The following is a 57079-nucleotide window of genomic DNA, read 5'->3' on the forward strand; positions in this document are numbered from 1 at the left end:
GGCACCCGCATACCGCGTCAGGCCGCCGAGGTGCGCACCAGCGTGCGGATCTGGCGCAGCAACACCGACAGCGCGGCGAGGTCCGCCCGCGACTCGTCGAACTCCCCCATCGCCCGCCGGGCCCGGTGGATCGACGTCGCGTTGGACTGTTCCCACTGCTGCACCCGCTCCAGCGGCGGCAACGAGTCCGGCGTGGAGCCGAGCACCTCCGCGGTGAGCGCGGCCAGCGCGGCGTACAGGTCGTAGCGCAGCGCCATCCGGGCCAGGGTCTGCCAGCGGTCCGCCCGGGGCAACAGGGAGATCTTCGACAGCAGCGAGTCGACCCGGAACCGGTCGGAGAGCACGAAGTAGACCGAAGCCACCTCGCCGACGTCCCGCCCGCTGGTCGCCGCCGTCTCCACCACGTCCAGCAGGCCGAAGCTGTACATCAGCCGGGTCGCCTGCTCGGCCAGCCCCCGCGGCAGCCCTCGCGAGGTCATCGCGTCGATGTAGGCGGCGATGCCCTCCCGCTCGCCGCCGTAGAAGAGGTGCTCCAGGCCGGGCAGCAGACGGGCCACCCCGTCGCGCAGCCGGGCGATCTCCGCCGGCACGTCCAGCGGCGAACGCCGGTTGGTCACCAGCCAGCGCACCGCCCGGTCGAGCAGCCGCCGGGTGTCCAGGTAGACCGCGGTCTGCAACTCCGGATCGACCCTGTTGTCGAGCGCCTCGACCGCGTCCCACAGCTCGCGCAGCCCGAACACCTCGCGGACCACCACGTACGCCCGGATCACGTCCGCCGCCGACGCCGCCGTCTCCTCGACCACCCGGAAGACGAACGTGATGCCGCCCCGGTTGATCGCCTCGTTCACCAGCACGGTCGTGACGATGTCGCGGCGCAGCCGGTGCTGACCCATCCGGTCGGCGAACCGATCGCGCATCGGCGTCGGGAAGTAGTTGACCAGGACGTCGGTCGCCCACTCCTCGTCCGCGAGCCCTTCGGCCAGGATCTCCCGCTCCAGCACGATCTTCACGTACGCGAGCAGCACCGCGAACTCCGGCGCGGTCAGCCCGGTCTCGGTGCGGGCCGCCAGCTCCTCGTCCGGCGGCAGCGCCTCCAGCGCCCGGTTCAGCGCGCCCGAGCGCTCCAACTCGTTGATCATCCGGCGGTGCACCGGGAGCAGCGAGGCGGCCTGGGCCTGCGAGTTGTTGATCGCGCGGGCCTGGTCGTAGTTGTCGCGCAGCACCAACTGGGCGACCTCGTCGGTCATCCCGGCCAGCAGCTCGTCGCGCTCCGGCACGGTCAGCTCCCCGTCGGCGACCGCCGTGTTGAGCAGGATCTTGATGTTCACCTCGTGGTCGGAGCAGTCCACCCCGGCCGCGTTGTCGATGAAGTCGGTGTAGATCCGCCCGCCCGCGAGGGCGTACTCGATCCGGCCGAGCTGGGTGCAGCCCAGGTTGCCGCCCTCGCCGACCACCCGGCAGCGCAGGCTCCGGCCGTCGACCCGGATCGCGTCGTTGGACTTGTCGCCCACCTCCGCGTTGGTCTGGCTGGCCGCCTTCACGTACGTGCCGATGCCCCCGTTGAAGAACAGGTCCACCGGGGCCGTCAGGATCGCCTTCATCAGCTCCTGCGGCGAGAGCTGGGTGACGTCGTCGTCCAGCCCGAGCACGGCGCGGACCTGCGGCGACACCGGCACCGACTTCGCGGCACGCGGGTACACCCCGCCCCCGTCGGAGATCAGCTTCTCGTCGTAGTCCTCCCAGGACGACCGGGGCAGGTCGAACAGCCGCCTCCGCTCGGCGTACGAGGTGGCGGCGTCCGGGTCCGGGTCGAGGAAGATGTGCCGGTGGTCGAACGCGGCCACCAACCGGACGTGCTCGCTGAGCAGCATCCCGTTGCCGAACACGTCGCCGGACATGTCGCCGACGCCCACCACCGTGAAGTCCTGGGTCTGGGTGTCGTGCCCCAGCTCCCGGAAGTGCCGCTTCACCGACTCCCAGGCACCCCGGGCGGTGATGCCCATCTTCTTGTGGTCGTACCCGGCCGAGCCGCCCGAGGCGAACGCGTCGCCCAGCCAGAACTGGTGCCCAGCCGAGATCTCGTTGGCGATGTCGGAGAACGTCGCCGTGCCCTTGTCCGCCGCCACCACCAGGTACGGGTCGTCCGGGTCGTGCCGGACCACGTCCTCCGGCGGCACGATCTCACCGGCGACGATGTTGTCGGTGACGTCGAGCATCGCGCCGACGAACTCCTGGTAGCAGGCGACCGCCTCGTCCCGGTCCCCCGGCTTCTGCTTGAGCACGAAGCCGCCCTTCGCGCCCACCGGCACGATCACGGCGTTCTTCACCATCTGCGCCTTGACCAGGCCGAGCACCTCCGTGCGGAAGTCCTCCCGCCGGTCGGACCAGCGCAGCCCGCCCCGGGCCACCGGCCCGTACCGCAGGTGCACGCCCTCGAAGCGGGGCGAGTAGACGAAGATCTCGAACCGCGGGCGCGGGGCCGGCAGGTCCGGAATGGCCTGCGGGTCCAGCTTGAACGCCACGTACGGCTTCGGCCGGCCGCCGACCGGCCTGGCGTAGAAGCTGGTGCGCAGGGTGGCCTGGATCAGCGTGAGGTAGGACCGCAGGATGCGGTCCTGGTCGAGGCTGGCCACGTCGTCCAGCGCCGCCTTGATCGCCGTTACCAGCTCGCCACCGCGCTCGCGGCGCTGCTCGACGCTCGCCTCGCCGGGGGCGAACCGCACCTCGAACAGCTCCACCAGCAGCGCGGCGATCCTCGGGTACGCGATGAAGGTCTGCTCCATGTAGTCCTGCGAGAAGACCGTGCCGGTCTGCCGCAGGTACTTCGCGTACGCCCGCAGCACCACCACCTGCCGCCAGGTGAGCCCGCCGCGCAGCACCAGCTCGTTGAAGCTGTCCACCTCGGCCTCGCCCCGCCACGCCGCCGCGAAGGCGTTCTCCACGTGCGGGCGCACCTCGGCCAGCTCCTGGTGGCCCTCGGGCAGGCGCAGCCCGAAGTCGTACAGCCAGATCCCCCCGTCGACGCGCTCCACCTCGTACGGGTGCTCGTCGACCACCTTCACGCCGAGCGAGTGCAGCACGGGCAGCACGGCGGAGAGCATCATCGGCTCGCCGTACCGGTAGACCTTGAACCGCACGTCCATCGTCTCGGCGACGTCGACGTCGACGTCGGCGTCCCGGCCGGCGCCGCCAGCGCGCGGGGCGAGCTGCTTGCGGAACAGGTGCATCTCCAGCTGGCCGGGCTCCTCCAGCAGCTCCAGCTTCGCCAGGTCCTTCATCGCCTCGTACGGCGTGTGCCCGTCCTTGTAGCCCTCCGGGAACGCGTCGGCGTACCGGCTGAACAGGTGCTTGGCCTGCTCGTCGCCGAGCTTGCGCTCCAGCACGAGGCGGTAGTCGTCGTCCCACAGCCGGGTCGCGTCGGCCAGCTCCTCGGCGAGCAGGTCCGCGTCGATGTCCCCCGGCGGGCGGGTCGGGTCCGTACGCACGATGAAGTGCACCCGGGCCAGCATCGACTCGGTGACCCGGGTGGTGTAGTCCACCCCGACGCCGTTCAGCTCGCGCAGCAGGATGTCCTGCATGCGCAGCCGGTTCTGGGTGGTGAACCGGTCCCGGGGCAGGTAGATCAGGCAGGAGATGAACCGCCCGTACGCGTCGCGGCGCAGGAACACCCGCAGCTGCCGGCGGCCCGCCATGCGCAGCACGCCGATCACCGCGTGGTACAGGTCCTCGGTCTTGATCTGGAACAGCTCGTCGCGCGGGTACGTCTCCAGGATCTGGAGCAGGTCCTTGCCGGAGTGGCTGCGCTGGCTCAGGCCCGAGCGGTCCAGCACCTCGGCCACCTTGCGGCGCACCACCGGCAGCTCCCGGACGCTGGTCCGGTACGCCGCCGTGGAGAACAGCCCGAGGAACCGCCGCTCGCCGACCACCTGGCCGGCGTCGTCGAAGACCTTGAAACCGATGTAGTCCAGGTACGCCGACCGGTGCACGGTGGCCCGGGAGTTCGCCTTCGTGATGATCAGCAGGCGCTTCTCCAGCACCTTCTCGTGCGCCTCGGTCGTCATCGACGACAACGCCCGCGCCTCCGGCGAGTCCGACCGCAGGATGCCCAGGCCCGTGCCGAGCACCGCCTCCAGCGCCGGCCCCTCGCCGCCGGGGGCGTCGACCAGCCGGTACTCCCGGTAACCGAGGAAGGTGAAGTGGTCGTGGGCCAGCCAGCGCAGCAGCTCCACCGAGTCCGTGATGTCCTTCTCGGGCACCGGCGGGCGGCTGTCGGAGGTGCGGACGGTGGCCAGCTCGTCAGCCAGGGTCAGGGCCCGCTGGCGCATCCTCGGCCAGTCCTCCACCGCCTCCCGCACGTCGGTGAGCACCCGCTGCAACTCGCGACGCAGCTTCTCCCGCTCGACGGCGTCGCGGACCGGATCGATCTCGATCCGCATCCAGCTCTCGACCAGGTCCCCGTCGATCGAGTCGTCGGGCTCCACGTCGGCGGCGACCTCGACGAGGCGGCCCAGCGGCTCGCGGCGGACCACCACCAGCGGGTGGACCAGCAGGTGCACGTCGAGGTGGTGGGCGTTGAGCAGGGCGGTCACCGAGTCGACCAGGAACGGCATGTCGTCGATGACGATCTCGATCACCGTGTGGTGCTGGTCGGCGTCCGGCTCGTGGATGCGCAGCTTCAGCTCGCCCGGCACCCGCTGCTGGGCGAGGTCCCGGTGCGCGCGGGCCGCGTCGAGCATCTCCTCGGCGGTGAACCCGATCAGCTCCTCGTCCGGGGCGAACCGCCAGAAGCGGCTGACCAGTGTCGCCGCGTCGTGGTCGTCCCCGGCGAGCGCGACAGCCTGGGCGACCAGGCGCTCGGCGTTCGGGACCGGCTCGTCGAGCTCGGCATCCTCGACGTCGTCGGCCAGCGCCTCCGCGGGCAGCCCGAGGTCGTAGAGGGTGTCGATGCTCGAACCGGTCATCCCGGTCACGCCTGTGTCGAGCCGGCCGAAGCCGTCCCCGTCGGTTGCCGAATCGAAACTGTCGTCCCGGCCGGTGTCATCCTGCCGGAGGTCGGGTCCCGGTTTGATCGCCGGACGCCGGTCCATCGGTGCCACTCCCCTCGACCCACCGCGTTGTGGGTCACTCTGCCGCTCAGCCTAGGCCCTGCCGAATCGTGCCCTCGGTCGGACCTGTCGGCGGAACGAGCGGTTCGGCACTCCGTCCTTTCACCGTGCAGAATCCTGGTAGCCGCCGGGGAATACCCCGGCGAGCAATGTTCATCACCTCCCCGGGGCACGTCTTCCCGCACGTGGCGGGCTCGGCGGGACAGTGCGCGGGGCGGCACCGTACTACCGTGACGGGCAGTCGGAAATCCGGAGGGACCGCCCGCATGCACCTGACGTACCCGACCCGCCGCGCCCGCGTCCGCGCCCGACGACCGCTCGCGGCGCTCGCGGCCACCGTGCTGGCCGTCGGCGCGCTGGTCGGCTGCTCGTCCGACGACGGACCGGAGTCGACCGTCGACGCCTTCCTGTCCGGTTGGGGCAAGGGTGACCTGCAGGCCGTCGGCTTCGTCACCCCGGCCGGGCTGAAGGTCCCCGCCGCCGACGTGACGCGTCAGCTCCGCGAACTCTCCGGCGAACTGGCCGACACCCCGCCGACCCTCCGTCGCGTCGGCGACCCGAGGGTCGACGCGAACGTCGCGACCGCCGGGGTCCGGGTGGCGTGGGCCCTGCCGGGCGGCACCCGCTGGGAGTACGACCGGCAGGTGCGGCTCACCACAGGCGACGACGGGAAGTGGCGGGTGATCTGGGAGCCGCAGGTGGTGCACGAGCAGCTCACCGACGGCGACCGGCTCGCGCTGCGCCGCGACGCCGCGCCCCGGGCCGGGGTGCTCGACGGCGCGGGCGAGCCGATCGTGACGCCCCGACCCGTGGTTCGCGTCGGGCTGCAACCGAGCGAGGTCGCCGACGTGCAGGCCGTGTCGCGGCAGCTCGACGCCGCGTTCCGGGCGATCCGGCCGGCCATCACCCCGCCGGTCGACCTCTCCGACCTGCCCGAGCGCCTCGCCGACGCCGACCCGGGCGCGTTCGTCGAGGTGGTGACGCTGCGCGACGAGGCGTACCGGCAGATCCGGTCCCGCGTCTACGACCTGCCCGGCACGAAGTTCCGGGCCGAGAAGCTCGACCTGGCCCCGACCCGGGAGTTCGCCCGGGCGCTGCTCGGCTCGGTCGACCAGGCCCAGGCCGACGACCTGGCCGCCCACCCCGACCGCTACCGGCAGGGCGACCTCGTCGGCCACGGCGGTCTCCAGGGCCGGCACGACGAACGGCTGCGCGGCACGCCGGGGCTCACCGTGATCAGCGAGCGGGCGGGGCCGGACGGCACCGTCGCGCCGACCGGCACGGAGCTGTTCCGGCAGGAGCCGACGCCCGGTCAGGCGGTGCGGACCACCCTCGACGTGGCCACCCAGAACGCCGCCGACGCCGCCCTACGCGGCGAGAAGCGACGCTCCGCCCTGGTGGCGGTGCGGGTCGGCGACGGCGCGGTGCTGGCCGCCGCGAACGGCCCGGGCGCCCCCGGCGAGAACCTCGCGTTCACCGCCCAGGTGCCGCCCGGCTCAACGTTCAAGATGGTCAGCGCCCTCGGCCTGCTGGACCGGGGCGCGGTCACCCTGGACGGCCCGGTCGCCTGCCCGAAGACGTTCACCGTGGACGGCCGGTCGTTCAAGAACTCCGACAGCTTCGCCCTCGGCACGGTGCCGTTCCGCACCGACTTCGCGAAGTCCTGCAACACGGCCTTCGCCGCGCTCGCCCCGAAGCTCGGCCCCGACGGCCTCGCCCAGACCGGCCGGGCCCTCGGCCTGGAGGCCGAGTGGGATCTCGGCCTGGACGCGTTCACCGGCAAGGTCTCCGCCAACGGCTCCCCGGCCGAGCAGGCCGCCGCCGCGTTCGGTCAGGGCACCACCGTGGTCAGCCCGCTGGCCATGGCCGCCGCCACCGCCGCCATCGCCCGGGGCCGCTGGGAGCAGCCGAAGCTGGTCGTCGACCCGGCCCCGGCCCAGGCCGCGCCCGCCGGGCCGCAGCTCAAGCCGGAGTCGGTCGAGCCGCTGCGCACGATGATGCGCGAGGTGGTCACCGCCGGCACCGCCACCACCCTGAAGGATGCCCCCGGCGGGCCGGTGTACGGCAAGACCGGCACCGCCGAATACGACGACGACCCCGCGCACACCCACGCCTGGTTCGTCGGCTGGCAGGGCGACGTGGCGTTCGCGGTTTTCGTGGAGCGGGGCGGGTCGAGCGGGTCGAGCGCGGTCCCGATCGCCGAGCGCTTCCTGCGCGCCCTGGCCGCCTCCTGACGGCCGCCCAGGCCCAGGCCGGGGCCGGGTTGTCGTGTCGGCGCATGGGGGCATCCCGCTGCCCGGATACCGCTGTGTCGCCGACATGACGGCGGCTCGCACCGGCTCGCGGCGGGCCGGTGGCCCCAGCGGCCGGAGGGCCCTCGGTCAGGCGATGCCGGCCGCCGGCCGGGGCGGGCCGTCCTCGGAGGCCGGCGGGGCGTCGCCCGGAGCCGCCCCGGTGACCCGGCGCAGCAGGCCCGGCCCGGCCGAGGCGGGCGGCCCGACGGGCTCCAGCAGCTGGGCGGTCCCGGCGGGGCTCGGCGGGGAGCCAGCCACGAGACCGGCATCGCCCGGCGGGGAGCCAGCCACGAGACCGGCATCGCCCACCGGCCCGGCCGGTGCCCCCGGCCCGTCCACGGTCTCGTCCGCCCCAGCTGGGTCCGTCGGTGCACCAGCGGCGACCAGCGGACCAGCCGCAGCGCCGCTCGGGCCGGCCGAACGGGTGGGCATGCGTCGGGGCTTCGGAGCGGCCGGAGGCAGGCTGGGCGCCGGGGGCGCCGGGAGCAGGCGGGGCGGCACCGCGCTCGGGGCGGTCACCGGGGCCAGCCCGGCCACCACCGTGTTGACGATCTCGGCGGCGTACGCGCCGTCGGCGTCGTAGTCAGGGTCGAAGACGGTCAGCTCCATGCCGAGGCAGTGCGGGGTGTCGACCAGGCCGGCGAGCAGGATCTCCAGCTCGGCGAAGGCGATGCCGCCCGCATCCGGGGCGTCGACCGCCGGCATCACCGCCGGGTCGAGCACGTCCACGTCGACGTGCACCCAGTAGCCCGCGCAGTCGGCCAACTCCTCGTGGGCCCACTGGGCGGTGCGGGCCGCGCCCTCGGCGCGCAGCGCCGGCACCGGCCGGGTGGTGATCCCGGCGGCCTGGAGGTCGAGGCGGTACTCGTCCTGGGCCCGGATGCCGAGGACCACCACGTCGATGTCGCGGAAGTAGGGCCGCCGCCCCTCGATCGCGGCCAGGTCGGCCTGCCCCCGGCCGGTGACCAGCGCCAGGTCCTCCCCCGCCGCCGCGCCGACGTACGAGGCGTTGCCGGGGTGCCGGAAGTCGGAGTGGCCGTCGACGAAGACCAGCCCGATCCGCCCGCCGACCGCCTCGCCGAGGCGGTGCATGGCCAGCGCCGAGCCGAGCAGGATCGAGCAGTCCCCACCCAGGACGAGGGGGAACTCCCCCCGGTCGATGATCGCCCCGATCCGGTCGGCCAGCGCCGCCGAGTACGCGGCGATCTCCGGGGCGTGGCAGACGCCGTCGCCGGGGCGCCAGTCGCCCGGGTCGTACCGGGGCGGGGTGAGACAGCCGGCGTCGCGCGCCCGCAGCCGGGCGAGCAGGCCCTGGTCGCGCAGCGCTCCCGGGGCCTTGGCGCAGCCGGGGACGGCGGTGGGGGTGGGCGGGCGCAGCCCGAGGTTGGACGGCGCGTCGAGGACGGCGATCCGGCGCATCATGGGCTCCCGTCCTCGTGGGTGGGGCGGGCCGGCGAACGCCGGCCCGCGCTGGCGTACGGCGAAACTCAGAACAGTGCGCTGGCCAGGGCCCGGCGGGCGGAGGCGACGGCGGGGTCGTCCTGGCCTGCGACGGTGAACAGGCCGACCAGGTGCTGGCGTACTTTCTCCCGGTCGTCACCGGCGGTGCGGCGGACCAGGCCGACCAGGCGCGCGTACGCCTGCTCGGCCATGCCGCTGAGCACCTCGACGTCGGCGGCGAGCAGCTGGGCGGAGACGTCGTCGGGGTTGGCCTGGGCGGCGGCGAGAGCCGCGCCGGGGTCGGCGCCGGCGACCCGGCGGGCCAGCCCGACCTGGGCCAGGCCGGCTTCGGCTGCGGCGTCCGCCGGCGACTCGGCGAGGATCTTCTTGTACGCCTGCTCGGCGGCGTCCAGGTCGCCGCTCATCAGGGCGTCGTCGGCCTCGTCGAGGCGGGGGTCCTCCGGCTCGGCGACGCTGACGCCACCGGCCTTGAGCACCGCGCCGATCCACTGCCGAAGCTGAGCCTCGGGGACCACCCCGGAGAACGCGTCGACGGGGCGGCCACCGACCACGGCGTAGACGGTGGGGATCCCCTGCACCTGGAACATCTGAGCGATCCGGGGGTTGTCCTGGACGTCGATGCGGGCCAGCGCCCACGCGCCGCCACCCTCGGCCGCCAGCCGCTCCAGCACGGGGGCGAACTCGTCGCTCTCCGGGTAGCCGGCCGCGCCGAAGAAGACCACGACGGGCATGGTGGTGGACCGTTCGAGCACCTCGGCCTGGAGGTTGGCCTCTGTCACGTCGATCACGGAACCGCCGCCGGCAGCGGCCGGCAGACCGGAGGACGGACCGGCCTGGGCCGGTGTGCTGGGACGGGTGGAGGCCGGTGCGGTGCTGCGCAGTGCGCTGAGGTCGACCGCGCCGCGGGTGAAGATCGACGAGGTGATCCGTGGGTCGCTCATGGTTATCTAGTCTCGCACGTGTCCCGCCGAACTCAGATCAACCGCGACGGCGACAGTTGCGACTCTCACCCCTGCTCCTGCCTGCAAGGAAGGGCCCCTTCCTAACGCTTTCCGTATAGGAAGGGGCCCTTCCTGACACCCTCAGAAGCGGGCGGGTTCGCGGTAGGTGCCCCATTCGGCGCGCAGGGCGTCGCAGATCTCGCCGAGGGTGGCCTCGGCGCGGACGGCGTCGAGCATGGCCGGGATCATGTTCTCGCCGGTGCGGCCCACCTCGACCATCCGGGTCACCGCCGTGCGCGCCGCCGCCTCGTCGCGGGCCGCCTTGCGCTCGGCGAGCACCCGGCGCTGCTCCACCTCGACCTCGTGCGAGATGCGCAGGATCTCCAGGTCCTTGGCGATGGTGCCGGTGTGGCAGTTGACGCCGACGATCCGCTTGTCGCCCTTCTCCAGGGCCTGCTGGTAGACGAAGGCCGACTCGGCGATGTGCCCGGTGAACCAGCCGTCCTCGATGCCGCGCAGGATGCCGGAGGTCATCGGGCCGATCTGGTGCGGGCCCTCGCCGCCGAGCTGCCGGATCCGGGCGAAGATCGCCTCCGCCTCCGCCTCGATCTTGTCGGTCAACGCCTCGACGTACCAGGAGCCGCCGAGCGGGTCGGCCACGTTCACCACCCCGGTCTCCTCCATCAGCACCTGCTGGGTACGCAGGGCGATCTCGGCCGATTCGTCGGTGGGCAGGGCGAGGGTCTCGTCGAGGGCGTTGGTGTGCAGCGAGTTCGTCCCGCCGAGCACGGCGGCGAGCGCCTCGACGGCGGTGCGTACGACGTTGTTCACCGGCTGCTGGGCGGTCAGCGACACCCCGGCGGTCTGGGTGTGGAACCGCAGCCACAGGGCCTTCTCGCTGGTCGCCCCGTAGACGTCGCGCAGCCAGCGGGCCCAGATCCGGCGGGCGGCCCGGAACTTGGCGATCTCCTCGAAGAAGTCCACGTGCGAGTCGAAGAAAAAGCTCAACCCGGGGGCGAAGACGTTGACGTCCAACCCGCGCGACAGCCCCAGCTCGACGTAGCCGAACCCGTCGGCCAGCGTGTATGCCAACTCCTGCGCGGCGGTCGACCCGGCCTCGCGGATGTGGTAGCCGGAGACCGACAGCGGCTTGTAGCGCGGGATCTCGCGCGCGCAGTATTCCATCAGGTCGCCGATGAGGCGCAGGTGCGGCTCGGGGTCGAACAGCCACTCCTTCTGCGCGATGTACTCCTTGAAGATGTCCGTCTGGAGCGTGCCGTCCAGGGTGGACAGGTCGGCGCCCTGCCGCTCGGCGGCGACGAGATACATGCAGAACACCGGCACGGCCGGGCCGGAGATGGTCATGGAGGTGGTGACGCCGGCCAGGTCGATGCCGTCGAAGAGCACCTCCATGTCGGCGGCCGAGTCGACGGCCACCCCGCAGTGCCCGACCTCGCCGAGGGCCTGCGGGTCGTCGGAGTCGCGGCCCATCAGCGTCGGCATGTCGAACGCCACGGAGAGCCCGCCGCCGCCCGCGCCGAGGATCATCTTGTAGCGCTCGTTGGTCTGCCGGGCGCTGCCGAAGCCGGCGAACTGCCGGATCGTCCAGGTCCGCCCCCGGTAGCCGGTCGGATACAACCCCCGGGTGTACGGGAACTCGCCCGGCCAGCCGATCCGCTCGAAGCCGGGGTACGCGCCGCCCTCGGGCGGCCCGTAGACCGGTTCCACGGGCGTCCCGGAGAGCGTGGTGAAGTCGGCGTTCCGTTTCCGCGCGGCGTCGTAGCGGGCCTGCCAGCGTGCCCGTCCGGCGGCGATCTCGTCGGCGTCCATGCGCAGGGCTCCTCCTCGAGTCCTCGTCCGAAGACCGAGTGTAGAACCTGAGCCTGAACGATCGCTAAGGAAGTTCATACCGACGGGTAACCGGGTCAGGCCGGCGGCGTCGCGGGATCGCCGAGCGCCACGTCGTCCACCCGGATGTTGATCTCGTCGACCCGCAGCCCGTACGCCTCGACGGCCCGGGTCACCGCCGCCCGGACCTCGTCGGTGACCTGCGGCACCGGCAGGCCGGCCTCGATCACGATGACCAGGTTGACCACGGCCGCCCCGTTCGTGACGTGCGCCGAGCACCCGCGCCGGGCATCGCCGACCTGGTCCAGGCCGACCCTGTCGAGTACGGCGTTGAAGAACCGGGCCACGTCGCCGCCCAGCTCGGCCACCCCGGGGACGGACTTCGCGGCGGCCACCGCGATCTTCTCCACCACCTCGTCCGAGACGTGGGTGGTCCCGCCCGCCACCGCGTCCGGTGTCACCGACAGCTCCTGCGTCGCCTCGTCAGCCATGCTCTCCCCCAGTACGCTCGCACCGCCCCACGGTGCCGTGGAGCGGTGCGAGCGTACTAGGTGGACGGCGCGCTCAGGAGCCGATCTGCGCCAGCAGCTCGTCGGCGGCGGCGTACGGGTCGAGCGACCCCTCGGCCACCTTCGCGGCGAGCGCCGGCAGCTCCGTACCGTCGTGAAGCGAGCCGATGCGGGCCCGCAGCGCGCCCAGCGTGATCGCCTCGATCTCGGCGGCGGCCCGTGCCTGCCGGCGGCGGCGCAGCTCGTCGTGCTTGACCAACCAGTCGCGGTGCTTGTCGATCGCGGCGGCGATGTCGTCGATCCCCTCGCCCCGCGCGGCGACCGACCGGACCACCTGGGGTCGCCACTCACCGGGCCCCCGCTCGCCCAGGGCGATCATGCCCTGGATGTCGCGGACGGTGGCGTCGGCGCCGTCGCGGTCGGCCTTGTTCACCACGAAGACGTCGGCGATCTCCAGGATGCCGGCCTTGACCGCCTGGATCGCGTCGCCCATGCCCGGGGCGAGCAGCACCAGCGTGGTGTCGGCCAGCGAGGCGACCTCCACCTCGGCCTGCCCGACGCCGACGGTCTCCACCAGCACCACGTCGCAGCCGGCGCCCTCCAGCACCCGCACCGCCTGCGGCGTCGCCGCCGACAGGCCGCCGAGGTGGCCCCGGCTGGACATCGACCGGATGTAGACGCCCGGATCGGTGGCGTGGTCCTGCATCCGGACCCGGTCGCCGAGGATCGCCCCGCCGGTGAACGGGCTGGACGGGTCGACGGCCAGCACCCCGACCCGGTGCCCGCGCGAGCGCAGCGCCCGGACCAGCTCGTTGGTGGTGGTCGACTTGCCCACCCCGGGGGAGCCGGTCAGCCCGACCACCTGGGCCTGCCCCGCGTACGGTGCGAGGGCCGCAGCGACCTGCGGCAGCACCTCGTCGCCGGACTCGACCAGGGTGATCAGCCGGGCCACGGCGCGCGGGTCACCGGCGCGGGCCCGCTCCACGAGCATCGGCACGTCCCGGCTGCGGCGCACCGACGGCACGCCGACGGCCGGCACCTGCTCGACGGCTCCGCTCACCGTGCCATCTTCGTTCGCGACTGCGGGGCTCGCACACCCCGCTCACTCCTCACGCTCACTGCTGCTCGGCGGGGTTGGGGACGTGGATGATCAGGGCGTCGCCCTGGCCGCCGCCGCCGCAGAGCGCCGCCGCGCCGGTGCCGCCGCCGCGCCGCTTGAGCTCCATAGCGAGGGTGAGCACCAGCCGGGCCCCGGACATGCCGATCGGGTGGCCGAGCGCGATCGCGCCGCCGTTGACGTTCACCCTGTCGTCGCCGATGCCCAGGTCCCGCATGGACTGGATGCCGACCGCGGCGAACGCCTCGTTGATCTCGATGAGGTCGAGGTCCGCCACGCTCAGACCGCCCTTGCGCAGGGCGTGGTTGATCGCGTTGGAGGGCTGCGAGTGCAGCGAGTTGTCCGGGCCCGCCACGTTGCCGTGCGCGCCGATCTCGGCCAGCCAGGTCAGCCCCAGCTCCTTGGCCTTGGCCTTGCTCATCACGACGACGGCCGCGGCCCCGTCGGAGATCGGCGAGGCGCTGCCGGCGGTGATCGTGCCATCCGAGGTGAACGCGGGGCGCAGCCGGCCCAGCGACTCGACGGTGGTGTCCGGGCGGATGCCCTCGTCCTCGCTGACCACCACCGGGTCGCCCTTGCGCTGCGGGATGACCACCGGGGTGATCTCGTCGGCGAAGTGCCCGTTCTTCTGCGCGGCGGCGGCCCGCTGGTGACTGGCGGCCGAGAAGGCGTCCTGCTCGGTGCGGGTGATGCCGTGCCGCGCGCCGAGCCGCTCGGTGGACTCGCCCATCGAGCAGCAGTCCCAGGCGTCGCTCAGCCCGTCGTGGGCCATGTGGTCCTTGACCGTCACGTCGCCGTACTTGTAGCCGACGCGCTGACCGAGCAGCAGGTGCGGGGCGTTGGTCATCGACTCCATGCCGCCGGCCACCACGACGTCGAACTCGCCGGCCCGGATCAGCTGGTCGGCCAGGGCGATCGCGTCCAGGCCGGAGAGGCAGACCTTGTTGATCGTCAGCGCCGGCACGGACATCGGGATGCCCGCCTCGACGGCGGCCTGCCGGGCCGGGATCTGCCCGGTGCCGGCCTGCAGCACCTGGCCCATGATGACGTACTGCACCTGCTCGGGGGCCACCCCGGCGCGCTCCAGCGCGGCCTTGATCGCCACGCCGCCGAGCTTGGTGGCGGGGAGGTCCTTGAGGTTGCCGAGCAGGCGCCCCATCGGGGTCCGCGCGCCGCTGACGATCACCGAAGCCATGTGCCTGCCTCCGAGGGGGGATGCCGAGCTGTAAACCTTAACGATTGTTCGGTTCTACGGGTGTTCGGTCAGACTAACGCCATGGCTGAGAACTCCCCCGTCGAGCCCGCTGCCGACTTCGTCACAGACATCGGCCTGCGCCGCATCGACCACGTCGGGATCGCCGTCGCCGACCTCGACGCCGCGATCGACTTCTATCAGCGCACCTTCGGGATGCGTTGCGTGCACACCGAGACCAACACCGAGCAGGGCGTCCGCGAGGCGATGCTGGCGGTCGGGCCGACCACCGAGGGCGGCTGCGTGCAACTGCTCGCCCCGCTCACCCCGGAGTCGACCATCGCCAAGTTCCTCGACCGCAACGGGCCCGGCGTGCAGCAGGTGGCGTACACGGTGGCCGACGTCGACGCGGCGTGCACGGCACTGCGCGAGCGCGGCCTGCGACTCCTCTACGAGACCCCCCGCCGGGGCACCGCGGACTCCCGGATCAACTTCGTCCACCCGAAGGACGCGGGCGGCGTCCTCGTCGAACTGGTCGAGCCTGCGCACCGGTGAGAAAGGAGGGGCACCTGTTAACCACCCCGCGCGTCGGCCGATGCGGTTTCTCACAGAGCCCTTTCCGCCTTAGCTACCGTTCAGTAACGTCCGCCCGGCAGGGACGCGACCGGTCGGATGCCGACATGGCGGCCGGAACGCGCCGGTGCCGACGATGGCAGCACCCAGGCCGCGACAGCCGCCGGGCGAACCGCCGGCGGCCCGGCGCGGGTGCGGACGAACGGGAGGTCACCGTGCAGGACATCCTCGAAGCGATCATGGCGGCGGAGGGCTCCGACCGACCCGAGCGGCGGCTCGCCGGCCTCGCCGGGCTGCCCGTACCCGAGAGCTACCAGGGCGTGGTGGTGCGGGCCGACGAGACCCGGATGTTCGAGGGCCTGGCCACTCGGGACAAGGACCCGCGCAGGTCGCTGCACGTCCAGGAGGTGCCGACCCCCGAACTCGGGCCCGGCGAGGCGCTGATCGCGGTCATGGCCAGCGCGATCAACTACAACACCGTCTGGACCAGCATCTTCGAGCCGGTCCCCACGTTCACGTTCCTCCGGCGGTACGGCCGACTCTCCGCGCTCACCGCCCGGCACGACCTGCCGTACCACGTGGTGGGGTCGGACGCGGCCGGCGTGGTGCTGCGCACCGGCCCGGGGGTGACGAAGTGGCGGGCCGGCGACGAGGTGGTGGCGCACTGCCTGTCGGTCGAGTTGGAGGACGCGGCCGGCCACGACGACACCATGCTCGACCCGCAGCAGCGGATCTGGGGCTTCGAGACCAACTTCGGCGGGCTCGCCGAGCTGGCCGTGGTCAAGGCCAACCAGCTGATGCCCAAGCCCCGCCACCTGGCCTGGGAGGAGGCAGCCAGCCCCGGGCTGGTCAACTCCACCGCGTACCGACAGCTCGTGTCGCACCACGGGGCGAACATGAAGCAGGGTGACGTGGTGCTGATCTGGGGCGCGTCGGGCGGCCTCGGCGGGTACGCCACCCAGCTGGCGCTCAACGGCGGCGCGATCCCGGTCTGCGTGGTCTCCTCCCCCGACAAGGCCGAGCTGTGCCGCCGGATGGGCGCCGAGCTGGTCATCGACCGGGCCGCCGAGGGGTTCCGGTTCTGGTCCGACGAGCACACCCAGGACCCGGACGAGTGGCGGCGGTTCGGCGAGCGCATCCGGGAGCTGACCGGCGGCGAGGACCCGGACATCGTCTTCGAGCACCCCGGCCGGGAGACGTTCGGCGCGAGCGTCTACGTCACCCGGCGCGGCGGCACCATCGTCACCTGCGCCTCGACCAGCGGCTACCAGCACCAGTACGACAACCGCTACCTGTGGATGCACCTGAAGCGGATCGTCGGCAGCCACTTCGCCAACTACCGGGAGGCGTGGCAGGCCAACCGCCTCGTGGCGCTCGGCCGGATCCACCCGACGGTGTCGCGGACGTACCCGCTGGAGCAGACCGGCCAGGCCGCGTACGAGGTGCACCGCAACCTGCACCAGGGCAAGGTCGGGGTGCGCTGCCTCGCCCCGACCGACGGCCTCGGCGTCCGGGACCCGCAGCTGCGCGCCCGACACGCCGACGCCATCAACCGGTTCCGCGGCCGCTGACCGCCCCGGGCCGCCGACGAGCCGTCCGGGGGAGGCCCGACCGGGCATCGCGGTGGTCGCGCATTGCCTTTCGACGACAGCCGCCGGTCCCTTTCGCGCGATGCCGGTACGGGTCGACAAGGAAACCGGTACGGGTCGACAAGGGGCCGCGGGTCGCCCCCGTGACCCTTTTCCGCGCGCCCGACCACCCGTCCTCCCGCGCGCCCGGCGACCCGTCTCCCGCGCGCCGGAGCACCCGCCGGGCGGGCCGCCGGACCCGCCCGGGAGCTGCCAAGATCGCCCGCCGATCGGACCCGGCCGACGGTGCCTGTTGACCATGTAGACAGGACACGAAAGCCCCGCACCGCTCTTGCGAAGCACCCCGGGGGGTCTGCGAGTATGTCCCAATGCCCCAGCAGCAGTCCTCCCCTCTTGCGTTCTTCGATAACGCGAACTCGCAGCCAGACTTCACCGTTGGCCTACGCGGATACAACGTCGGGCAGGTCGATGACTTCATCGGTCGGCTGACCGCCGCGCTGACCCAGTCCGAGCAGGCCCGCGCCGAGGCCGAACAGCGGATGAACGACGCCCAGCGTCGGCTCCGTCAGGCCGAGCAGCGCCAGAGCGCGCTGGAGCAGAAGCTCGCCGAGACCAACAAGCAGCTCGAGGAGAACAGCCGGCCGACCCTCTCCGGCCTGGGCACCCGCGTCGAGCAGATCCTGCGGCTGGCCGAGGAGCAGGCCAACGACCACCGCAACGAGGCCAAGCGCGAGTCGGAGGGCATCCTCTCCGCGGCGCGCCTGGAGGCGCGCGAGATCACCGACAAGGCCCGCGCCGAGGCCGCCGCGATGAAGGCCACCGCCGAGCGCGAGGCCGGCAGCGTCCGCACCGCCTCCGAGCGGGAGGCCGCCGAGGTGCGCGTGCAGGCCCGCCGGGAGGCCGACACCCTGCGCGCCGACGCCGAGCGGGAGACCAAGCAGCTGCGCACCGTCACCGCGCACGAGGTCGCCGAGCTGAAGTCGACCGTCGAGCGCGAGGTCGCCACCCTGCGCGCCACCGCCGAGCGGGAGATCACCCAGCAGCGGGCGAAGGCCGCGCGGGAGGCCGAGGAGAAGCGCGCCGAGGCGACCAAGCTCCTCACCGACGCCCGCGACAAGCGCGACAAGGACCTCCAGGCCCTGGAGTTGCAGCTCGCCGAGCGGCGCGAGAAGTCCGAGCGCGAGGAGTCCGAGCGGCACGCCGCGCAGGTCGCCCAGACCCAGAAGCTGGTCGGCGAGGCCGAGCAGCGCGCCCGGGCCGCCCAGGAGCGGGCCAAGGAGATCGAACAGCGCGCCGAGGCCCGCCGGGTCGAGTCCGAGCGCACCGCCCACGACACGGTCGAGAAGGCCAAGGCGCTGTCCGAGAAGACCCTCAACGAGGCCAAGGCCGAGGCGAAGCGGCTGCTCACCGAGGCCCGCACCGAGGCCGACCTGACCACGCAGGCGGCCCGCCGCGAGGTCGAGGACCTCACCCGGCAGAAGGACGCCGTCACCTCGCAGCTCGGCCAGATGCTCTCGGGCCTCGCCGGCATCGTGCCGGGCGTGCCGTCGGCGCAGGCCACGGCGGAGCCTGCGAAGAAGGACGGCAAGGACGAGCGGGTGAGCGCGGAGTCCGCCGGCTGACCGACCGCACGGCCGGGGGCATGGACACGGCGCGGGGTGACACCGGGTGACCGGTGGGACCCCGCGCCGTATGCGTTTCCCACGCTCTGGCACGGGCGCCGGCGACGGCGGTAAGTACCTCCCATCCGGGGCGTCCGTATCGCCCCAGCCGAGCCGGATGCGTGTGAGGATGGGGGCATGTCGCACGGCGAGGAACTGTTCGCTCTCGGCGGGGATGTGACGACGGAGCCCAGCTTCGAGTCCGCTCTGCGGGGGTACGAAAAACGACAGGTCGACCGGTACGTCGCTCGCGCGGAGCACGAGATCACGACACTGGCGGCCGAGCGGGAACAGGCGTACACCCAGATCCACAAGCTGGCCGGCCAGGTCGAGGTGCTGCAACGCGACCTCGCCCAGGTGCGCAAGCAGGTCGGCGTGGTGGACCTGGCCTCGTTCCGGCACCTCGGCCCCAAGGTCGATCAGATCCTCACCCTCGCCATGGAACAGGCCGAGGACATCCTGGTCGCCGCGAACGAGGAGATCGAGGCCCGGCGGGCCGCCGCCGAGCACATCGTCGCCGAGGCCAAGGAGCAGGCCGCCCAGGCGCTCAAGGACTTCGAGATCGCCCTCGCCGCCCGCCGGACCGAGGAGGAGCGGCACAGCGCCGCCCGCCGCGCCGAGGCCGACGCCACGCTGAAGTCGGCCAGGGACGAGTCCGCCCAGCTGCGCGCGGCGGCGAAGGACGAGTCCGCACGGCTGCGCAAGGCCGCCCAGGAGGCCCTGGAGAAGGCCCAGCAGGAGGCCACCCAGCTCCGGGACACCGCAAGGGAGATCCACACCCGGGCCCAGCAGGAGGCGACGAAGCTGCGCGAGGCGGCCAGGGAGGCCCTCGCCAAGGCCCAGCAGGAGGCCACCCAGCTCCGCGAGGCGGCCAAGGAGGTGCACGCCAAGGCCCAGCAGGAGGCCAAGCGGCTCACCGACAACGCCACCGAGGCCGGCCGGGCCACCCACGCCAAGGCGTTGCAGGAGGCCAAGCGGATCACCGACGACGCCGAGGGCGCGGCGAAGGCCACCCGCGACCGGGCCCGGCAGGAGGCCGAGCGGCTCACCGCCCAGGCCACCGAGGCCAGCAAGCGCCAACGCGCCGACACCGAGGCGTACGTGCAGCGGATGCGCACCGAGACCGAGGCGTACGTGCAGCAGGCCCGCGCCCAGACGCAGCAGGAGCTGGGTGCCTGGCGAGCCGGCGTGGAGCAGGAGGTCAACGGCCGGCGGGAGGCCGCCGACCGGGAGCTGGCCCAGCGCAAGGAGACCGCCGAGCGGGAACACTCCCAGCGCCGCGACGAGCTGGACCGGCAGCACGCGGCCCGGCAGAGCGAGCTGGAGCAGCAGCACACCGCCCGACAGACCGAGCTGGAGCAGCAGCACACCGCCCGGCGGGCCGAGATCGAGGACGGCGCCGCGGAGATCCGACGCGCCGCCGAGCAGGACGCCCTCACGATGCGCCGGCAGGCCGAGGAGGAGGCCGCCGAGCTGCTGGGCCGGGCCGAGGCCGACGCGACCGACAAGCGGCGCCGGGCCGACGAGCACGTGGCCGCCTCCCGTCGCCAGTTCGAGGAGTACGCGGCCACGACGCAGCAGCACCTGGCCACCACCCAGCAGCACCTCGCGGCGACCCAGCAGGAGGTCGCCACCGGCCGCCAGCAGCTCGCCCAGGTGACGTTGGAGATCGCCCAGGCCCAGCAGCAGCTGGCCGACCTGCGGCAGGAGACCTGGCAGTCCCGGCAGGAGTCGGACGAGCTCCAGCACCAACTGCTCGACCTGCGACAGCAGCTGGCCGGGGCCCGCCTGTCGTCCAGCGTCCCGGTGAAGGCGACCGCTGACGCGGGTGCGGCGAACGCCACGCCCGCCGACGGTGCCGCGCCGGCCAGGACCCGGCCGGTGGCCGAGCCGGTCACCACGGTGGACGGCGGTACGGCGAGCGCCGGGGTGGACGGCGAGCCGACGGTGGCCGCCGTGCCCGGCGAGGGCGGCCGGGGGGCGACCCCCACGAAGATCACCAGCACCGGCGAGAACGGCAAGCGGCCGACCAAGCCGACGACCGACGAGCGCAGCGCCAGGCCGAGCAAGGTGTCCGTCGAGTCCGAGTGAGACGGGGAGGGCCGGGTGCGGCCGGGTGGCCGGGGCGGCCGCCCGGCAACTACGCTCCTGTCGGCAGGACCCGCGCCTGGCCAGGGTCGTGGGCGGCTGACGACTCTCCGGGCGCACCCGCCGGAGGGCGGAGGAGGTCTCGGTGGCGCACGACGGGCAGGCGGACGGCGAACCGGCGGACCTCGGCGAACCGGGCGACTTCGACCCGCCCGGGGCGCTCGCCGCCGGCTCGGGCCGGTTCGGCGTGCCGGGGCGGCCCCTGCGCCGCAACAGCTTCCTCGTCGGCTTCACCGGCGCGCTCGGCGTGCTGCTGGCGTACGCCGTCTTCCTCGGTGTGCGCAACTCGGCCGGCATCCTGGTGCTGGTCGTCATCGCGCTCTTCCTCGCCGTGGGGCTCAACCCGGCGGTGGTCCGGCTGCGCTCGTGGGGCCTGCCCAACGGGCTGGCCGTCGCGACGGTGACGCTGATCGTGCTGCTGCTGATCTTCGGCGGCCTGGTGGCGCTGGTCCCGCCGGTGGTCACCCAGTCCGGGCAGTTCGTCGAGCAGTTGCCCAGCTACGTCGAGGAGCTGCGCCGCAACAAGGCCGTCAACGACTTCGTCGTGCGGTACGACGTGATGGCGAAGGTGCAGGCCGCGGCGAACGCCGACACGATCGGGCGGGCACTGGGCGGGGTGCTCGGCGGCGCCCAGCTGATCTTCGGCACGGTCTTCCGGGCGCTCACCGTGCTGGTGCTGACGATCTACTTCCTCGCATACTTCGACCGGCTGCGCCGCGTCGGGTACGCGCTGGTGCCCCGCTCCCGCCGGCACCGGGTGCAGCTCATCGGGGACGAGATCCTGGCGAAGGTCGGCGCGTACATGGTGGGCGCGCTGAGCATCGCCGTGCTGGCCGGGGTGACCACCTTCGTGTTCGCGCTGGCCGTCGGGCTGCCGTACCCGTTCGCGCTGGCCGTGGTGGTCGCGGTGACCGACCTGATCCCGCAGATCGGCGCCACCCTCGGCGCGGTGGTGGTGAGCCTGGTCGGCTTCGCCACCGACCTGCCGGTGGGGATCGCCTGCGTCGCGTTCTTCGTGGTCTACCAGCAGGTGGAGAACTACCTGATCTACCCGAAGGTGATGCGCCGCTCGGTCGAGGTCAACGAGGTGGCGGCCCTGCTCGCCGCGCTGCTCGGGGTGTCGCTGATGGGCGTGGTGGGCGCGCTGATCGTGATCCCGACGGTGGCCGCCCTCCAGCTCATCCTGCGCGAGGTGGTGCTGCCCCGCCAGAACGCCCGCTGACCGCAGGCGCCCCGGCTCCGTCGGCGCGGGCGGGCGTGCCCCGGCCCCAGCCAGCGCGGGCGGGCGTGCCCCGGCCCCAGCCAGCGCGGGCGGGCGTGCCCCGGCCCCAGCCAGCGCGGGCGGGCGTGCCCCGGCTCAGTCGGCGGTCCCGGCCTTCGGACCCGGCACCGGGACGTCGGCGAACGAGGCGACCGTCCGGTCGGCGTACGCGCTGACGTCACCGGTCTCCAGCGGGCCGTCCCAGGTGCGCGGCAGGGGCAGCGGGGCGGCCGGGTTGACCCGGCGGACGATCTCGTCGAGCACGGTCTCGGCGTCGCCGACCCACAGGTGCTTCGCGCCGGGCACCCCGACCACCTCGGCCTGCGGCACCGCGGCGAAGCGCCGCCGGGCCTCCTCCGGGCGCAGGTAGTCGTCGAACTCCGGCACCAGGGCGGTCAGCGGCTTGCCCTCCTGCGCCCAGTGGGCGAGGTCGGCGGGGGCGGAGAAGCGCAGCGGCGGGGAGAGCAGGATCGCGCCGGCCACCGCCGGGTCGCAGCCGTACCGCAGGGTCAGGTCGGTGCCGAACGACCAGCCGACCAGCCAGACGTTCGGCAGCTCGGCGAACTCGGCGTACTCGATGGCGGCGGCCACGTCGAAGCGCTCGCCGACCGCGTTGTCGAACGCACCCTCGCTGGTGCCCCGCACGCTGCTGGTGCCGCGCGTGTTGAACCGGAGCACGGCCAGGTCGGCCAGCGCCGGCAGCCGCCAAGCGGCCTTGCGGAAGACGTGGCTGTCCATCATCCCGCCGTGGGTGGGCAGCGGATGCAGGCAGACGAGCGTGCCGGCCGGCTCCCGGTCGACCGGGCGGGCCAGCTCGCCGACGAGGCGCAGGCCGTCGGCGGTGTGCAGCTCGATGTCCTCGCGGTGCCCGGGCAGGATCGAGGACGCGCGGATCGGTGTGCTCACCGTCCCAGTCTCGCGCGTCGCCGCCGGCACCGCCCGCCCGGGCGGAAACAGGGTGATCCAGATCGCTCAGCCGTAGCGGGGCGCGCCCCGGCCGCGCTGGATCCCCGGGCCGCGCCGGTCGCGCGCCCGCCAGCACCCGCTGTGCCAGTGCCGGCGGTCGGTCAGGTCGCCCCGGTCGTCGGCCGGCCAGGCCACCAGATGCGCCACCCCCGGGCGGATCTCCTGGTCGCAACCCGGGCAGCGGTACGTCTTCACCGACGCCCCGCCGCTGATCCCGCGCACCTGCCAGTCGCCGTCGCGCCACTGCTGCACGGTGGGCACCCCGTGGCGGGCCCGGTCGGCATCCAGGTGGGCGTGCTCGTCCCGGCGGGGGCGATTGCGACGGGGGCTCACCTCGTCAAGGTTACGGTCAGTTCCCGGCACCGGACCGGCGAGGTGCGCGCCGTGGCGGCCCGGTCAGCGGCGGGTGTGGTCGCGGAACCCGCGCCCGGTCCTGCGGCCCAGGTATCCGGCGGTGACCAGGTGCTCCAGCAGCGGTGCCGGGGCGAAGCCCGGCTCGCGCAGCTGGCGGTACAGCTCGCGCTGGATGGCCAGCGCCACGTCCAGACCGACCACGTCGAGCAGCTCGAACGGGCCCATCGGGTAGCCGCAGCCGAGCTTCATCGCGTGGTCGATGTCGTCGGCCGTGGAGTAGCTGGCCTCCAGCATCTTCACCGCGTCGTTCAGGTACGGGAAGAGCAGCGCGTTGACCACGAAGCCGGAGCGGTCGGCGCAGACCACGCCGGTCTTGCCGAGCGTCGCGCAGACGGCGCGGGCGGTGGCGCTGGTCTGCTCGGAGGTGCGGATGGTCCGCACGATCTCCACCAGGGGCCGCGCCGGCACCGGGTCGAAGAAGTGCAGCCCGACCACGTCGGCGGGCCGCCCGGTGGCCATCGCGACGTCGATCACCGGCAGCGACGAGGCGGTGGTGGCGAGCACGACGCCCGGCTTGCAGATCTCGTCGAGGCTGGCGAAGAGGGCCTTCCTGACGCTCGACTCCTCCACCACGGCCTCGACGACCAGGTCGACCTCGGCCAGGTCGTCGAGCGCCTCCGCGCCACCGGCCACCGAGACCACCTCGTACCCGGCCGCGGCGAAGACCTCGATGATCCCGGCGGCCATCGGGCCGGAGCCGACGACGCCGACCCTGGTGACGGCGCGGGCGACGTCACCGGCCGCCGGCAGCGCCTCGGTCGGGGTCAGCTCGTCCGGTACGACCTTCGGCGAGCCCGGCTTCTCGTAGGTGTAGAAGCCCCGGCCGGACTTGCGGCCGAGCAGACCCGCCGTGACCATCTGCCTGATCAGCGGCACCGGGGCGTGCCGGCGGTCCCGCCCGCCGCGCCGGTACATGGTGTCCAGGATCTCGTACGCGGTGTCGAGGCCGATCAGGTCCAGCAGGGCGAGCGGGCCCATCGGCAGCCCGCAGCCGAGCTTCATGGCGGCGTCGATGTCCTCGCGGCTGGCGTAGTGCGACTCGAACATCGCCACGGCGTGGTTGAGGTAGCCGAAGAGCAGCGCGTTGGCGACGAAGCCGGCCCGGTCACCGATGGTGACGTCGACCTTGCCGAGCCGGGCGCAGAGCGCCTCGACGTCGGCGACCACATCAGCGGAGGTGACCACCGTGCGGACCACCTCGACCAGCTTCATCACCGGGGCCGGGTTGAAGAAGTGGATGCCGACGACCTGGTGGGGCCGGCCGGTGGCGACGGAGACCTCGGTGACCGACAGCGACGAGGTGTTGGTGGCGAGGATCGCCTCGGGCTTGCAGACCCGGTCCAGCTCCGCGAAGATCCGCTGCTTGAGGTCGAGCCGCTCGGGGACCGCCTCGATGACCAGGTCGACCGAGTGCAGCGCGGCCAGCCCGACCTGGAAGTCGACCCGGGCCAGCAGGGCGTCCCGGTCGGCCTCGGCGAGCTTGCCCCGGGCGACCGCCCGGTCGGTCGAGCCGGTGAGGTTGGCCCGGCCGCGGTCGAGGGCGGCGGCGGAGATCTCCACCGCGACGACGTCGACGCCGTTGCGCGCGAAGACCTCGACGATGCCGGCACCCATGGTGCCCAGCCCCACAACGCCCACGCTGGTGAACTCGCGCGCCACGACCGGCCTCCCCAATGCTGCGCGGGACCGCGGGCCGAGACGCCACGGAACCGCATGAACGGTCACTAAGGTTATGCGCGCGAGTCTGCCACGTGACGGTCCGCTGTCGAGACGCGGAGGGGTATGTCACCGGCTCCGGTCGACCAGTGCCAGCAGCTCCGCGACGAACTCCGCCGGCCGCTCCAGGTGCGGGCTGTGCCCGCAACCCGGGAACACCACCTCGTGGTACGCCCCGCCGGCCGCAGCGTACCGGTCGAGCGCCGCCCGGGTCTGCCCGACCATCGGCTGCGGCGGGCAGTCCCGCTCCCCCGGCCAGCCGGGCACCACCCCGAGCGACCCGAGGTGGGCCAGGTCGAACAGCGAGGTGTCCGAGACGATCACGTCGGCGTCACCGCGTACCCAGGTGATGGGGGGCTTGCCGGCGACGGCGACGAGGTCGTCGGCGATCCGGAAGTGGGCCGGGGCGAGGGCGTTGAGCACGCCGCTGTCGCCGGCGGCGGTGCCCGGCCAGTGCGGCGAGGCGACCGCCGTGCCGGGGTAGTTGCCGTCCCCGGTGGCGGTGGACAGCAGGCTGTCCAGCAGCAGTTCCTCGTCGTCGCCGAGCGCCGCCGGGTCGGCCACGTACGCGGTCCGCAGCACGGCGCGGGGGCTGGTCGGGCCGTCCGCGCCCCGGTCGCCGACGGCCAGCCGGGCCACGAAGTCCCCGTTCGCGGTGCCGCCGCCGGTGCCCGCGAAGTCGGGCGTGGTCGGCGTGCCGTCGAGGTCCCGGGTGCCGCCGAACCCGTACGGGGAGACGGGCGCGGAGAGCAGCAGCCCGGCCACCCGGTCGGGGTGGTCGACCAGCAGCCGCATCGCCACGCCCCCGCCGAGGGAGTGCCCGACCACCACCGGCCGCGCGCCGGGGCCGAAGATCCCCGGGGCGTCGAGCAGGGCGGCGACGTCGTCGGCGAAGTCCCGCAGCCCCCGGGTGGCGTCCACGGCGGCGGTCTCGGTGTCGCCGTAGCCGCGCAGGTCCGGGGCGACCACCCGGAGGGTGCCGGGCAGCCGCCGCAGCAGCGGCTCCCAGAACGCCGAGGACGAGCAGTTGCCGTGCACCAGCAGCACGGGCAGGCCGTCGGGCGGCCCGGCCACCCGGACCCGCTGGACGATCCCGTTGGCCTGCACGGTGTGCTGCGTGCTCTCCATGCCGCGGCATGCTGCCACGTGGGGCCGGCCGGCTCCATGTGCCCGGCCCACATGAAAGGGGGTGTCAGGCGCGGACGGCCGGCGGGGCGGCGACGGGCAGCGGCAGGGTGGGCCGGCGGTCGCGGCGCTGGGGTCCCCGCTGGGGGGCCAGCCGCAGCCCCACCGGGTCGGTCCGGGCCAGGCCCGGGTCGAAGAAGCGCAGCTCGGTGCGGCCCAGCCGGATCACGTCCCCGTCGGAGAGCAGCTCCGGCGCCTCGATCCGGCGGTCGTTGAGCCAGGTGCCGTTCGTCGAGCCCAGGTCCTCCAGCCACACCCCGTCGGCGGCCAACCGTACGCTGGCGTGCCGGCGACTCAGGTGCGCATCGTCGACGCTGACCTCCACCGTCGACGCACGGCCGATCACCTGCGGCGCGGCGCTGAGCCGGAAGCTCGCGCCACGCATCGGTCCACCCGCCACCGTCAGCAGCGGCATCAGTTCCGGAAAGTCCTCCATGGACGGTCAGCCTCCAGCCACCGGTGTCCGGCGTCAGCCTGCCACCACACCGTATCGATGCCCACCACCGCCCGGACACCTCCCGGTCCCCAGGCGGACAACTCCCGTTAGCCGGTTCGGCTTTCAGGGCAGCCCACCAGGACCGTTGGTCCCGCGCCGGGGAACCGGCCCCCGGCCCACCCGAACACCTACCGACCAGTAGCTTCGGGGTCTAGACTGCCGCCATGACGGCTGTGCGTGTCCCGGGTGCCCCGATCGTCTCAGCCGGGCGGCTGGTCTCCACCAGCCCCGCCACGGGGGTCGAGGTGGGTCGGCTGCCCGTCGCCGCCGAGGCCGACGTCGCGCGGGCGGTCGACCGGGCCCGCGAGGCGGCCGGCTGGTGGGCGGGGCTCGGCTTCACCGGCCGCCGGCAGCGGCTGCTGCGCTGGCGGGGCGTCCTCGCCCGGCGGATCGAGGAGCTGGCCGAGCTGATGCACGCCGAGGGCGGCAAGCCCGTCCCGGACGCGATCGTCGAGGTCCTCACCGCCATCGAGCACATCGACTGGGCCGCCCGCAACGCCGGCCGGGTGCTCGGCCCGCGCCGCGTGCGCTCCCGGCTCGTCCTGGCCGAGTTCTCCGGCCACCTCGAATACCAGCCGTACGGGGTGGTCGGCGTCATCGGCCCGTGGAACTATCCGGTCTTCACGCCGGTCGGCTCCACCGCGTACGCGCTCGCCGCCGGCAACACCGTCGTGCTGAAGCCCAGCGAATACACCCCCGTCGTCGGCCAGTGGCTGGTCGACAGCCTCGCCGAGGTGGTGCCCGAGCAGCCCGTCCTCACCGCCGTGCACGGCCTCGGCGACGTCGGCGCGGCCCTGTGCCGCTCCGGGGTGAACAAGCTGGCCTTCACCGGCTCGACGGCCACCGCCAAGAAGGTGATGGCCGCCTGCGCCGAGACGCTCACCCCGGTCCTGCTGGAGGCGGGCGGCAAGGACGCCATGATCGTCGACAGCGACGCCGACCTGGACGCCGCCGCCGAGGCGTGCGTCTGGGGCGGGCTCACCAACGCCGGCCAGACCTGCATCGGCATCGAGCGGGTGTACGCCGTCGAGCCCATCTTCGACGCGTTCGTCGGCAAGGTCGTGGAGCGGGCCGGCCGGCTGACCGTCGGCGTGGACGGGGCCGACATCGGCCCGATCACCATGCCCGGCCAGCTCGACGTGATCCGCCGGCACATCGACGACGCGCTGGCCCGGGGCGGCCAGGCGGTCCTCGGCGGGGCCGACGCGGTGCAGCCGCCGTACGTGCGCCCGACCATCCTGGTGGACGTGCCGGAAGACTCGCTCGCCGTCCGCGAGGAGACCTTCGGCCCGACGCTGACGATCAACCGGGTCCGCGACGCCGACGAGGCCGTCACCCGCGCCAACGCGCTCCCGTACGGACTGGGGGGTTCGGTCTTCGGCCGGCGGCGGGCCGTGGCCATCGCGCGGCGGCTGCGCTCGGGGATGGCCGCGGTGAACTCCACCCTGACCTTCGCGGGGATGTCCACCCTGCCGTTCGGCGGGGTCGGCGAGTCCGGCTTCGGCCGCATCCACGGCGAGGACGGGCTGCGCGAATTCGGCCGGGCCAAGGCGATCACCCGCCGCCGGGCCCGGTCGCTGCTGCCGGCGATGACCTTCGAGCGCACCCCCGCCGACGTCGCCCGCCTGGTCAAGGTCACCAAGCTGCTGTACGGCCGCAGGCGCTGACCCGGCGGCGCGCCGCCGGCCCGCCCCGCCAGCCGTGCCGTCGCTCAGAACAGGGTCAGCTCGTCGCGCTCGATGCCGCGCAGCTTGTCGTAGTCGACGACCACGCACCGGATGCCCCGGTCCGTGGCCAGCACCCGGGCCTGCGGCTTGATCTCCTGGGCGGCGAAGACGCCGGCGACCGGGGCGAGCAGGGGATCGCGGTTCATCAACTCGAGATAGCGGGTGAGCTGCTCCACCCCGTCGATCTCGCCGCGCCGCTTGACCTCGACGGCGACGGCGCCGGAGTTGGCGTCCCGGCAGAGCAGGTCCACCGGCCCGATAGCCGTCATGTACTCCCGGCGCACCAGCGTGTAGCCCTCGCCCAGCGCCGTCGGGTTGGCCGCCAGCAACTCCTGCAGGTGCGCCTCGACGCCGTCCTTGCGCAGACCGGGGTCGACGCCCAGCTCGTACGAGGTGTCCTGGAAGACCTCGTCCAGGGTGATCCGCAGCTCCTCGCCGGCTTTGTTGACCACCCGCCACACGCCGGGGGCCTCCTCCAGCCGGCAGGGCGGACTCATCCAGTTCAACGGCTTGTACGCCCGGTCGTCGGCGTGGATCGACACCGACCCGTCCGCCTTCACCATCAACAGTCGGGTGGCCAACGGCAGGTGCGCCGAGAGCCGTCCGACGTAGTCCACTGAGCACTTCGCAATCACCAGCCGCACCCGAGGAGGGTAGCCCAGACCCCGGCGTTCGCCGACGAGCGGCACTGGCGTGCCGGTGCCATGCTGAGGCGGTGTTCGAAGTCCTCACGGGTTCCGGGCTGGCCGCGTCGGCCGGCCTGAACGCCTACATACCCCTGCTGACCATGGGACTGCTGGCCCGCTACACCGACCTGATCGACCTGCCCACCGGCTGGCAGTGGCTCGGCAACGGCTGGGTCGTCGCCATCCTCGCGGTGCTGCTCACCGTCGAGGTCGTCGCCGACAAGGTGCCGGTGCTCGACCACGTCAACGACGTCGTCCAGACCGTGGTCCGGCCGACCGCCGGCGGTCTGGCCTTCGGCGCGGGCTCCACCTCCGAGACGGTCACCGTGAGCGACCCGGGCAGCTTCTTCTCGTCCAACGACTGGGTGCCGGTGGTGGCCGGCGTGCTCATCGCCCTGGGCGTGCACCTGCTCAAGTCCGCCGCCCGCCCGGTGATCAACGCGACCACGGCCGGCTTCGGCGCCCCCGTCGCCAGCACCGCAGAGGACGCCGCCAGCATCGTCATGTCCCTGGTCGCGATCATCCTGCCGGTGTTGGTGCTGGCCTTCCTGTTCGGCCTGGTCGCCTTCACGGTCTGGTTCCTGCGCCGCCGCAGGGACCGCCGCCGCGAACGCCAGGCGGCCCGCGCCGCCGGCTACCGCGTCTGATCGGGTACGCCCCGCGCAACCGCCACCGGCCGGGCCCCTGTCATCGGGGCCCGGCCGGTGTGCGTGTTGGTGCTGGGTCAGCTGTTCCAGTGCTGGGTGACGAGGTCGGCGGCCTGCTGCTCCCACTGCGCGTACGCGTCGGGGTAGGCCGAGACCTGGACGGTCTGGGCGGCGTCGGTCAGGGGCATGTTCTGCCAGCCGTCGACCTGCTTGAGGCCGGTGAGGAAGGCGGTGGTGGCGTATTCGGGGTCGGTGATCTGCTCCGGCGAACCCCACCCGCTGGAGGGGCGCTGTTGGAACAGGCCGAGGGAGTCGTGGTCGTTGTGGTCGCCGAGGTGGCCGAGGTTCTGCAGCTTCGATTCCTGTAGGGCGGTGCCGATGGAGATGACGGCGGCGCGTTCGTCGAGGCCGGTCTTCTTGGTGGCGGTGATGATGGCCTTGGCGTTGGTGGTCTGTTCGGTGTCGAGGTCGATGTGCGACTGGGTGCCCTGTACGCCGTGGGGGGTGAGGGCGGCGGTGTCCACGCCGGTTTTGTCGGTCTGGGCGGCGGCGGGTCGGGTGTCGACCGTGTCGGTGCTGGTGGTGTCGTGGTGGAGGGGTCCGGCGGCGAGGCCGCCGGCGAAGGTGAGTCCGGCGATGCCGAGGACACTCTTGCGCAGGATGGTCGTGTTCGTGTTCATGGGGGGTGACTCCAATCCGGGGGTCGACACCCGTCCGGGCAGAGGGCTCGGGGTGGGTGTGAGCACCACGTCGAGGCGCCCGAACAACGAAGCAGGGAGATGGGGGCGGCTGCCTTGCGGCGCCGGGTCCAGGTATAACGACCCCGGCCCCGCCGCGATTCCGGCCCTGGGGTGCCGCCGGTCACCACCACCCCGCCGCCATACCGGGACAATCCGCCCATCCGGGCGGTTGATCGACTTGATGTCGGGGAGATGGGGGTATCCGGGGCGCGTATTACCGCCATGTCGCCGACATGGCACATCCGGTGGACAACCGGCGAGGGCGGCCTCCCTGGCTGGGCGGGGCAGCCGCACGGGCACTCGCCGAGAGATCATCTCCCGGTGCCCGCAAAGAACTCTCGCGTACCCCTGATCGCGACGCTCGCCGCCCTCGCGGGCGTCGCCGCCCTCCTCGCCGCGCCCGCGCCGTCGGACGCGCCCGGCCGCGCCGCCATCGCCCGGGTGCCCACGACGGCGATGCCCCCCGCTGCCGGGGAGGACCGGCCCCACCAGGGGACGGCCCGCCCGACCGTGCCGGGGTCCGCATCCGGGCGACCCGAGGAGCCCGGGCGACCCGACCAGGGCGAACGGCCCAATCAGCCCAGCGCCGGGGCCCCGGCCACGACCCTCCCTGGCGCGAGCCGCCCCGACCGACGGCCCCCGGTGGTCGACCACGGCCCGCGCGCCGGTGACCTGGTGGCGCTGACCTTCGACGCGGACATGACCGACGCCATGCGGTACCAGCTACGCAGCGGGGCGGTGCGGTCGTACGCGAACCTGGCGATCGTCGACCTGCTGGAACGGGAGCGGGTGCCGGCCACCTTCTTCCTGACCGGCAAGTGGGTCGAGGAGTATCCCGAGGTGACCCGCCGCCTTGCCGCCAACCCGCGCTTCGAGCTGGCCAACCACACGTACGGCCATCTCGCCTTCACCACCGACTGCTACCAGCTGCCGACGATCCCCCGGCAGCGGATGGCCGCCGACGTGGCCCGGACGTTCGACGTGATCGCCCCGTACGGCGGCCGGCAGACCCGCTACTTCCGCTTCCCCGGGCTGTGCCACGACCGCACGGCGCTGGCCGAGCTCGCCCCGCTGGGCGTCACCGTGGTGGACGGGGACGTCATCAGCGGCGACCCGTTCGCGAAGTCCTGGCGGCCGGTCGTCGACGCGGTGCTGTCCCGGGTGCGCCCCGGCTCGGTCGTCGTCCTGCACGTCACCGAGGCCAACGCCCCCATGACCGACGAGGCGCTGCCGCGCATCCTGGCGGGGCTGGCCGAGCGGGGCCTGCGGCCGGCCCCGCTCTCCGAGGTGCTGGGCGCGACGCCGGCCAGTTGATCCAGAGGCCCGATCACGGCCGGTTGCGATCACGGCGGGCTGACCGAGAGTGGCCGATCATCGACGAAAAATCCGACAAAAACCTAATATGGGAAGGGAGTCCACGAGCGCCCAGAGGAGGTCGTCATGACTACGGCGATGGAGATGCCCCGCGTCCAGGAATGCGTGGTCGCGGCCTGCGCCTACAACCACACCGGCGACTGCCACGCATTCGCCATCACGATCGGCAGCACCGACCACGCGCACTGCCACACGTTCGTCGACATGCCGGTCCGGGGCGGCATCGAGACGATGATCGCCCAGGTCGGCGCCTGCCAGCGCTCGGACTGCCGACACAACTCCGACCTGGAGTGTCACGCCCCGGCGATCCGCGTCGGCCCGGACAACGACATGGCCGACTGCATGACCTACGCCAGCCGCTGACCCATCGTCCGGCAACTGACCCGCCGTCGGCGGCCGTCACGCCATCGGCAGGTGTTAGCAGGGGCCCCTTGTACAACAGAATGCGTTAACAAGGGCCCTTCCTTACAAGCCGTTGGCGTGGCGGACGACGGTCACGAGGTCGTCGACGATGCCGGTGAGCGCGAAGTCCTTCGGCGTGAAGACCCGGGCGACGCCGGCCGCCCGCAGCGCGTCGGCGTCGCCGGCCGGGATGATGCCGCCGACCACCACCGGCAGGTCGCCCCGGCCGGCGGCGCGCAGGCCATCCAGCACCGCCGGCACGGCGGCCAGGTGCGAGCCGGAGAGCACCGACAGGCCGACGAGGTCGACGTCCTCCTCCACGGCGGCGGCGACGATCTGGCCGGCGGTCAGCCGGATCCCCTGGTAGATCACCTCGAAGCCGGCGTCGCGGGCGCGTACCGCGATCTGCTCGGCACCGTTGGAGTGCCCGTCCAGGCCAGGCTTGCCGACCAGCAGCCGCAGCCGGCCGCTGCCCAGCTCCCGAGCCGTCGCGGCGACGCGCTCCCGTACGGCGGCCAGGGTCGCGTCGCCGCCCGCACCGGCGCCGCCGGTCAGGCCGGTCGGCGCCCGGTACTCGCCGAAGACCCGCCGCAGCGCACCGGCCCACTCGCCGGTGGTCACCCCGGCCCGCACGCACTCCAACGTCGCGGGCATCAGGTTCGCGGCGGTCGCGGCGTCCGCGCGCAGCCGCCTCAGTGCCGCGTCGACGGCCGCGCCGTCCCGCCCGGCCCGCCATTCGCGTACGGCGGTCACGGCCGCCACCTCCACCGCCGGGTCGACCTGCTCGACGGACTCGGCACCGGCCGCGGTCAGCGGCGACGGCTCGGTCTCGGTGAACCGGTTGACGCCCACCACCGTGTCGGCGCCGGACTCCAGCCGGCGGCGGCGCTCGGCCAGCGAGGCGACCAGCGCGCTCTTGAGGTACCCGGACTCGACGGCGGCCACCACGCCGCCCATCTCCAGCACCTTGTCCAGCTCCACCCGGGCCCCGGTGACGACCTCGTCGACCAGCGCGGTCATCACGTACGAGCCGGCGAACAGGTCCGGGTATTCCAGCAGGTCCGACTCGTACGCGAGGACCTGCTGCATCCGCAGCGACCACTGCTGGTCCCACGGGCGGGGCAGGCCCAGCGCCTCGTTCCAGGCGGGCAGCTGCACGGCGCGGGCGCGGGCGTCGCGGGACAGGGTGACGCCGAGCATCTCCAGCACGATGCGCTGGATGTTGTTCTCCGGCTGGGCCTCGGTCAGCCCGAGCGAGTTGACCTGAACCCCGTACCGGAAGCGGCGCTGCCTCGGGTCGGTCACGCCGTACCGGTCGCGGGTGATCTCGTCCCAGAGCGCGCCGAACGCGCGCATCTTGGCGATCTCCTCGACGAACCGCACCCCGGAGTTGACGAAGAACGAGATCCGGGCGACGACGTCGCCCATCCGCTCGGCCGGCACCTGGCCGGAGTCGCGCACCGCGTCGAGGACGGCGACGGCGGTGGCGAGGGCGAAGCCGACCTCCTGCACCGGTGTCGCCCCGGCCTCCTGGAGGTGGTACGAGCAGATGTTCACCGGGTTCCACCGCGGCATCTGGAGCAGCGTGTACGCGACGACGTCGGCGGTGAGCCGCAGCGACGCCGCCGGCGGGAAGATGTACGTCCCCCGGGACAGGTACTCCTTGATGATGTCGTTCTGCGTCGTGCCGGCGCAGCGCGCCAGCTCCGCCCCCTGCTCGGCGGCGACCGTGCCGTAGAGGGCGAGCACCCACATGGCCGGCGCGTTGATCGTCATGGACGTGTTCATGTCGGCGAGCGGGATGCCGTCGAAGAGGGCCCGCACGTCGCCGAGGTGGGCCACGGGCACCCCGACCCGGCCGACCTCGCCGACGGCCAGCTCGTGGTCGGGGTCGTACCCGGTCTGGGTGGGCAGGTCGAAGGCGACCGACAGGCCGGTCTGCCCCTTGGCCAGGTTGCGGCGGAAGAGGGCGTTGCTCGCGGCGGCCGAGGAGTGCCCGGCGTAGGTGCGCATCACCCAGGGGCGGTCGCGCTCGGGCAGCCGGCCGGCGGGAGCCTTCTCGTCCATGGCCGGAGTTTAAGTTACCGTTCAGTAAATGGGGCTGTGCAAAACCACACAGGCCCGCTTCCCCACCGGCCCCGCCCAGGTCGCACACTTGACGGCATGGATGACGAGCTGGCGATCTCCGTCCGGGGGCTGCGCAAGGCGTACGGCGACAACGTCGCGGTGGCGGGCGTGGACCTCGACGTCCGGCGGGGCGAGGTGTTCGCGCTCCTCGGCCCGAACGGGGCGGGCAAGACCACCACGGTGGAGATCCTGGAGGGCTACCGGCGACGCGACGCCGGCGAGGTGTCCGTGCTGGGCAGCGACCCGGCTTCCCCCGACCCGCACTGGCGCTCCCGGGTCGGCATCGTGCTCCAGGGCACCGGCGAGTTCGACGAGCTGACCGTCGCCGAGGTGGTCCGGCACTTCTCGGGCTTCTACCCCGACGCCGACGACCCGGCGAAGGTCGTCGAGCGGGTCGGCCTCGGCGCGAAGGCGAAGGCCCGCACCCACACCCTCTCCGGCGGGCAGAAGCGCCGCCTCGACGTGGCGCTGGGCATCATCGGCCGCCCCGAGCTGCTCTTCCTCGACGAGCCGACGACCGGCTTCGACCCGGAGGCCCGGCGCGAGTTCTGGGAGCTGATCCGGGACCTGGCCGCCGCCGGCACCACCATCGTGCTGACCACCCACTACCTCGACGAGGCCGAGTCGCTCGCCGACCGGGTCGGGGTGATCGCCGCCGGCCGGGTGGTCGAGGTGGCCCCGCCGAGGCTGCTGGGCAACCGTCAGGAGTCCCTGGCGACGGTCTCCTGGCGTACCCCGGAAGGGGCCTCGGAGAGTGCGGAGAGCGCGACGCCGACGGCCCTGGTGGCCGAGCTGGCCACGCGCTACGGCGGCGAGGTCCCCGGCCTCACGGTGACCCGGCCGACCCTGGAAGACGTCTACCTGCGGATGATCGGACACCGATGACCACCACGACGAAGCCGGCGGCCCCGACCACCGCCGCCGCACCGGCCCGGCGGCCGGGTGCGGGCGCGCTCGCCCTGCGCCAGGGCCGGCTGGAGATCACCCAGTTCCTGCGCAGCCGGGAGTCCGTCGTGTTCACGATGGGCTTCCCGATCATCATGATCCTGATCTTCGCGGCGATCTTCAGCGACGAGATCGCCCCCGGGGTGAGCTACACGCAATACTTCATCACCGGCATGATCGCGACGGGCCTGATGACGGTCAGCTTCCAGAACCTGGGCATCTGGATCCCGATCGAGCGGGACCGGGGGGTGCTCAAGCGGTACCGGGGCACGCCGATGCCGAAGTGGGTGTGGTTCGCCGGCAAAGTGATCATGGTGGTGGCGATCGGCGTCGCCGAGACCGCCCTGCTGCTCGCCGTCTCGGTCGCCCTGTTCGACCTGGAGCTGCCCGGCACGGCCGGCAAGTGGCTCACCTTCGGCTGGGTCTCCGTCCTCGGGGTCACCGCGTGCACCCTGTGCGGCATCGCGATCTCGTCGCTTGCCCGCACGGCACGCAGCGGCTCGGCCGTGGTCACCCCGGTCGCCCTGGTCCTCCAGTTCATCTCCGGCGTGTTCTTCGTCTTCACCGGCCTGCCGTCCTGGATGCAGCAGGTGGCGGCGCTGTTCCCGCTGAAGTGGATGTGCCAGGGCCTGCGGTCGGTCTTCCTGCCGGAGGGCTTCGCGGCACAGGAACCGGGCGGCTCGTTCGAGCTGGGCCGGGTCGCCCTCGTCCTGGCCCTGTGGTGCGTGATCGGCCTGGTGCTCTGCCTGACCACCTTCCGCTGGACCACCAAGCGCGACGGCTGAGGCACACGGAGCGGTGCAAGGAAGGGCGGCCCACCGCGGGCGGGGGCCAACGCGGGCGGCCGGCTCCGCAGGCGGGCGCGCCCGCGGAGCCGCACCGCACCCGTCAGTACGTGTAGAAGCCCTTGCCCGTCTTGCGGCCCAGGTCGCCGGCGGTGACCATGCGCTGGAGCAGCTCCGGCGGGAAGAACTTCTCGTCGGCCGTGTCGGTGTAGATGTTCTTCGAGGCGTGCATGAGCACGTCGACGCCGGTCAGGTCGGTGGTCGCCAGCGGACCCATCGCGTGGCCGAAGCCGAGCTTGCAGGCGGTGTCCAGGTCCTCGGCCGACACCACGCCGGACTCGACCAGCTTGACCGCCTCGACGACCAGCGCGGCGATCAGCCGGGTGGTGACGAAGCCGGCGATGTCCCGGTTCACCACGACGACGGTCTTGCCGATGCCCTCGGCGAACGCCCTCGCGGTGGCCAGGGCCTCGTCGCTGGTCTTGTAGCCCCGCACCAGCTCGCACAGCTTCATCATCGGCACCGGCGAGAAGAAGTGCGTGCCGACGACCGACTCGGGACGCTCGGTGACGGCGGCGATCTGGGTGACCGGGATGGCCGAGGTGTTGGTGGCGAGCACCGCGTCGGCCTTGCAGATCTTGTCCAGGGCCCGGAAGACCTCGTGCTTGATCTCCAGCCGCTCGAAGACCGCCTCGACGACGATGTCCGCGTCGGCGACCGCCTCCAGGTCGGTCGTCGGGGTGATCCGGCCCAGCGTGGCGTCCACCTCGCCCGGCTCGATCTTGCCCTTTTCGGCGAACTTCTCCAGCGACTTCCGGATGCCGGCCAGTCCGCGCCCGGTGGCCGCGTCGTCCAGGTCCCGCAGCGTCACCTGCCATCCCGCCTGCGCCGCCACCTGGGCGATGCCCGAGCCCATCAGCCCGGCCCCGACGACCGCGAGTCGACCCGCCATCTGCTTCTCCCTCGCCTGATTGAGTGTCTCTCCGCACCCTATCGGCGATCCTGAACGACGACTAAGCCGAGGGCCGCGCGGTGCGCAGGCTGGGACGAGGGCCGCGCGCGGTGCGCCGGGCACGCCCGCCGCGCGGTCAGATCTCCAGGGCCGGTTCCGCCGGTACGCTGCCGCGCTCGACCTCCACCCCGAGCGCCCGCAGGTCGGCGACGAAGTCCGGGTAGCCGCGGTCGACGTGGTGCACATGGGAGACTTCGGTGACCCCGTCCGCGCAGAGCCCGGCGATGATCAGCCCGGCGCCGGCCCGGATGTCGGTGGCCCGTACGGGGGCGCCGGAGAGCCGGTCCCGGCCCCGCACGACAGCGTGGTGGCCGTCGGTCTTGATGTCCGCGCCGAGCCGCATCATCTCGTTGGCGCACATGAACCGGCCGTCGAAGATGTTCTCGGTGATCAGGGACGCGCCGTCGCTCACCGCGGCGAGGCCGATCGCCATCGGCAGCAGGTCGGTGGCGAAGCCCGGGTAGGGCAGGGTGACCACGTCGACGGAGATGGGCCGGTCGTCCATCCGTACCCGGAAGCCGTCGCCCCGGGTCTCCACCAGGCCGCCGGCGCAGACCAGCTTGTCCAGCGCGACCTCCAGGAAGCCCGGGTCGATACCGGTCACGGTGACGTCCCCCCGGGTCATCGCGGCGGCGAACGCCCACGTGCCGGCCACGATCCGGTCCCCCACCGTGGCGTGCCGCACCGGCCGCAGCTCCGGCACCCCCTCGATGTGCAGGGTGCAGGTGCCCTCCCCCTCGATGCGGGCGCCCATCCGGATCAGCATCGAGCAGATGTCGACGATCTCCGGCTCGCGGGCCGCATTGTCGATCACCGTCGTGCCCTGGGCCAGCACAGCGGCCATCACCAGGTTCTCGGTGGCCCCGACGCTGGGAAAGTCGAGGACGATGTCCGCGCCGTGCAGGCCGTCCGGGGCTGCGGCGATGACGAAGCCGTGCTCGCCGGAGATGTCCGCGCCCATCCGGGTCAGCCCGGCGACGTGCATGTCCAGCCCGCGCGAGCCGATGGCGTCCCCGCCGGGGTGGGCCACCCGGACGTACCCCCGGCGGGCCAGCAGCGGTCCCAGCACGCAGATGGACGCGCGCAGCCGGCGGACCAGGTCGTAGTCGGCCTCCGCACCCGGCCGCTGGGGCACGTCGATCGTGACCGACCGGGACCGGGCCAGCCCGCCCCGGGCCGCCATCGGGTCGACCGGGTCGTCGGCGTCGTAGCGGACGCCGCAGCCCAGCCGGCGCAGCACCTCGCCCATGATGGCGATGTCGGTGATGCGCGGGACGTTCGTGATCACGCTGCGCCCGGGGGCGAGCAGCGCGGCGGCCATCAGCTTGAGGGCCGAGTTCTTCGCCCCGACCACGTGCACCGTCCCGGCGAGGCGGGCGTCACCGGCGACGCGGATGACGTCGACGTCGTTGACCGCCGGATCGCCGGCGTCGCCGGGGCCGAGCCCCGCCGGGCGCGCCGGGGCCGGTCGGGCGGGGATGGTCAGGTCGGGTATCCGTAGGCTGTGCGTCATGGCCGTCCACCTCACGCGCATCTACACCAAGGCCGGCGACGCCGGCACGACCAGGCTGAGCAACAACGAGCAGGTGCCGAAGACCGACCTGCGGATCGCCGCGTACGCGGACGTGGACGAGTGCAACGCCGCGATCGGCGTGGCGCTCGCCCTCGGCCAGCTCGACGACGAGCTGCGGGCGGTGCTCGGGTCGATCCAGAACGACATGTTCGACGTCGGCGCCGACCTGTCCACCCCGGTGGAGCCGGACCCTAAGTATCCGCCGCTGCGGGTCACCGAGCAGTACGTGGAGCGCCTGGAAGGGTGGTGCGACGAGTTCAACGCACGCCTGAGCAAGCTCGACTCCTTCATCCTCCCCGGCGGCACCGCCGGAGCGGCGCTGCTGCACGTGGCACGGACGATCGCCCGGCGGGCCGAGCGGGCGGCGTGGGCCCTGGTCGCGCACGACCCCGACCGGACCAGCACCCTCCCGGCAAAGTATCTCAACCGGCTCTCCGATCTGCTCTTCATCCTGTCAAGAACGGCGAACCCGGCGGGCGACGTGCTATGGGTCCCGGGCGGCGACCGCTGAGCAGGGCCGGCTGCTGGGCGAGCTGGGCTGGCAGCCGTTCCAGCACTGGCCCGCCGGCCGGTCCTGGCGGCTCGGCCCGACGTCCGTCGTGCTGGAGGAGTCCCCGGCGCTGACCGGGCGAAACCACAACCGGCTCGACGTCACGAAACACACCCGGGATACCGGCACGGCGTGCCGGCTCAGACGGCCGTCCGCTGGAGCTGATGCGGCAGGTTCCAGCCTTCGGCGAGTCTCGACGGATGGACGTTGTGGCCACCGCCGAAGAACTCGCAGAACTTCATGATGAGCGGGTCCCACCCGAGCGGGTCCACGTATTGCGTCCCCGGAATGATCAGATCCTCCTCGACGTGGGCGCGAAGAACCTCGACCTGGAAGGCAGTGGCGTGAGGGGTGGGACTGCCGAAGGGGTGCGCCGAGACGACCCTGCACTCCATCTGGACCGGACATTCCGCGACCCGGGGCGCCCCGACCAGCTCCGATGCCTGCTCGGTCAGCCGCGCGGCCGAGAACTTGTCCGGCTCGTATCGGTAACCCTGCGCCACCCTGTAGTCCGGTACCACCGGCGTCCCGGTGGTGAGCGCGATCCGGTCGACGGCGTCGACCATCGCTGACGAGGGCAGGCTGAGCACGCATTCGCGTTCGCGCAGCAGGTTGGCGGTCGTCTGGCCGCTGTTGCCGAGACCGAGCATGCAGGACTGGCCCAACCACCAGGCAGAGGACATCGGCGCGAGGTTCGCGGTGCCGTCCTCGTTGCGTGAGCTGACCAGCACCACCGGTGTCCCGAAGTACAACACCTTGAGCCCGGGGACCACGTGCATTCGTTCGCCTCTCGCGTGATGTGAGCTGAGGAGACTCGCCAAGTGGTGCACGAGCCGTCACCAACTGTCCGTGAATGAGGCGCAAGCTGCTGGCGACAATCGGACGGTGCGTTCCGACAGGTCGAATCGATCACCCGACCACGGACACCCAACCCGTTGCCGGCTACCGGGACACGTTCCCGGCAGGGTGGGGTGGTCGGGCGGTCAGGCGGCGGGCCAGTCCTGGGAGGCCAGACGCGGCGAGGCCGCCCCGGGCGGGGCGGCCTCCAGCCAGGACAGGAATCCCGTGACGGTGGAGCGCGCCATGGCGATCTCCACCGGGGCGTGTCGGCTGGTACAGCTCAGGATCACCCAGTCGGCGGGCATGGAGAAGCGCTCCTGCCCCTCGGGCAGCCGACGCCGCTCCACCAGCAGCGTCTTGCGGGAGAGCACCCGCTTGGGGCGCACGGCGAAGCTGAACATCCGGTACCACTGGAGTTCGTCACCGGCGAACCGGCCGAAACCGGGCGACCAGCCCCGGCCGTCGAGCATCGTGGTCACCCGGACGCTGAGCCGGATGATCCCGCCGCTGCGGGTGACCAGCGCGCGCCGGAGGAAGAGGACGAACAGGGCCACGAGCACCGCGGCGACGCCGATTCCGATCCCTTCCACGATCTCCATCGGCGGGGCGGCTCAGCGACTCTGCGCGGCGGAGACCGGGGTGGCGCTCTCGGCCAGCACGGTGACGCCCTCGCGGCTCACCGAGAGGAAGCCACCGGCCACCTCGTACGAGACCTGCTCGCCGCCGGGAAGCTTGATGCGGACCTGACCGGGCTCGGCGAGCTGCCCCAGCAGGGGCGCGTGCCCCGGCAGCACACCCAGCTCACCCTCGGTCGTGCGGGCGACGACCATCTCGGCCTCGCCGGACCAGACCTTCTCCTCGACGGCTACGAGCTCGACGTGAAGCTGCTGTGCCACGCTGTCTCCTTGCTGCGGCGGCGGATTGCCGAAAGTCTAGTCGCGCCCGTCGCGGGGCCCCAACGCGGGTGGCGTAAGCTGCACCACCCGCACCCGGGGAACGCTACTTCGTCTTGTTCCGGAAGTCCGGATGCTCCAGCAGGAAGGCGTCGAGCTGTTCCTTCTCCAGGGCGGTGAAGAAGTCCTCGGCCTCGGGCTGCAGCCGCTCCCCCCGGTACGCCGACCCGGTGCCGATGTTCTCCCCCGGCAGCTTGATCAGCTCGACGTTGTCGGAGCGGATGCCCTTGAGGGCGATCGCGAAGTCGACCACGCTGTTGCCCCGGCCGTTGAAGATCAGCGACTGCCCGGCGGCCCGGATAACCTTGTCCAGCTTGATCGGGTTGGTCACCACGTCGGCGCTGAACGCCTGGTTGACCATCGCCTTGATGAACTGCTGCTGGTGCCGCTGCCGGCCGTAGTCGGCGTCGGGGACGCCGTTCTTCGGGTACCGCTGCCGGACGTAGTCCAGCGCCTGCCAACCGCTGAGGTGCTGGTTGCCCTTCTTGTAGACCGCCTGCGGGCCGATGTAGCCCTCGCCGTACGGATTGCCCTTGCGGTGCACCCCGCTCGGCTCGCGGTGCTCGGAGCGCACCTCGCGCTCGATGTACATGTCGACGCCGCCCATCGCGTCGACGATCTTCTGGAAGCCGGTGAAGTTGATGATCGCGCCCGCGTCGAAGCGGTCGATCCCGGTCACCTGCTGCACGGTCTTGGCCAGCAGTTCGAAGCCCCGGGACGCGTCCGGGTTCTGCCCGGGCACCCGGCTGCCGTACGACATGGCGGCGTTGAGCTTGTCGGTGCCGCCGTTGAACTCGGCCTTGCTGAACCTCGGGATCTCGACCCGCAGGTCCCGGGGCAGCGAGAAGAGGTATGCCCGGTCCAGCTCGGCCGGGATGTGCAGCACCATGACCGAGTCGGCCAGCGGCGGGGTCTTCACGTCGCGCGGGTCGATGCCGACCAACAGGATGTTGAGCGGGCCCTTGATGTCGCTCTTGCGCTCCTGTGCGCCGGCGGCCTGGTCGCCGAACAGGTCGCCCTTGCCCACCGCGCCCTCGTAGCGGGCCATCAGCGCCTCGTAGCCGACCAGCACCACGCCGCTGAGCAGCATGAGCACGGACCCGAAGACCGTGCACACCCGGGCCCACCGGGGCACCCGCGACCACGCCGACGGTTTCTTCCTGCCGCCCTTGCCGGCCTTACCCACGAGCATCTCCGTTCGTCACGCCCACGACCAGGAGACGGGCGTACGCAGCCGAAAAGTTGCAACGATGTTCACTCGTCCAGGGGACGGCGTGAATCGACGGTACCTCGCGTTCGACGGAGCCACCGATCAGCAACCGGACAGCGGAGATCATAGGGCCTGTAGATGAACGAGGACCGCCCCGGTTGCTACCGGGACGGTCCTCGACACTGTGACGTTGGTCTAGCTCTTCATCAGCTCTGCGGCCTTGCGCTCCAGGTCCTCCAGGCCACCGCACATGAAGAAGGCCTGCTCGGGGAAGTGGTCGTACTCACCCTCGCTGATCTTCTTGAACGCCTCGATGGTCTCGGTGATCGGGACCGTCGAGCCCGGCACGCCGGTGAACTGCTCGGCGGCGTAGGTGTTCTGCGACAGAAAGCGCTCGATGCGCCGCGCGCGCTGCACGGTGATCTTGTCTTCCTCGGAGAGCTCCTCGATGCCGAGGATGGCGATGATGTCCTGCAGGTCCTTGTACTTCTGCAGGATCCGCTTCACCTCGGTGGCGACCGCGAAGTGCTCGGCGCCGACGAACTCCGGGGCGAGGATCCGGGACGAGGACGCCAGCGGGTCCACGGCCGGGTAGATGCCCTTGTCGGAGATCGACCGCTCCAGGTTGGTGGTCGCGTCGAGGTGGGCGAACGTGGTGGCCGGGGCCGGGTCGGTGTAGTCGTCCGCCGGCACGTAGATCGCCTGGAGCGAGGTGATGGCCTGGCCCCGGACGGAGGTGATCCGCTCCTGGAGCTCGCCCATCTCGTCGGCCAGGGTCGGCTGGTAACCCACGGCGCTCGGCATCCGGCCGAGCAGGGTGGACACCTCGGAACCGGCCTGGGTGAAGCGGAAGATGTTGTCGATGAAGAGCAGCACCTCCTGCTTCTTCACGTCGCGGAAGTACTCCGCCATGGTCAGCGCGGACAGGGCGACCCGCAGCCGGGTGCCCGGCGGCTCGTCCATCTGGCCGTAGACCAGGGCGGTCTTGTCGATGACGCCGGACTCGGTCATCTCGGCGATGAGGTCGTTGCCCTCGCGGGTGCGCTCACCCACGCCGGCGAAGACCGACGTACCACCGAAGTTCCGGGCCACCCGGGTGATCATCTCCTGGATGAGCACCGTCTTGCCCACGCCCGCGCCGCCGAACAGGCCGATCTTGCCGCCCTTGACGTACGGGGCGAGCAGGTCGATGACCTTGATGCCGGTCTCCAGCATCTCGGTCTTCGGCTCCAGGTCCGCGAAGGCCGGGGCCTTGCGGTGGATGCCCCAGTGGTCGTCCGGGCTCAGCGTCTCGCCCTCGGTGAGGTTGAGGCACTCGCCGATGGCGTTGAAGACGTGGCCCTTGACGGTGTCGCCCACCGGCACGGTGATCGGCGAGCCGGTGTCGCGCACCTCGGCGCCGCGCACCAGACCGTCGGTCGGCTGCATCGAGATGGCGCGGATCAGGTTGTCGCCCAGGTGCTGGGCGACCTCCAGGGTCAGCGTCTTCTCGCCGCCGGAGAGCTGTACGTCGACGTTCAGGGCGTTGAACAGGGCCGGCATGGCGTCGCGCGGGAACTCGGCGTCGACGACCGGGCCGATGACCCGGACCACGCGACCGGTGGCCGTCTTGGTCTCTGCTGGTCCACCAGCAACTGCGGATACAGTCATCACACTTCACTTCCCGACGCGGCGAGCGCGTTCGCGCCGCCGACGATCTCGCTGATCTCCTGGGTGATCCCGGCCTGGCGGGCCGAGTTCATCTCACGCGTGTACTTCTCGATCATCTCTTCGGCGTTGTCGGTGGCGCTCTTCATCGCCCGCCGACGCGACGCCGACTCGCTCGCCGCCGACTCCAGCAACGCCGCGTAGATCCGCGTGTTGATGTACTTCGGCAGGAGCGCGTCGAGCAGCGCCTCCGCCTCCGGCTCGAACTCGTACGCCGGGAGCAGGCCCTCGGACTTGGGCCGGTTCTCGACCTGCATCGGGCCGATGACCTTCGCGACCGGGGTCTGGGTCATCAGGGAGTGGAACTCGGTGTAGACGATGTGCAGCTCGTCGATCCCGAGCACCCCGTCCGGCCCGGCGGAGCCGTCCACGTCGTCCGCGCCGGCGGTGAACGCCTTGATCAGCGTCTCACCGACCTCGCGGGCGTCGGCGAACGTCGGCTGCTCCGAGAAGCCCGTCCAGTTCGCCTCGATCGGCCAGTCCCGGAACCGGTAGAACCCGACGCCCTTGCGGCCGATGACGTAGAGCACGGGCTCCTTGCCCTCGGCGCGCAGCCGGGCGATCAGCGACTGCGCGGTCTTGATCGCGTTGGAGCTGTAACCGCCGGCCAGGCCCCGGTCGGCGGTTACCAGCAGGACGCCGGCCCGCCGCACCCGCTCGCGCGGGGTGAGCAGCGGGTGGTCGATCCGGGCGTTGGACGCCAGCGCGGTGAGCACGCCGGTGATGGCCTGGGCGTACGGCAGGGACGCCTGCACCCGGGCCTGGGCCTTGGCGATCCGGCTCGTCGCCACGAGCTCCATCGCCTTGGTGATCTTCTTCATCCCCTTCGCCGAGCGGATCCGTTGACGAAGAACGCGTACCTGGGCCGCCATGAGTCAGCCCTACTGCTTCTCGGCGTTGTCGCGGTAGCGGGTCACCGTCTCGCGGTTCTCGTCGCCCTCCAGCGGGGCGGCCGGGGCCTCGTTGATCCGGGGCTCGTCCTCCTTGCCCAGGAACATCTGCTTGAAGCTGGCGATGGCCTGGTCGAGGGAGGAGATCACCTCGTCGTCCCACGTGTTGTCGGCGATCGCCGCGAGGGTGCCCTCGTGCTTGTGCCGCAGGTACTGGAGGAACTCGGACTCGAACCGGCGGACCTCGCCGACGGGGATGTCGTCGAGCTTGCCCTCGACGCCGGACCAGACGGAGACGACCTGCTCCTGCACCGGGTACGGCGAGTAGTTCGGCTGCTTGAGCAGCTCGACCAGGCGGGAGCCGCGCTCCAGCTGGGCGCGGGAGGCCTTGTCCAGGTCGGAGGCGAAGGCGGCGAATGCCTCCAGCTCGCGGAACTGGGCCAGGTTGAGCCGCAGCGAGCCGGAGACCTTCTTCATCGGCTTCACCTGGGCGGCGCCGCCGACCCGGGAGACCGAGGTGCCGACGTTGATGGCCGGCCGGACGCCCTGGTTGAACAGGTCCGTCTCCAGGAAGATCTGGCCGTCGGTGATGGAGATGACGTTGGTCGGGATGAAGGCCGAGATGTCGTTGGCCTTCGTCTCGATGATCGGCAGGCCGGTCATCGAGCCGCCGCCCAGCTCGTCGGAAAGCTTCGCGCAGCGCTCCAGCAGCCGGGAGTGCAGGTAGAAGACGTCACCCGGGTACGCCTCGCGGCCCGGCGGGCGGCGCAGCAGCAGCGACACGGCCCGGTACGCCTCGGCCTGCTTGCTCAGGTCGTCGAAGACGATCAGGACGTGCTTGCCGCCGTACATCCAGTGCTGCCCGATGGACGAGCCGGTGTAGGGCGCCAGGTACTTGAAGCCGGCCGGGTCGGACGCCGGGGAGGCCACGATGGTGGTGTATTCCATCGCGCCCGCCTCCTCCAGGATGCCCTTGATCGAGGCGATCGTGGAGGCCTTCTGGCCGATGGCGACGTAGATGCAGCGGACCTGCTTCTTCGGGTCGCCGGAGCGCCAGTTGTCCCGCTGGTTGAGGATGGTGTCCAGGGCGACCGTGGTCTTGCCGGTCTTGCGGTCGCCGATGATCAGCTGCCGCTGGCCCCGGCCGACCGGGGTCATGGCGTCGATCGCCTTGATACCGGTCTGCAGCGGCTCGTCGACGGACTGCCGGGACATCACGTTCGGGGCCTGGAGCTCCAGCTCGCGGAAGCCCTCGTTGGCGATGTCGCCGAGGCCGTCGATCGGCTGGCCGAGCGGGTTGACCACGCGGCCGAGGAAGGCGTCGCCGACCGGCACGGAGAGCACCCGGCCGGTGCGCTTGACGCGCTGGCCCTCTTCGAGCTTGGCGGAGTCACCGAGAACGACGACGCCGATCTCCCGGACGTCGAGGTTCAGCGCCAGGCCGAGCGTGCCGTCCTCGAACTCCAGGAGCTCGTTGGTCATGGTCGAGGGCAGGCCCTCGACGTGGGCGATGCCGTCGCCGGTGTCGGCGACGGTGCCGACCTCCTCGCGGGAGACGTCGGGCGAGTAGGAGGAGACGTAGCGCTCCAGGGCGCCGCGGATCTCCTCCGTCGAGATGGTCAGCTCGGCCATCCTCTGCTTCCTTAAGTATCAGGGGCCCGGGGATACCTAGTACCGACCGGTCCGAATGGCGTCTGTCAATCCAGGCGTTTCGCGGTGCGCCAGCGGGATGCCGGTCAGCGCGTCACGAGCGCGTTGCGGGTCTCGTTGAGGCGGCGCAGGACGGTGCCGTCGTACAGGTCGGACCCGACCCGGACGCTGACGCCGCCGAGGACCGAGGGGTCCACCGTCTGCTTGACGGAGACCTCCCGACCGTACATCGCGGAGAGGCGGGCACCGAGCCGGCGCTCGTCCTCGTCGCTCAACGGAGCCGCCACGGTCACGTACGCGACCTGCCGGTCCCGCCGGTCGGCGGTCAGCTCGACCAGCCGGGTGAGCGAACCGGTGAAGGAACGCCCGCCGAACCCGTTCAACGCCACCTCGACGAGGCGGACGGTGACCGGGCGGGCCTTGCCGGCGAGCAGCCCACGGGCCAGCTCGGCCCGCCGCTCGACCGGGCCGACCGGGTCGGACAGCGCCGCCGACAGCGCGGGCTGGCCGGCGACCACCTGACCGAAGCGGAACAGCTCGTCCTCGACCTCGCCCAGGTCGCCCGAGGCGTCGGCGCTGGCCAGCAGCGCCTCCACGCCGAGGCGCTCGACGCCGTCGAGCAGCTCCGAGGGCGCCGACCACCGGCCGGAGACAAGCCCGGTGAGCAGGTCGAGCGCGTCCGCGCCGACCTTGCCCCGGAGCATGTCCCCGAGCAGCCCGGCGCGGTCCGCGCCCGGCCGGGCCGGGTCGGACAGCGCCCGGCGCAGCCGCGGCTCGCGCCGCAGCAGGCCGGCGACGGCGAGCAGGTCGTCGGCGGTGGCGGCCACCGCCGACGGCTCCGCACCCCGCGCGTACGCCGCCAGGCGCTCGGTCGCGGCCTGGTACGACTCCCGGCTGGCGGCCTGCATCAGCGGGCCCCCGCGCTCTCGAGGTCGCTGAGGAAGCGGTCGACGGTGCCCTTGCGGCGGGCCTCGTCGGCCAGCGACTCACCGACGATCTTGCTGGCCAGGTCGACCGCGATCGTGCCGACCTCCGTGCGCAGCTCGCGCACGATGGTGGCCCGCTCGGCGGCGAGCTGCTCCTTGCCGGCCGCGATGATGCGGTCGGACTCCTCCCGCGCCTTGGCGAGGATGTCCTGCCGGATGCCCTCCGCGTCGGCCCGGGCGTCGTCCCGGATCTTCGCGGCGTCGGTGCGCGCCTCGGCGAGCTGCGCGCGATATTGCTCAAGGAGCTGGTTGGCCTCGGCCTGGGCGGCCTCGGCGCGCTTGATGCCACCCTCGATCGCGTCGACCCGGGCCTGGAACGTCTGCTCCATGCGCGGGAAGACGAACTTCATCAGCACGATGCAGAGCAGGATGAAGGCGACGCCACCGACCACGATCTCCTGCCAGATCGGGATGATCGGGTTGTGCGTCGACTCACCACCCTCTGCGGCGAGCAGGTACATGGGAAACCTCCCGGTCGAAGGGCGGGACGACTTAGAGGTTGCCCTGCCAGATGAAGCCGAACGCGATGCCGAGCAGCGCGAGCGCCTCGATGACGGCGAAGCCGATCCAGACGTACGGCAGGGTCATCCGGGACGACTCCGGCTGCCGGGCGGTCGACTGGATGTAGGCGGCGAAGACCAGGCCGACACCGATGCCCGGGCCGATGGCCGCGAGACCGTAGCCGATGGCGGCGGTGCTGCCCTCTACCGCGGCGTAGATGTCCATTAGTGGGTTCCTCCTGGTTATCACGCGTGACTCTCACGCGGGACGACAACGGGTAATGCGAGGTGACTCAGTGCTCGTCGGCGAGCGCGCCCTGCACGTAGCTGGCGGTGAGCACCGTGAAGACGTATGCCTGCAGGCAGATGACCAGGAACTCGAGGAAGGTGAGCGCGATGGTCATCACCCAGGACAGCACCGAGACCGGGGCCAGCCAGGCGTTGGCGCTGAGCATCGCGAACCCGCCGAGCGTGAAGACCAGCAGGAGCATGTGGCCGGCGAACATGTTCGCGAAGAGACGGACGGCCAGCGAGAACGGCCGGACCAGGAAGGTCGAGAAGAACTCGATCGGGATCAGCAGCGGCAGGATGTACCACGGCGCCGGCGGGATCAGGGAGTTCTTGACGAACTTGCCGAAGCCGTGGTGCCGGATGCCCACCCAGATGAACATCACGTAGCTGATCACGGCGAGGAACGCCGGGAAGGCGATGTGCGAGTTGGGCGAGATCTGGAACAGCGGCACGATCGCGAAGAAGTTCGTCAGCAGGATGAAGCAGAACAGCGTCGTGAAGTACGGCGCGAACCGCACCCCTGCGTGCCCGATCATCTCGACGGCGATGTTGTTGCGTACGAAGCCGTAGATGGACTCGGCGAGCCACTGCTTCTTCGTCGGCACCAGCTGCGGCTTCCGGTAGGTCGCCAGGAAGAAGATGATCAGGACGCCGACGGCGATCCAGACCATGGCCGTGATCTTCGTGAACCAGTAGGAGTCGTGCGCACCCCAGGGCAGGATGCTGGGCAGGTAGAAGTCCTCCACGCTGGGTGGGAATGCCGCCTGGCCCGCTGCCAGGACGTTCGCCTGTCCGAACACCGCGTCCCTTCCTAAGTAGGCGTGCCGAGTCGGCGGACGACCAGGATGATCCCCCCGGCCATGCCGAGCACGACGCCGATCCCGGTGGCGATGCCACCGGTGTCGAGCCACTGGTCGACCAGCCAGCCGATGAAACCCCAGACGAGCATGCCCCCGATGAGGTATGAGAGCGCGGTCCAACCCTGGCCGGCACCGGTCGGAATGTCGTCCGGGCCGCCGCTGGGTCGGGGGGTTTGGTCACCAGCCATGACGGGGCGAACGATATCAGTCTGAGAAACGAGGCTGTGCCTCACCCCCCGCACAACCGTAGTTGTGTGGGCGTCTGGCGGGCGCGTCGTCTGTGGAAACGCTACTCCCCTTGCGCCACCGAATGAACGACCGGTGTCGGACACAATCGCGCGTCGTACCGAAAGGTGGGACGCTGGGGGTTCAGCCCCTGGTCCGGCGCGCGTGCACGGTGCTGAGCCACCAGATGTGCGCGCCGGTCCAGACCACCACGCCGACGGCGATGCCGAGGCAGAGCGGGACCACCCCGGCCCACCCCGTCGAGGCGACCGCCACCATCACCCCACCCAGGAGGGTGAACTTCGCGACGTAGAGACCCACCCCGAACGGGAGCACGAGCTGCGGGTTACGGGCGTCCGCCCAGGCCAGGACCACGGTGGTGAGGACGTAGCTGGCCACGGTGACGGCGACACCGGCCGCCACGCCGAGCGCCGCGTCGGCCCCGCCGAGGACGCCGCCGGCCACCGCGCCCAGGGCCGCAACGGCGGCGGAGGCGGCCAGCAGCACCGGCAGGTGGCGCAGCCGCCAGCCCCGGTCGTCGGCCGCTCGCGCCGCGTCCACCACGGGCTCAGCCACGGGGGTACGCCGGAAAGAAGGTGCCGCTTCTCGCGTTCTCCACAGCGAAGGAGTCTACGGAGCCGCACACTGGAGGCCGTGAGATGCCTCGTCACCGGCGCGACCGGGTACATCGGCGGACGGCTCGCGCCCCTGCTGCTCGCCGAGGGGCACCAGGTGCGCTGCCTGGCCCGGCATGCGGGTCGGCTGCGCGACGTGCCGTGGGCGACGCACGCCGAGATCGCCGAGGGCGACCTGCGCAAGCCGGAGACCCTGCCGGCCGCGTTCGCGGACGTGGACGTCGCCTACTACCTGGTGCACTCGCTCGGCCAGGCCGGCTTCGAGGCCGCCGACCGGGAGGCCGCAGCCGGCTTCGCCGACGCGGCGCGCGCCGCGGGCGTACGCCGGATCGTCTACCTCGGCGGCCCCGAGCCGAAGGCCGGCGGCGAGGCCCCGTCGCCGCACCTGCGGTCCCGGGCCGAGGTGGGCCGGATCCTGCTCGGCAGCGGGGTGCCCACCGCGGTGCTCCGGGCGGCGATCATCATCGGGTCCGGCTCGGCGTCGTTCGAGATGCTGCGCCACCTCACCGAGCGGCTGCCCGCCATGGTCACCCCGCGCTGGGTGCGCAACCGGATCCAGCCGATCGCCGTCCGGGACGTGCTGCACTACCTGGTCGGCTGCGCCGCGCTGCCGCCGCAGGTAAACCGGGCGTTCGACATCGGCGGCCCCGACGTGCTCACCTTCGGCGACATGATGCAGCGCTACGCCCGGGTGGCCGGGCTGCGCCGGCGGATCGTCCTGCCGGTCCGGCCGCTGACCCCGTCGCTCTCCTCCTACTGGGTCGGGCTGGTCACCCCGGTGCCGAACGCGATCGCCCGGCCGCTGGTGGAGAGCCTGGTCCACGAGGCGATCGCCCGGGAGCACGACATCGCGGCGTACGTGCCGGACCCGCCCGGCGGGCTGACCGGCTTCGACCGGGCGGTGGAGCTGGCCCTGGTGAAGGTCCGCGACGCGCAGGTGGAGACCCGCTGGTCCACCGCGAGCGGGCCGGACGCCCCGGCCGAGCCGCTGCCCAGCGACCCGAAGTGGTCCGGCGGCACGGCGTACACGGACGTGCGGGAGCGGGCCGTGCACGCCCCGGCGGACGCGCTGTGGCGGGTGATCGAGGGCGTCGGCGGCGAGAACGGCTGGTACTCGTTCCCGCTCGCCTGGGCGGTGCGCGGCTGGCTGGACCGGCTGGCCGGCGGGGTGGGGCTGCGCCGGGGCCGGCGCGACCCGCACCGGCTGCGGGTCGGCGAGGCGCTGGACTTCTGGCGGGTCGAGGAGATCGTCCCGGGCGAACTGCTGCGGCTGCGCGCCGAGATGCGGCTGCCCGGCCGGGCCTGGCTGGAGATGCGCGCCGAGCCGGACGGGGACGGCCGCAGCCGGTACGTCCAGCGCGCGGTCTTCCTGCCCAGGGGGCTCGCCGGCCACGCCTACTGGGGCGCGGTGTCCCCGTTCCACGCGATCGTCTTCGGCGGCATGGCGAGAAACATCGCCCGGGGCGCCGAAGCGGTCCCGGCGACGACGGACGGCTCCTCGCGGCCCATACGCAGCTGAGTCGAATACGACATCGCCTTCCTTGCCGCCGGCCGACTTCCGACCCGACGGCGCGCTTGTCCGCCGACAATCGATAAATCTCAAGACAATCGGGTCGGGTTGCCCCCGAGAGCTTCGCCGCCGAACTCAGGCGCAGGATCAAGGACGGCGTCAAAGGCTACGAGGCCGGCGCGAAGCTCCCACACTCCGCGAGTTCGCCGCCCGCCGCACGCACCGCGCGGGCCGCCATCCTCCGCACCGGACCCACCCCCGCCGGCATCGCCCGCCTCGCCGCCGCCATCGGGCTGATCCGCGAGTAGGCGCAGGCGGCGACCGGGCCAGATCTTGGACAACTACCGTTCACTGTGGACAGCAAGCGTCCAAGATCTGCGAGTTGCGGCGGCGGGCGACCGTTCCGGGCGGGCGGCGGCGGACGACCGATCGGGGCGACGCGACGGCGGTCAGTTGCCGGCGCGGGGGGCCGTGGCGTGCCGGGCCACCGACTCGCTGGGCGGGACGAAGTCACGCACCGGCTGGCCCTGGAGGGTGTCGTAGAGGGTGCGGCCCACCAGGTCGACCAGTTGGGCCTGGACCGCCCGGCCGACCGCGTCCCGGGGGTCGTCCGGGTTCGCGGCGATCGAGGCGACGGCGAGCTGCGGGGTGAACGCGACGACGGTCTCCGTGCCGTTCCCCTCCGAGCTGCCGGTCTTGCCGGCCACCGGCCGCCCCAGCCGGCTGCGCAGGTCGGGGGCGGTGCCGCCGGCGCAGCCGCCGTACATCGACTGGTCGCCGACCGGGCACCGGGCCGCGTCGGCCGCGCCCCGGGCCACGTCCGTGTCGAGCACCTGCCGGCAGTCCGGGCGTCCGGCGGCGACCTCCCGCCCGGCGGCGTCGAGGATCCGCACCACCGGCGTGGGCGCGCACCACATCCCCTCGGCGGCCACCGCCGCGTACGCCCCGGCGAGGTCGAGCGGGGTGGTGGCGGCGACGCCCAGCGTGAACGGGCCCCAGTCCCGCGCGCCGTACCGGGCCAGCTTGGCGTCGGACTCGGCCCGCAGCCGGATGCCGAGCCGCTCGGCCATCTCCACCACCCGGTCCGCGCCGACCCGTTCGGTCAGCCAGGCGAAGTAGGTGTTCACCGACCGGCCGAACGCGTCCCACATGGTCCGGTAGCCGTCCATCCCGATCGGGTCGGCGTTGACCGGGCACCAGCGGCCCCGGCATTCGGCGGGGCCGCCGGTCACCGGGAAGCGGGTGACGATGCGGGGCGGGGCGTCGAACAGCGTGTCCAGGGGCAGGCCCGCCTCCAGCGCGGCGAGCACCGCGAATATCTTGAACGTCGACCCGGCCTGGTAGCCGTTGATGGCGCCGCCCCCGGCGACGAGCTGGTTGACGGTGTTCGGGCGGTTGAGCCAGCCCGGCGGGTTCTCCTCCACGCTGTAGTTCCGGTTCACCGCGAGGGCGAGCACCCGGCCGGTGCCGGGCTGCACCACGGCCGTCGGCGCGACGCGGGGGTCGTCGACGTCGTAGACCCGCAGCACCTGCTCGGCGGTGGTCCGCTGCACCGCCGGGTCGAGCGAGGAGACGATCCGGAAGCCGCCCCGGCGCAGCATGCGCAGCCGCTCGTCGGCGGTGGCGCCGAACGCCGGCTGCTCGCTCCACCAGCGGGTGAACCAGTCGCAGAAGAAGCCCCAGTCGTTGTGTTCCTGCGGGACCGCCGTGCAGTCGTTCGGCGTCGCGCTGGGCTTCAGCGCGAGCGGCTCGGCCTTCGCCGCCTCGGCCACGTCGGGCGCGACCTGGCCGGTCTCGACCAGCCGGTCCAGCACGTACGCCCGGCGGGTCAGCGCCGCGTCGGCGTCGCCGTTGATCGGGTCGTCGGTGTCGGGCGAGCGGACCAGTCCGGCCAGCAGCGCCGACTCGGCCAGGGTGAGCTTCGCCGGCGACTTCGAGAAGTAGCGCTTGCTGGCGGCGCCCACCCCGTACGCGCCAGCGCCGAAGTAGGCGATGTTGAGGTAGCCGGCGAGGATCTGGTCCTTGCTCAGCTCGCGCTCCAGCGCCACGGCGTACCGCATCTCTTTGATCTTGCGGGTGAGGGTGACCTCGGTGGCCTTGGCCCGCTGCTCCTCGGTGAGGCCGGGGTCGCCGGCGAGCACGTTGCGCACGTACTGCATGGTCAGGGTCGACGCGCCCTGCCGGGGCGCGCCGTCGCGCCGGTTGGCGGTGAACGCCCGGACGACGCCGCGCGGGTCCACGCCCCGGTGCTCGTAGAAGCGGACGTCCTCGGCGGCGACGACGGCCTGGCGCATCGCCGGCGCCACCTTGTCCAGCGGCACGTCGACCCGGTCCTCGGTGTAGAAGGACGTGATCGGGGTGCGGCCGTCGTTGGCGTAGAGGGTGGACCGTTGCGCCGTGGGCGGCGTGAGCAGCGACGCCGGCAGCTCCGACCACGGCTCGGTGATCCCCCGGATGCCGATCCCGAAGACCAGGGCGGCCGGTAGCGCCGCCACCGCCAGTGCCAGCCCGGCGAGCACGCCGGCAATCACGATGGTCATCAGCTTGTGGAGACGACGGGCCCGGATCATCAGCTCTCCCCGCAGGAGCCGGTCAGGTGCGGACCCGTTCAGAATGACCCGGACGGCGGCGAACCCCGCCGCTTTTCCCCAAAGGGGCACGAATTTCGCGAGAAAGGCACGCGACGCGCCGCGGACCGGCCGGGGCGGACCCGTCAGGGCAGCAGCGCGGCGGCCAGCGGGTGGACGGTCTCCTCGATCTCGTCGGCGACCCGGCTGAAGCACTGGTCGCCGCGCCCCCACGGGTCGTCGAGGTCGTCCGTGTGCAGCGGGGCCGCGCCCTCCCGGGCGGCGTGCACAGCGGCGACCAGGGCCACCCCCCGCGCGTACACGGCGTCGCCGGTGGCCTCGGCCGGGGGCAGACCGGCGGCGTCCACGGCCGCCAGCAGGCGGCCGAACTCGCCGAGCACGAACGTGCGGGACGCGGCGTCGGGGCGCAGCGCCACCACGTACTCCTGCTGGTCGGCGGTGGCGGTGAGCACCAGGTCGGCCGCGTCGATGAGGTCGGAACGCAGCTTGCGGGCGGCGAAGCCGGCCACGTCGCCGCCCCGGGAGACCACCTGGCGGGCCGCCGGCGGGTTCATCTCCTCCCCCGCGTGCCAGCCGCCGGTGCCGGCGCTGTGGCTGTGCAGCAGCCCGTCCGCGCCGGTCGGGTCGACGCCGCGCCGCGCCAGCCGCTCGCGGACGGCCAGCGCCAGCAGCCGCTCCGCCATCGGCGAGCGGCAGATGTTTCCCATGCAGACGTGCAGGACGGTGAACGGCGGCACTCAGCCCACCCGACTCTCGACGATGTCCGGCACGACGTCCCGCAGCTGCTCCAGCGGGATCGCCCCGGCGCGCACCAGCGTCGGCACCTCGCCGGTGAGGTCGACGATCGTGCTCGGCACCGGATCGGGGCACGCCCCCGCCTCCAGGTATGCCCGCACGGCGTAACCGAGCTGCTCCCGGGCCGCCTCGGCGGTCACCGCCGCCGGCTGGCCGACCTTGTTGGCCGAGGCCACCGCCATCGGGCCGGTCTCCCGCAGCACCTCCAGGGCGACCGGGTGCAGCGGCATCCGCACCGCGACCGTGCCGCTGCCGGTCTCGTCGCCGAGGTCCCACGACAGGCTCGGCGAGTGCTCCACCACGATCGTGAGCGCGCCCGGCCAGAACGCCTCCACCAGGTCGCGGGCCGACCGGGGCAGCGTGAAGACCAGGCCGTCGAGGGTGTGCCGGGACCCGATCAGCACCGGGGGCGCCTGCCGGGTGCCACCCTTGGCGTCCGAGAGCGCCTTCACCGCGTACGGGGTGAACGCGTCCGCGCCGATCCCGTAGACGGTGTCCGTCGGCAGGACGACCAGCTCGCCGTTCTTGACGGCCTCGATGGCAGCGGCGATGCCGCGGTCCCGGTCGGCGAGCGACCGACAGTCGTAGAGCATCACGAGGAGCCAGTCTGCCACGCCCCGGCCCGGTCGGCGTCCTCGGCGCGAACGGGTCCCACAGGTCCGGACGCGACGGTCCCGCCCCCGAGTCGCGGCGGGAGGCCCGTCATCGGCGGCGGGCGGTGGCGAACCGGGGCCGCCCGGCCAGGTCCCGGTGCTCCTCGACCGCCTCGTACCGGCCGTCGGCGGCCAGCAGCGCGGGCACCGCCGCGCCGTGCGTGTCGTCGTGCTCGACGCCGAGCACCCCGCCCGGGCGGAGCAGTCGCGCGGCCCTGGCGAGCACCGGCCGGATCACGTCCAGCCCGTCCGCCCCGCCGAAGACCGCCTCGTCCGGGTCGTGCGCCGCCACCTCCGGGGGCACCTCGACGGCCCTCGGCACGTACGGCGGGTTGCACAGCAGCACGTCCACCAGCCCTTCCAGGTCGCCCAGCAGGCCCGGGTCCGTGACGTCGGCGGCCACCACCTCGATCGGCCGGTCCCCGGCGGCGGCCCGGTCGGCGGCGTTGCGGCGCAGCCACGCCAGCGCCGCCGGGGACCGCTCCACGGCCACCACCCGGGCGGCGGGAGCCTCCTGGGCGACGGCGAGGGCGATCGCCCCCGACCCGCTGCACAGGTCGACGACCAGCGGACCGCCGGCCGCCCCCTGTGCGCCGGCCGCCCCCTGCCCGCCGGCCACTCGATGTCCGCCGGCTGTCCCCGGGCCACCCGCAGCGGTGGGGCCGGTGGCCGGCAGCCCGGCCTGGTCGACGCCCCAGCCGGCGAGCAGCTCCGTCTCCGGGCGGGGCACGAAGACGCCCGGGCCGACCGCCAGCTCCAGGTGCCGGAAAGCGGCTGAGCCGGTGAGGTGCTGCAACGGCTCCCGGGCCGCCCGGCGGACGACCAGGGCGTCGTACCGGTCGAGCTGGTCGGGGGCGAGGCCGTCGGCCAGTGCCAGCCGCCCCCGGGGCACGCCCAGCACGTGGGCGGCGAGCAGCTCGGCCTCGGCACGAGGGGCATCGATCCCCGCCGCGGCGAGGACGCGGGCGGCTCGGGCCACTGCCGCCGTGGGCCGTAGGCGTTCTGACCCTTCGGACGGGTGTTGCGAACGGGACGTCACGACATAATCATGAAGCGTCGCGGGCCCGCGCCACGAGTTGGTGCCTCCGCGCGCACACCGACAAGGAGGTCGCGCGTGGGATGGCTCAACCGGGTCAACGACCAGGTTGACGTCCTGACCCGGGCGCGCGCCCTCCAGGAGGTGAGCCGCTCCGCCGAGTCGTGCCTCCTGCTCGACGGCGTGATCCGCACCACCAGCGACCCGTACGCCCGGGCCGACGCGCTCGTGCAGCGCCTCTCCGCGTTGATCAATCTGGGGCGCACCGCCGAATACACCCGCGCCATCGAGGAGGCGTCCGCCGCCGTACGGGACCTCAACGAGCCCTACCTGCACGGGCACCTCAACGCGCTGGCCGCGCTCGCCGCCCACCACCAGGGGGCGCTCGACCGGTGCGTCACCCACCTGGTGAAGGCGGCCCGGAAGCTGGGCGCGGTCGAGGACCCGGACCGCGACACCGCCTGGGGCTGGCACGACCTGGCGATGGCCTACTCCTACCTCAGCTTCCACGGCTACGCGCTCGGCGCGATCGAGCGCGCCCGCCAGCTCGGGCTGGCCGCCGGCATCCCCGAGGAGACGTTCGCCGCGCCCGGCATCCGGCTACGCAACGCGGTCGCCCTCGACCACAACGGCGACAGCGACGGCTGCCTGCGGGTGCTGCGGGACGTCGCCGCCGACCTGGGCCGGTTCCTGCGCGGTGGGCGGG

Annotated in this window: 48 protein-coding genes and 1 pseudogene (1 of these 49 cut by a window edge); 15 read left to right on the forward strand and 34 right to left on the reverse strand. The window is 72.6% G+C overall.

Annotated features, from left to right (window positions below; translation table 11 throughout):
- Positions 1 to 17 precede the first annotated feature (17 nt).
- Positions 18 to 5087: an NAD-glutamate dehydrogenase gene (locus ACFT41_RS18990; RefSeq protein WP_377588269.1), complete on the reverse strand. Its 5070-nt coding sequence runs from the start codon at positions 5085 to 5087 to the stop codon at positions 18 to 20.
- A gap of 284 nt (positions 5088 to 5371) precedes the next feature.
- Between ACFT41_RS18990 and ACFT41_RS18995 the strand changes: the two genes are divergently transcribed.
- Entirely contained in the window at positions 5372 to 7339 is a 1968-nt protein-coding gene (locus ACFT41_RS18995; protein ID WP_377588268.1) for a penicillin-binding transpeptidase domain-containing protein, read from the forward strand.
- Between the two features lie 207 nt (positions 7340 to 7546).
- Here ACFT41_RS18995 and ACFT41_RS19000 read toward each other — a convergent pair.
- The 6 genes and pseudogenes from ACFT41_RS19000 to ACFT41_RS19025 all read right to left on the reverse strand — a co-directional run.
- Positions 7547 to 8821 (reverse strand): annotated as a pseudogene (locus ACFT41_RS19000) (arginase family protein); the annotation flags it as partial.
- 65 nt (positions 8822 to 8886) lie between these two features.
- Positions 8887 to 9801: a tetratricopeptide repeat protein gene (locus tag ACFT41_RS19005; protein WP_377588267.1), complete on the reverse strand. Its 915-nt coding sequence runs from the start codon at positions 9799 to 9801 to the stop codon at positions 8887 to 8889.
- Between the two features lie 141 nt (positions 9802 to 9942).
- Positions 9943 to 11631 carry a methylmalonyl-CoA mutase gene (locus ACFT41_RS19010; protein WP_377588266.1) on the reverse strand — a complete coding sequence of 563 codons (1689 nt, stop codon included), beginning with the start codon at positions 11629 to 11631 and terminating at the stop codon, positions 9943 to 9945.
- Positions 11632 to 11726: 95 nt separating this feature from the next.
- On the reverse strand, positions 11727 to 12140 hold the full coding sequence (locus ACFT41_RS19015; RefSeq protein ID WP_377588265.1) for an Asp23/Gls24 family envelope stress response protein: 414 nt from the start codon (positions 12138 to 12140) through the stop codon (positions 11727 to 11729).
- Between the two features lie 73 nt (positions 12141 to 12213).
- Positions 12214 to 13149, reverse strand: coding sequence for a methylmalonyl Co-A mutase-associated GTPase MeaB (gene meaB / locus ACFT41_RS19020; RefSeq protein ID WP_377588270.1), 936 nt, complete (start codon positions 13147 to 13149; stop codon positions 12214 to 12216).
- Positions 13150 to 13273: 124 nt separating this feature from the next.
- Positions 13274 to 14470, reverse strand: a complete 1197-nt coding sequence (locus ACFT41_RS19025; protein ID WP_377588264.1) for an acetyl-CoA C-acetyltransferase — start codon at positions 14468 to 14470, stop codon at positions 13274 to 13276.
- An 81-nt stretch (positions 14471 to 14551) separates the two neighbouring features.
- Between ACFT41_RS19025 and mce the strand changes: the two genes are divergently transcribed.
- From mce to ACFT41_RS19050, 5 genes are all read left to right on the forward strand, one after another.
- The gene (mce, locus tag ACFT41_RS19030) at positions 14552 to 15022 is read left to right on the forward strand and encodes a methylmalonyl-CoA epimerase (RefSeq protein WP_377588263.1); all 471 of its coding nucleotides are present in this window, start codon (positions 14552 to 14554) and stop codon (positions 15020 to 15022) included.
- Positions 15023 to 15255: 233 nt separating this feature from the next.
- Complete coding sequence (ccrA, locus tag ACFT41_RS19035; RefSeq protein WP_377588262.1) at positions 15256 to 16611, forward strand: crotonyl-CoA carboxylase/reductase; 1356 nt, start codon at positions 15256 to 15258, stop codon at positions 16609 to 16611.
- Between the two features lie 386 nt (positions 16612 to 16997).
- On the forward strand, positions 16998 to 18251 hold the full coding sequence (locus tag ACFT41_RS19040) for a cell division protein DivIVA (RefSeq protein WP_377588261.1): 1254 nt from the start codon (positions 16998 to 17000) through the stop codon (positions 18249 to 18251).
- Positions 18252 to 18428: 177 nt separating this feature from the next.
- Positions 18429 to 20381, forward strand: a complete 1953-nt coding sequence (locus ACFT41_RS19045; RefSeq protein ID WP_377588260.1) for a hypothetical protein — start codon at positions 18429 to 18431, stop codon at positions 20379 to 20381.
- 142 nt (positions 20382 to 20523) lie between these two features.
- Positions 20524 to 21660, forward strand: a complete 1137-nt coding sequence (locus ACFT41_RS19050) for an AI-2E family transporter (RefSeq protein ID WP_377588259.1) — start codon at positions 20524 to 20526, stop codon at positions 21658 to 21660.
- Positions 21661 to 21795: 135 nt separating this feature from the next.
- Here the strand turns inward: ACFT41_RS19050 and ACFT41_RS19055 are convergent, their stop codons facing one another.
- From ACFT41_RS19055 to ACFT41_RS19075, 5 genes are all read right to left on the reverse strand, one after another.
- Positions 21796 to 22605 carry an alpha/beta hydrolase gene (locus ACFT41_RS19055; RefSeq protein WP_377588258.1) on the reverse strand — a complete coding sequence of 270 codons (810 nt, stop codon included), beginning with the start codon at positions 22603 to 22605 and terminating at the stop codon, positions 21796 to 21798.
- A gap of 66 nt (positions 22606 to 22671) precedes the next feature.
- A complete protein-coding gene (locus tag ACFT41_RS19060) occupies positions 22672 to 22998 on the reverse strand; it encodes a hypothetical protein (RefSeq protein WP_043966091.1) in 327 nt (108 codons plus the stop codon).
- Between the two features lie 63 nt (positions 22999 to 23061).
- The gene (locus ACFT41_RS19065; RefSeq protein ID WP_377588257.1) at positions 23062 to 24738 is read right to left on the reverse strand and encodes a 3-hydroxyacyl-CoA dehydrogenase family protein; all 1677 of its coding nucleotides are present in this window, start codon (positions 24736 to 24738) and stop codon (positions 23062 to 23064) included.
- Positions 24739 to 24864: 126 nt separating this feature from the next.
- Entirely contained in the window at positions 24865 to 25923 is a 1059-nt protein-coding gene (locus ACFT41_RS19070; RefSeq protein WP_377588256.1) for an alpha/beta fold hydrolase, read from the reverse strand.
- Between the two features lie 64 nt (positions 25924 to 25987).
- A complete protein-coding gene (locus ACFT41_RS19075) occupies positions 25988 to 26416 on the reverse strand; it encodes an FHA domain-containing protein (RefSeq protein ID WP_377588255.1) in 429 nt (142 codons plus the stop codon).
- 224 nt (positions 26417 to 26640) lie between these two features.
- Here ACFT41_RS19075 and ACFT41_RS19080 point away from each other — a divergent pair, with 224 nt between their 5' ends.
- Positions 26641 to 28143 carry an aldehyde dehydrogenase family protein gene (locus ACFT41_RS19080; RefSeq protein ID WP_377588254.1) on the forward strand — a complete coding sequence of 501 codons (1503 nt, stop codon included), beginning with the start codon at positions 26641 to 26643 and terminating at the stop codon, positions 28141 to 28143.
- 44 nt (positions 28144 to 28187) lie between these two features.
- On the opposite strand, the gene nucS is transcribed toward ACFT41_RS19080, so the two are convergent.
- Positions 28188 to 28847, reverse strand: coding sequence for an endonuclease NucS (gene nucS, locus ACFT41_RS19085; protein ID WP_377588253.1), 660 nt, complete (start codon positions 28845 to 28847; stop codon positions 28188 to 28190).
- A 71-nt stretch (positions 28848 to 28918) separates the two neighbouring features.
- Here nucS and ACFT41_RS19090 point away from each other — a divergent pair, with 71 nt between their 5' ends.
- Complete coding sequence (locus ACFT41_RS19090) at positions 28919 to 29536, forward strand: DUF4126 domain-containing protein (protein WP_377588252.1); 618 nt, start codon at positions 28919 to 28921, stop codon at positions 29534 to 29536.
- Positions 29537 to 29613: 77 nt separating this feature from the next.
- Here ACFT41_RS19090 and ACFT41_RS19095 read toward each other — a convergent pair whose 3' ends face one another.
- Complete coding sequence (locus ACFT41_RS19095; protein WP_377613938.1) at positions 29614 to 30216, reverse strand: hypothetical protein; 603 nt, start codon at positions 30214 to 30216, stop codon at positions 29614 to 29616.
- Between the two features lie 381 nt (positions 30217 to 30597).
- Here ACFT41_RS19095 and ACFT41_RS19100 point away from each other — a divergent pair, with 381 nt between their 5' ends.
- Both ACFT41_RS19100 and ACFT41_RS19105 read left to right on the forward strand, forming a co-directional pair.
- On the forward strand, positions 30598 to 31590 hold the full coding sequence (locus ACFT41_RS19100; protein WP_377588338.1) for a polysaccharide deacetylase family protein: 993 nt from the start codon (positions 30598 to 30600) through the stop codon (positions 31588 to 31590).
- Between the two features lie 126 nt (positions 31591 to 31716).
- Positions 31717 to 32013, forward strand: a complete 297-nt coding sequence (locus ACFT41_RS19105; protein ID WP_377588337.1) for a DUF1540 domain-containing protein — start codon at positions 31717 to 31719, stop codon at positions 32011 to 32013.
- 102 nt (positions 32014 to 32115) lie between these two features.
- Here ACFT41_RS19105 and ACFT41_RS19110 read toward each other — a convergent pair whose 3' ends face one another.
- Complete coding sequence (locus ACFT41_RS19110; protein WP_377588336.1) at positions 32116 to 34119, reverse strand: protein meaA; 2004 nt, start codon at positions 34117 to 34119, stop codon at positions 32116 to 32118.
- A gap of 96 nt (positions 34120 to 34215) precedes the next feature.
- Here ACFT41_RS19110 and ACFT41_RS19115 point away from each other — a divergent pair, with 96 nt between their 5' ends.
- Positions 34216 to 35064 carry an ABC transporter ATP-binding protein gene (locus tag ACFT41_RS19115; RefSeq protein ID WP_377588335.1) on the forward strand — a complete coding sequence of 283 codons (849 nt, stop codon included), beginning with the start codon at positions 34216 to 34218 and terminating at the stop codon, positions 35062 to 35064.
- The gene (locus ACFT41_RS19120) at positions 35061 to 35909 is read left to right on the forward strand and encodes an ABC transporter permease (RefSeq protein ID WP_377588334.1); all 849 of its coding nucleotides are present in this window, start codon (positions 35061 to 35063) and stop codon (positions 35907 to 35909) included. The genes ACFT41_RS19115 and ACFT41_RS19120 overlap by 4 nt, the downstream gene beginning before the upstream one ends.
- A gap of 103 nt (positions 35910 to 36012) precedes the next feature.
- Here ACFT41_RS19120 and ACFT41_RS19125 read toward each other — a convergent pair whose 3' ends face one another.
- Both ACFT41_RS19125 and murA read right to left on the reverse strand, forming a co-directional pair.
- On the reverse strand, positions 36013 to 36861 hold the full coding sequence (locus ACFT41_RS19125; RefSeq protein WP_377588333.1) for a 3-hydroxyacyl-CoA dehydrogenase family protein: 849 nt from the start codon (positions 36859 to 36861) through the stop codon (positions 36013 to 36015).
- 136 nt (positions 36862 to 36997) lie between these two features.
- Positions 36998 to 38434: a UDP-N-acetylglucosamine 1-carboxyvinyltransferase gene (murA, locus tag ACFT41_RS19130; RefSeq protein ID WP_377588332.1), complete on the reverse strand. Its 1437-nt coding sequence runs from the start codon at positions 38432 to 38434 to the stop codon at positions 36998 to 37000.
- Here murA and ACFT41_RS19135 point away from each other — a divergent pair.
- A complete protein-coding gene (locus ACFT41_RS19135; protein ID WP_377588331.1) occupies positions 38433 to 39005 on the forward strand; it encodes a cob(I)yrinic acid a,c-diamide adenosyltransferase in 573 nt (190 codons plus the stop codon). The two genes, murA and ACFT41_RS19135, sit on opposite strands and share 2 nt — an antisense overlap.
- A 179-nt stretch (positions 39006 to 39184) precedes the next feature.
- Here ACFT41_RS19135 and ACFT41_RS19140 read toward each other — a convergent pair whose 3' ends face one another.
- The 13 genes from ACFT41_RS19140 to ACFT41_RS19200 form a co-directional block, all read right to left on the reverse strand.
- Positions 39185 to 39823 carry a flavin reductase family protein gene (locus tag ACFT41_RS19140; protein WP_377588330.1) on the reverse strand — a complete coding sequence of 213 codons (639 nt, stop codon included), beginning with the start codon at positions 39821 to 39823 and terminating at the stop codon, positions 39185 to 39187.
- Between the two features lie 204 nt (positions 39824 to 40027).
- The gene (locus tag ACFT41_RS19145) at positions 40028 to 40483 is read right to left on the reverse strand and encodes a DUF2550 domain-containing protein (protein ID WP_377588329.1); all 456 of its coding nucleotides are present in this window, start codon (positions 40481 to 40483) and stop codon (positions 40028 to 40030) included.
- Between the two features lie 12 nt (positions 40484 to 40495).
- On the reverse strand, positions 40496 to 40780 hold the full coding sequence (locus ACFT41_RS19150) for a F0F1 ATP synthase subunit epsilon (RefSeq protein ID WP_077938542.1): 285 nt from the start codon (positions 40778 to 40780) through the stop codon (positions 40496 to 40498).
- 103 nt (positions 40781 to 40883) lie between these two features.
- Positions 40884 to 42029, reverse strand: a complete 1146-nt coding sequence (locus ACFT41_RS19155; RefSeq protein WP_377588328.1) for an LCP family protein — start codon at positions 42027 to 42029, stop codon at positions 40884 to 40886.
- 213 nt (positions 42030 to 42242) lie between these two features.
- Positions 42243 to 43697, reverse strand: coding sequence for a F0F1 ATP synthase subunit beta (gene atpD, locus ACFT41_RS19160; RefSeq protein ID WP_377588327.1), 1455 nt, complete (start codon positions 43695 to 43697; stop codon positions 42243 to 42245).
- Positions 43697 to 44626, reverse strand: a complete 930-nt coding sequence (locus ACFT41_RS19165) for a F0F1 ATP synthase subunit gamma (protein WP_377588326.1) — start codon at positions 44624 to 44626, stop codon at positions 43697 to 43699. Before ACFT41_RS19165 ends, atpD begins: the two co-directional genes overlap by 1 nt.
- Positions 44627 to 44635: 9 nt before the next feature.
- The gene (atpA, locus tag ACFT41_RS19170) at positions 44636 to 46276 is read right to left on the reverse strand and encodes a F0F1 ATP synthase subunit alpha (RefSeq protein ID WP_377588325.1); all 1641 of its coding nucleotides are present in this window, start codon (positions 46274 to 46276) and stop codon (positions 44636 to 44638) included.
- Positions 46277 to 46380: 104 nt separating this feature from the next.
- Positions 46381 to 47202, reverse strand: coding sequence for a F0F1 ATP synthase subunit delta (locus tag ACFT41_RS19175; RefSeq protein WP_377588324.1), 822 nt, complete (start codon positions 47200 to 47202; stop codon positions 46381 to 46383).
- On the reverse strand, positions 47202 to 47741 hold the full coding sequence (locus ACFT41_RS19180) for a F0F1 ATP synthase subunit B (RefSeq protein WP_278129050.1): 540 nt from the start codon (positions 47739 to 47741) through the stop codon (positions 47202 to 47204). The genes ACFT41_RS19175 and ACFT41_RS19180 overlap by 1 nt, the downstream gene beginning before the upstream one ends.
- Positions 47742 to 47772: 31 nt before the next feature.
- Positions 47773 to 48006: an ATP synthase F0 subunit C gene (locus tag ACFT41_RS19185; RefSeq protein WP_088975803.1), complete on the reverse strand. Its 234-nt coding sequence runs from the start codon at positions 48004 to 48006 to the stop codon at positions 47773 to 47775.
- Positions 48007 to 48073: 67 nt separating this feature from the next.
- Positions 48074 to 48871: a F0F1 ATP synthase subunit A gene (gene atpB / locus ACFT41_RS19190; protein ID WP_007072697.1), complete on the reverse strand. Its 798-nt coding sequence runs from the start codon at positions 48869 to 48871 to the stop codon at positions 48074 to 48076.
- A gap of 11 nt (positions 48872 to 48882) precedes the next feature.
- Positions 48883 to 49119 carry a hypothetical protein gene (locus ACFT41_RS19195; protein WP_350884432.1) on the reverse strand — a complete coding sequence of 79 codons (237 nt, stop codon included), beginning with the start codon at positions 49117 to 49119 and terminating at the stop codon, positions 48883 to 48885.
- A 181-nt stretch (positions 49120 to 49300) separates the two neighbouring features.
- On the reverse strand, positions 49301 to 49732 hold the full coding sequence (locus tag ACFT41_RS19200) for a hypothetical protein (protein ID WP_377588323.1): 432 nt from the start codon (positions 49730 to 49732) through the stop codon (positions 49301 to 49303).
- Positions 49733 to 49810: 78 nt separating this feature from the next.
- On the opposite strand from ACFT41_RS19200, the gene ACFT41_RS19205 reads away from it, so the two are divergent.
- The gene (locus ACFT41_RS19205; protein WP_377588322.1) at positions 49811 to 51310 is read left to right on the forward strand and encodes an SDR family oxidoreductase; all 1500 of its coding nucleotides are present in this window, start codon (positions 49811 to 49813) and stop codon (positions 51308 to 51310) included.
- Between the two features lie 440 nt (positions 51311 to 51750).
- Here the strand turns inward: ACFT41_RS19205 and ACFT41_RS19210 are convergent, their stop codons facing one another.
- The 4 genes from ACFT41_RS19210 to prmC all read right to left on the reverse strand — a co-directional run bounded on the left by ACFT41_RS19210 (position 51751) and on the right by prmC (position 56376).
- Complete coding sequence (locus ACFT41_RS19210) at positions 51751 to 53871, reverse strand: transglycosylase domain-containing protein (RefSeq protein WP_377588321.1); 2121 nt, start codon at positions 53869 to 53871, stop codon at positions 51751 to 51753.
- A gap of 143 nt (positions 53872 to 54014) precedes the next feature.
- Entirely contained in the window at positions 54015 to 54626 is a 612-nt protein-coding gene (locus ACFT41_RS19215) for a phosphotyrosine protein phosphatase (RefSeq protein ID WP_377588320.1), read from the reverse strand.
- Positions 54627 to 55277, reverse strand: a complete 651-nt coding sequence (locus ACFT41_RS19220) for an L-threonylcarbamoyladenylate synthase (RefSeq protein ID WP_377588339.1) — start codon at positions 55275 to 55277, stop codon at positions 54627 to 54629.
- A gap of 109 nt (positions 55278 to 55386) precedes the next feature.
- A complete protein-coding gene (gene prmC / locus ACFT41_RS19225; RefSeq protein ID WP_377588319.1) occupies positions 55387 to 56376 on the reverse strand; it encodes a peptide chain release factor N(5)-glutamine methyltransferase in 990 nt (329 codons plus the stop codon).
- 75 nt (positions 56377 to 56451) lie between these two features.
- On the opposite strand from prmC, the gene ACFT41_RS19230 reads away from it, so the two are divergent.
- Positions 56452 to 57079: the 5' end (the start) of a diguanylate cyclase domain-containing protein gene (locus ACFT41_RS19230; RefSeq protein WP_377588318.1), read on the forward strand. 923 nt of this gene lie beyond the right edge of the window; only the first 628 of its 1551 coding nucleotides appear in the window; its start codon is at positions 56452 to 56454; its stop codon lies beyond the right edge, outside the window.

This window comes from Micromonospora sp. NPDC057141, from assembly GCF_042670805.1.
In the GTDB taxonomy this organism is placed as follows: Bacteria; Actinomycetota; Actinomycetes; order Mycobacteriales; family Micromonosporaceae; genus Micromonospora.

Excerpts from the sequence above, each read along its gene's own strand:
- ACFT41_RS19135 (WP_377588331.1), top strand. The coding sequence starts at position 38,433 with ATGGCCGTCCACCTCACGCGCATCTACACCAAGGCCGGCGACGCCGGC.
- ACFT41_RS19195 (WP_350884432.1), bottom strand. The coding sequence starts at position 49,119 with ATGGCTGGTGACCAAACCCCCCGACCCAGCGGCGGCCCGGACGACATT.
- ACFT41_RS19075 (WP_377588255.1), bottom strand. The coding sequence starts at position 26,416 with ATGGAGGACTTTCCGGAACTGATGCCGCTGCTGACGGTGGCGGGTGGA.
- ACFT41_RS19140 (WP_377588330.1), bottom strand. The coding sequence starts at position 39,823 with ATGCACGTGGTCCCCGGGCTCAAGGTGTTGTACTTCGGGACACCGGTG.
- ACFT41_RS19015 (WP_377588265.1), bottom strand. The coding sequence starts at position 12,140 with ATGGCTGACGAGGCGACGCAGGAGCTGTCGGTGACACCGGACGCGGTG.
- ACFT41_RS19180 (WP_278129050.1), bottom strand. The coding sequence starts at position 47,741 with ATGTACCTGCTCGCCGCAGAGGGTGGTGAGTCGACGCACAACCCGATC.
- atpD (WP_377588327.1), bottom strand. The coding sequence starts at position 43,697 with ATGACTGTATCCGCAGTTGCTGGTGGACCAGCAGAGACCAAGACGGCC.
- ACFT41_RS19210 (WP_377588321.1), bottom strand. The coding sequence starts at position 53,871 with ATGATCCGGGCCCGTCGTCTCCACAAGCTGATGACCATCGTGATTGCC.
- ACFT41_RS19220 (WP_377588339.1), bottom strand. The coding sequence starts at position 55,277 with ATGCTCTACGACTGTCGGTCGCTCGCCGACCGGGACCGCGGCATCGCC.
- ACFT41_RS19105 (WP_377588337.1), top strand. The coding sequence starts at position 31,717 with ATGACTACGGCGATGGAGATGCCCCGCGTCCAGGAATGCGTGGTCGCG.
- ACFT41_RS19045 (WP_377588260.1), top strand. The coding sequence starts at position 18,429 with ATGTCGCACGGCGAGGAACTGTTCGCTCTCGGCGGGGATGTGACGACG.
- ACFT41_RS19080 (WP_377588254.1), top strand. The coding sequence starts at position 26,641 with ATGACGGCTGTGCGTGTCCCGGGTGCCCCGATCGTCTCAGCCGGGCGG.
- ACFT41_RS19185 (WP_088975803.1), bottom strand. The coding sequence starts at position 48,006 with ATGGACATCTACGCCGCGGTAGAGGGCAGCACCGCCGCCATCGGCTAC.
- murA (WP_377588332.1), bottom strand. The coding sequence starts at position 38,434 with ATGACGCACAGCCTACGGATACCCGACCTGACCATCCCCGCCCGACCG.
- meaB (WP_377588270.1), bottom strand. The coding sequence starts at position 13,149 with ATGCTCGTGGAGCGGGCCCGCGCCGGTGACCCGCGCGCCGTGGCCCGG.
- ACFT41_RS18995 (WP_377588268.1), top strand. The coding sequence starts at position 5,372 with ATGCACCTGACGTACCCGACCCGCCGCGCCCGCGTCCGCGCCCGACGA.
- ACFT41_RS19110 (WP_377588336.1), bottom strand. The coding sequence starts at position 34,119 with ATGGACGAGAAGGCTCCCGCCGGCCGGCTGCCCGAGCGCGACCGCCCC.
- ACFT41_RS19010 (WP_377588266.1), bottom strand. The coding sequence starts at position 11,631 with ATGGACGCCGACGAGATCGCCGCCGGACGGGCACGCTGGCAGGCCCGC.
- ACFT41_RS19040 (WP_377588261.1), top strand. The coding sequence starts at position 16,998 with ATGCCCCAGCAGCAGTCCTCCCCTCTTGCGTTCTTCGATAACGCGAAC.
- ACFT41_RS19165 (WP_377588326.1), bottom strand. The coding sequence starts at position 44,626 with ATGGCGGCCCAGGTACGCGTTCTTCGTCAACGGATCCGCTCGGCGAAG.
- ACFT41_RS19115 (WP_377588335.1), top strand. The coding sequence starts at position 34,216 with ATGGATGACGAGCTGGCGATCTCCGTCCGGGGGCTGCGCAAGGCGTAC.
- ACFT41_RS19120 (WP_377588334.1), top strand. The coding sequence starts at position 35,061 with ATGACCACCACGACGAAGCCGGCGGCCCCGACCACCGCCGCCGCACCG.
- ACFT41_RS19155 (WP_377588328.1), bottom strand. The coding sequence starts at position 42,029 with ATGCTCGTGGGTAAGGCCGGCAAGGGCGGCAGGAAGAAACCGTCGGCG.
- ACFT41_RS18990 (WP_377588269.1), bottom strand. The coding sequence starts at position 5,087 with ATGGACCGGCGTCCGGCGATCAAACCGGGACCCGACCTCCGGCAGGAT.
- atpA (WP_377588325.1), bottom strand. The coding sequence starts at position 46,276 with ATGGCCGAGCTGACCATCTCGACGGAGGAGATCCGCGGCGCCCTGGAG.
- ACFT41_RS19070 (WP_377588256.1), bottom strand. The coding sequence starts at position 25,923 with ATGGAGAGCACGCAGCACACCGTGCAGGCCAACGGGATCGTCCAGCGG.
- ACFT41_RS19125 (WP_377588333.1), bottom strand. The coding sequence starts at position 36,861 with ATGGCGGGTCGACTCGCGGTCGTCGGGGCCGGGCTGATGGGCTCGGGC.
- ACFT41_RS19025 (WP_377588264.1), bottom strand. The coding sequence starts at position 14,470 with ATGGCTTCGGTGATCGTCAGCGGCGCGCGGACCCCGATGGGGCGCCTG.
- mce (WP_377588263.1), top strand. The coding sequence starts at position 14,552 with ATGGCTGAGAACTCCCCCGTCGAGCCCGCTGCCGACTTCGTCACAGAC.
- ACFT41_RS19095 (WP_377613938.1), bottom strand. The coding sequence starts at position 30,216 with ATGAACACGAACACGACCATCCTGCGCAAGAGTGTCCTCGGCATCGCC.
- ACFT41_RS19005 (WP_377588267.1), bottom strand. The coding sequence starts at position 9,801 with ATGAGCGACCCACGGATCACCTCGTCGATCTTCACCCGCGGCGCGGTC.
- ACFT41_RS19145 (WP_377588329.1), bottom strand. The coding sequence starts at position 40,483 with ATGGAGATCGTGGAAGGGATCGGAATCGGCGTCGCCGCGGTGCTCGTG.
- ACFT41_RS19175 (WP_377588324.1), bottom strand. The coding sequence starts at position 47,202 with ATGCAGGCCGCCAGCCGGGAGTCGTACCAGGCCGCGACCGAGCGCCTG.